This window comes from Methanothermobacter sp., from assembly GCF_030055425.1.
GTDB lineage: Archaea > Methanobacteriota > Methanobacteria > Methanobacteriales > Methanothermobacteraceae > Methanothermobacter.
In genome coordinates this window covers 45,731-94,199 of sequence record NZ_JASFYE010000007.1, presented here as the reverse complement: position 1 = coordinate 94,199, position 48,469 = coordinate 45,731, and the positions used below count along the sequence as shown (strand labels likewise).

Genomic DNA, 48,469 nt, shown 5'->3' with positions numbered 1-48,469 from the left:
GCAATTCTTTATTGCGGCTCTCATGATCGTGATATGTTTTACCATGGTTATGAACCGGGTCAATCACCGCAAGCCTTAATGGTTAAGCTCATGAACCCGCGCCACTGGACAAACCATGGCACACCCAGTACACAGACCCCCACCAAACACAAACAAAATCGAAAAAATTGCAAAGGTGGGACCGTCATTCCATGACAGGTGTCATGTACCGGATAAGTTAATATTATAATATTTGTATTATATAAAGATTGCGGTAAATGGCCATTGATTGACATGGTATTATTATACTAATTTTATATTAATTGGCAGGACCTGACCAAGAAACCTGTAAAGAATGCGTCATAAACAGATATTGCGGCATTTAAAGGTCAGAAAAAACTCCCCACACATATATTCTCATTGAAAGATTCCCATTATAGCACAGCATCCTTATTTAAAACTTTCGATTATCATTAAATAACAAATTATTTTTATAGGACGGATAAAGTTTTAAATGGTGATAAATTATGAAGTTTGGTATCGAATTTGTTCCAAATGAGCCAATAGAAAAGATAGTGAAGCTCGTGAAACTGGCTGAAGACGTGGGCTTCGAATACGCCTGGATCACAGACCACTACAACAACAAGAATGTATACGAGACCCTTGCCCTGATTGCAGAGGGAACAGAAACAATAAAACTCGGCCCAGGTGTCACAAACCCCTACGTGAGAAGCCCTGCAATAACAGCATCAGCCATAGCCACACTTGACGAGCTTTCAAACGGAAGAGCAACTTTAGGTATTGGCCCCGGTGACAAAGCTACCTTCGATGCCCTTGGAATCGAATGGGTTAAACCCGTCTCAACAATAAGAGATGCAATTGCAATGATGAGAACCCTCCTCGCCGGCGAAAAAACAGAAAGCGGTGCCCAGTTAATGGGTGTAAAGGCTGTACAGGAAAAGATACCCATATACATGGGTGCTCAGGGCCCAATGATGCTTAAAACAGCAGGTGAAATATCTGACGGTGCACTCATAAACGCATCAAACCCAAAAGACTTCGAAGCAGCAGTGCCACTCATAAAGGAAGGTGCTGAAGCCGCAGGTAAGAGCCTCGCAGACATTGACGTTGCAGCATACACATGCTGTTCAATCGATGAAGATGCAGCTGCAGCTGCCAACGCAGCAAAAATAGTTGTTGCATTCATCGCAGCAGGATCACCACCACCAGTATTTGAAAGACACGGCCTGCCAGCTGACACCGGTAAAAAATTCGGTGAACTCCTCGGTAAAGGGGACTTTGGTGGAGCAATAGGTGCAGTTGACGACGCACTCATGGAAGCATTCTCAGTTGTAGGTACACCTGACGAATTCATACCAAAAATTGAAGCCCTCGGTGAAATGGGCGTAACACAGTACGTCGCAGGATCACCAATAGGTCCAGATAAAGAAAAATCAATAAAACTCCTGGGAGAAGTTATAGCAAGCTTCTAATCCCAGAAACCTTTTATTTTACTAATTTTAAATTATTCTCTGCCTTAATTCTAAACTATTTTTTACTGGTCTGATTAAATTTAAATAAAAAGTCCTACAATCCATCAACATAAACACTGTTCAGTCACCTTAATTAAATAAACAAAACCACCAGATCACTATAGGATTAAAATGATCAGTAAATTAGCATCCAGGACAAGAAAAAAGGCCCTGAAGAAAATAAAACCAAAAAGTCCAGATGAGCTCTCAGCAAGCTGGATCCAGGAAGATCTATTATACTCAGGCAAGGGAAGGGCCCTTTTTATGATACTTCCCACCATAGGCTGCTCATGGGCCCTATCAGAAACCGGTGGCTGTACAATGTGCAGCTACATCTCTGACTCGTTTCTGGAACCTGTGGATGCAGACGAGATTATCGAAATATTCGAGGGTATCATATCCCGTTACGAACTTGAGGAAAAAACAGCTGTTAAGATATTCACCTCTGGAAGCTTCCTGAACCCTGAAGAGTTCCCCCAGGAGGCAGTGGAGCACATACTAAGCAGACTCAGCGCCCTGGAAAATGTTGAGGAAATAATATTCGAATCCAGGCCCGAGTATATAAACGAGGAAGCTGTTGCAAGATGCTGTGAACTTGCAGCTGATAAGATAGTTGAGATAAGCATTGGACTTGAAACCTGCAATGAAAATACAAGGCTGATGAAGATAAACAAGGGTTTCAGTAACAGTGAATTTGAAAGGGCAGTTAACACCCTCAGTGACCTTAAAGGGGATTTTAACGTCAGATCAAAGGCATACATCCTCGTAAAGCCGATTCTGGTCTCAGAAAAACGGGCTGTGGAGGAAGCCATTTCCACAGCCATTTATGCTGAAAAGGTCGGTGTTGACCGCCTATCCTTCTGCCCATCAACAGTGCACAGGGGGACCCTTATTGAGGACCTCTGGAGAAAGGGCTCCTACAGACCCCCATGGATATGGAGCCTCATTGAAATAATCAACAGGACAAGAGAAAAGGTTTCAGTACCCGCCATAATGGATACATCTGGTTTTGGGACATCCAGAGGTCCCTACAACTGCAAAAAATGTAACAGAGACCTCAAGAATCTCATAATCAGGGCAAACCTTGAGCAGACCCAGGTACCCCCCTATGAATGCGAATGCAGATCACAGTGGCTGGCTGAGTTGAAGTTTTCAGAGACCACCGCATCCACGGATATAAAATACAGTGAATACAGCTAAAATCATGGACTGATGAGCAATGATTGGCATAAGCGCTGATTTTGATCCAGTACACCTCGGCCATGTGAGACTCATAGAGAAGGGTCGCGAAATAGCAGATGAAACCGGTGATGAGGTTGTAATTTACCTCAACAGGGATTTCAGTGCAAACCACGCCCCCTTTTTTGTTCCCTACGAAGCGAGGAAGGAAATGGCCCTTGCAGCAGGGGCTGACAGGGTTGTTCCCATTGATGGACTCCACTACCGCCTGACCCTTGCATATACGGTGCCAATAAGGATAGCCATGATGATAGAGGATGGTGTGGTTGACTATGTTGATGCTGCAAATGTCTCACCTGACCTCATAATCAAAAAGGCGATGGAATTTGCATCAAGGGGCGTGTTCAGTGGTATACCACGCGACCTCCCAAACAGAAACGTAATAAGGTGGTTTGCGGTTAATGAATTCCTTTACAGCAAGTACAGGCGAAAAATGAAGTTCCACATAATCCCGGAACTTACCGTTGATGGCTCAAAAATTTCCGGAAGGGAGATACGACAGGAGATAATTGATAATAACATGGAGATACCTCCCAGTGTCCAGAGTGTTCTGCCAGAATCAACCATCAGAATCCTTGAAAGGGAAATAGAAAAGGGAACCATACCCGGCAGGAGAAACCTTGAGGCTATAATGGAAAGAATGAACAATTTATCCCGCGGGGAACTAATGAAAATAGCCTACCTCAATGCAGACGCCGTCAACTCCATCGTGAGAAACAGGAAATATTACAGAGAGGGTCATATATGGGCCACCTTCCGAAAGGCCGGCTATGGTCCCGTGCTGACGAGGCTTGCCATGAGTTCAATAGAGATGAATGTAAGTAGAGAGGAGGTAAGGGACCTCATTGAACACTACACCGAGAAGGGGTGGATTCCACCGGATCAACGGGTGGGTAACCTGATTGATAGGGCCTGGTTTGTCTCAGAGAAGGTCACCGAGGGGATGAGTTCAGGAAGGGCCAATGAAATGTTCCTCACGGGCCGGCATGAAGTGAACGCCCCATCATCCTTTGAGGCAGGGTTGAGTCTGAGAAGACATGAGCTAAGGAAAATAAGCGACGGAATGGATGCCCACATATACGTTGACCAGAACGATATCTTATCCTGCCAGATAAGGAATGGGGTCAAGATAAGGAGTCCTCTTCATCTTTCAGCCCAGATGGCAACCTACCTTCGACTCATAATAGATTCACATATAATACCGTTCCATGCGACGGTAAAAAAAAGGAAGAAGGGCTTCAGAGTCCTTGTGAAAATCAATTAACCTTCCATTGAATCTGGAAGATCTTTAACTATCTCTTTTCTCAACAACAGGGCATTTCCAGTCCCTGCAGAATGTCATCACTATTCTCCCTGAATCGGTGGTTATGTAGATTCTCCAGCATTTATTATCATGGGCCCTGAATTCCACATCAACAACCCTTTTCCCCACAAGTTCCATGAGGTTTGCGGCACATTCACTTTCAAGGTCTGAGTTCATTTCCCCACCAGTGGATATTATATTTTTACCCGTTTATATCTGCATCGCCATGTGGTGGCTGATATTTCCCTGCCACCAGTCTTAGGAGGTCACTGTAATCTGCATTATGTGGTGCATCAATTTCATTGAGCCTTTCAAATACCTTCATGATGCATGATGGCATGGCGGGTTCAATGACCTCCTCAAGCATTCCCTGAACCTCCATCATCTCCTCATATCTCCTTCCTGCATGGATTATGGAACTTCTCAACCTCGAAAGCGTGGATTCCCTGAAATCCGTTCCCTCAGTGTACTCAAGTACCTCCATGACGTCCTTCTCAAGGCCCATCATGTGTGCTGAAAGGAGTGTTTCCCAGAGAAGGGCTGAAACACCCTTCGTGTAGCTGCTTCTGAGCATCTTGATTGCCGATGCATCCCCTGGCCTCTGGCCGCGGACCTCAATGTTCAATCCATACCTGTTAAGTTTCATGAAATCCTCAGCGCCTTCACCGGCAGCTATTATGAGCACACCGGCGCCCTTCCTCCGGACGCTCCCCATTATGGCGGCGTCAGCGAATCTGCCGTTTTTTATGAAGGAGCTGGCCTTCCTTACCGTTCTCGGTGCTATGTTGTTTATATCAACGTAAACCCCCTTTACATGTTTCCCTGCCTCCCTTGCCGCCTCAACCGCCACCGAGGGGGTGACAGCCGATATAACAATATCCGCAGAATAGACCTCTTCCTGTGGCACATCAAGAACTCCCGCCTCTCCTGCAAGTTTCACCGTCCTGGTGCTCCTACCCTCAAGGGAGGTTAGCACATCAACACCCTCATCCCTGAGCCTTGAGGCGAGGGTGTATGCAACTTCCCCGAAACCTATGAATCCTACCCTCATGACTATCACCTAAGATTTCTGCATATTTAACTTGCAGTTTTATCCAATCAGCTGGTAAAGCATGTAGATACCTGCAGCCATTACCATGAAACCTCCAAATTTTCTCAGATACCCTGTCCTTTCCGCGAGCCTTTTAAATGGTTGCTCTGCCATTAAAGCCAGGGCGATAAGTACCGCTGATAAACCTCCTGTGTAGAGGAGCATGTTAAGAATAACACTCCCGGTTTCCAGAGCAGAGTATGATATAACAGTTACCAGGTATGGGCTGTAGCAGGGTGCCCAGGCAAGGGCCGTGAGGAACCCCAGAAGAAGGTGATTTTCGGTGGCTGGAACCCTGAATGAAAGGAGGGGTTTCTCAGATAGAAGCCAGACCCCCATGACTATTATCACAATGGATGCGGGTATGCGCAGATAGAGGAGGTAGTAATTCACGGCTGCTGTGAATACGGCTGTTAACAGTATCACAGAGAAAAATACCGAGGCAAACCCGGCTGAAAAAAATGCAATCTGTCTTTTATCCCCCATGATTGCCTCAGAGAACAGGATGGGTACAACAGGGATTATGCATGGGGATAGGGCTGAAAATATCCCTGCAGCAAATGACAGGATGTATTCATGCATGGCTTTACCCCAGATATGAGAGGAACTCCTCAGGGGCCATGTATCCCTCTCTTCTTCCTATCTCATTTCCCGAGGAATCCAGTATGATGGTGGTTGGAATCACATAGATACCATAAGTTGATGCGGCCGATGGATTGGAGTCAACGTCAATCTTCGCTGCAATGTAGTTCTCTGAAATCTTCCCTAAAACATCCGGGTTCTGCAGTGTTTCCTCTTCAAGTTTCCTGCAGGATGGACACCATGAGGCTGAGAATATGAGAATGACCCTCTTATTATGCTTTGATGCCTCGTCTATGGCCTCCTGGGGGCTGTTATACCACCTGAACTCCTTATTCTGGGTTTCATTTTTCTGTGAGGTGTCGTGTAGCTGGGTTGAGTACATGAGAAGTATAACCATCACCCCCAGCAGAACACCTGCAATGGCCCATTTCTTAGTCACATCCATCCTACCACCAGCATATTACCAGATATATGAATTAATTAACATCCACTTAAGTATCAGACCGCCGGAAACATACAGTTCAGAGTTTAATTAACATCCACTTAAGTATCAGACCGCCGGAAACATACAGTTCAGAGTTTCACAGCCACGTTATCGCCCTTTTCAACACCCAGATCCCGTGCAATTGCATGACACTTTGCATTTAGGAGGCAGAAAATGTCTCCCTGAGCATCTATCTCTGTAAGGCCCTCATAGTTACCCATCCCCTTGGCTATAACAACCTCTGCCTCCTTAAAGATCCTCATGAAATCCTCTGATACATCACTTTGAACCATTCCAACGGAGTCGGTGCCTGTTGTTACGATCTCAGCCACCTCATGGAGGCCAGCCTCAATTGCATCCTCCATGCATGCGTCGTTGAGGATGGGCTTGCCCTTCACTGCAACCTTCACATCAACCCCGTACTCTCCAATCTTTTCAATGAGGGGCCTGTCAAAGAGTATCTCACCGGTATTATCCAGTAGATAAAGGACCTCTGAGGCATTCTTAAGTTTTTTCTCAAGTAAGGGCACATGGTTTATCCTGAGGGGGGCCTTCAGTGACTCCTCAATACCCTGATCATGGTTGAAGTCAAGTCCCAGGGCACCAAAATCTATTATGTTGCCTGTTATTGCAACCTTAACATGACTTTCCAGGTCGCCGTGTTTCTGGAGGTACTCCTCAGCAAGGGGCAGGAACCTGGATGCGATCTCGTTGCACCGCCTCTTCTCCATGATGTAGGGATCCTCTGAGCCTGTCATCTCCTTTATGAGCCTGTGCATTGCTGTTCCGAGTTCATTTGACACCTGCCCCTTCCTGAATCTTTCATTGAGGAGTTCAACTACCTTAACCATCACCTGGAGTTTGAGGTCCTCGTCGTCTGTTGCAAGGTCAAGGGCCTCCCTTGCCTGCCTCAGGAAACATGGAGCGCATTCATAGTATACCTTCATCCACTGACCCACCTAACCCCCGTAGATTACCCGTATTATCTCAATAATATCCCCATCAGATATTTCCTCTTCCTCTATCACTATCTCACTGTTCCTTTTAACAACGGCGGTCTCCAGTGGGATCTGGAGTTCCTGGAGGATGTCCTTAATCTTCTTTTTTTCTTCAGATTCCATTACTCTTTTTCCATCATCTGTGATCACTGTGAACTTCATCTTCATTCACCCCTAATTCGTTTATGAATGTGCATGCCTTACATAACCTGCCCGATGATGGCTCACCGCAGCGTAAACACGTCCCCGATTTCCTGCTGCCATCCATATCCCTTATAAGGGTCTCCTTTATTTTATCAAAGCCCCTGAGTGTGGAGTACATTATGGTGGGGCGTTTCACGGATATTTGCTTGAGGAAGTCACCTATTTCCCTTCTGAATGAGCCAGATGCATAGGGGCAGCCTGCAAGGTGGACATCAAGGCCCCTTGCGAGAACGTAGAGTCCAACCTCCCTTTCAGGTATCTCCCTGAGGGGTTTGATCTTTGGTATGAACCTTCCGCCGGCCGTGGATGTCATGGGACCTATCCTTGTGAGGTTTTCAAGGTTCCCCTCCAGGTAATTCATGACTATGGCCTGGCACTCATCGTCCAGGTTGTGGCCGGTTGCTATCTTTGTTGCCCCACTCTTTCTGGCCTCCCTGTTCAGTATCCAGCGTCTGAAAACTCCGCAGTATGTGCATGCCCCCCTTGATGGGTTTCTCATGATCTCATCCAGTGTTATGCCTGCATAATCCTCCAGCGTGACAACCCTGTGGGGTATATCCCTCTCGGCACAGAACCTCCTGGCAATCCTTACCCCATCCTCCCTGTAACCTGATATGCCCTCATCGATGGTTACAGCCTCAAGTCCTATTATGTTTCTGTTTCTGAGTTCATCGAGGATGTCGGTGACCATGACGCTGTCCTTTCCACCTGAAAGCCCCACAAGGACCCTGTCACCCCTTTCTATAAGCCTGTATTTTCTTATATCCCTCATCACCTTCTTTCTGGTGGTTTCTATGAAGCATTCGCTGCAGAGCATCTGTCCAGAGTATTTCCTGTTTATTATGACCCTTTCTGATCCACATCTGGTGCACTGCATCTAAACTCTCCCTATGTGTAAAAACAAGTGATAACCCATTTAATTAACGCTGACCATTTTCAAATATTGACCTTTCAAAGAGTTCAAAATCCTGAACATAACCCTTGCCTGTCCTCAGGGCTATTTCTGCCTTCTGTAATTCTGATCCAAGGTAGGCTGCATGTTCAAGTCTGCTTACAAGTTTTCTATTTATAATCTCCTCATATAACCTTTTGGCGCTATCTGATGTGAAGGCAATTACAGGCTCTGTTTTATCATAGAGTACCGCCTTTATCCTATCATCCTCAACCATGATCTTGAAGCTGCCGCACCTGTCTCTGACGAACTTCATGCCCCCCTCTGCCTCAATGGTGGGTACGCTGATTTCCTCAACTATCGTGCTGGGTTTTCTCTTATCCTTGAATAGTACAAGGTTTATTCCAAGGTCCTTGGGTACAGAACCCCTGTTTTTGGCCAGGAACATCATCTTTGATGCCACTGAGAGTTCATGAACGCTTCCAAGTGCTTTTCCGCTCTCCTCTGGTGTGAATAGTATGCTCACACCAAGTTCCATTCCAAAACCAGCGAGAAGTGCATTCACCCCTGTGGAGTCAGCGTCAAGGAGTTCGGTCACGTTCCCAACACCAAAGAATACAGGGTCGGGGTTTCTCTCTGTGTACATTCTGCATGCCATTACAGATTCCACTATGCTTCTGCTGTTTACCGGATCAAGCACAGGGTCGGCTATTACATCTATACCCCTGCATTTTCCTTTGAGTTTCTCCAGGGCCTCAACCCTCTCCTCAACCGTTTCAGGGACCCATCCTTCGCTGTAGTCTGTTGGTAGTATCACTGCAGGTACACTGTTTTTTCTGAGTGACCCTAGAACTTCCCTGTAGTTTCCAAGGTCCAGGCTCAGGATCATGTCGACGCCGCAATCCACTGCAGCCTCTATTTCAGGGGGGTTGAGACTATCCACGCTGAGGGGTATGTTGGGGGCAGCTGAGCGTGCCGTCTCGATTATTTCAGGAAGCAAATCTGAGTTGTCCTCGCCGGCCAGCATTCCAAGGTCAATCATGTCCGCGCCACTTCTTATGAAGTATTCAATCCTTTCCCTGAGTTTCCCTTCCTTCAGGAGGAGGGGGGCATTGGCAACCTCTGCAAGAACCCTCATGGGGAAGTCCCTCCCCACTGGAAGGTTACCTATGAGTAGGTTTTCATCCCTCTCCAGCAGCTCCTTTCTCTTTCCAGCATCATTCTCAAAGCCCTCTATGAACTGGAGGGCCCTTCTCCTCTGCTCCTCCTCAATGAGCCTGTCGGCCGGTTTCCTGGTTGAGAGTTCAAGTTCATCAAGCATATCAAGAACTATGGGGAGGTCCGCGGCATCTGTTGGTCCCTTATATGCGGGTATGCCTGTTTCATCCCACACCACCTTCACGTCCTTGGGTATGAGGCCCGGTACGATTATCATGTCCGGTGTTTCATCCGAAAAGTTAATCTTATGGATTTCAGATATTATCTTGCGTGGTGTTAAAAAGGCCGCTATGGGAGTGTTAACCACGTGAACATGAATTTCATGGCTTGAAGCTGACACTGCCTCCTTCACAGTCCCTGATGCAAGTTTTCCTGTGATTATAAGGACTCTCATTTCATTACCCCTATTAATTTTAATTGACCAACATGTATATATATTAAAAATTTATAATGATTAACAATGAGAAATGGAGGTAGACTATGATCGAAATTCGCTTTCATGGACGCGGTGGCCAGGGCGCTGTTACAGCGGCAGAGATCCTAGCTAAAGCTGCCTTTGAAGACGGTAAATACTCACAGGCCTTTCCATTCTTCGGTGTTGAGCGTAGAGGCGCTCCAGTTATGGCTTTCACAAGAATTGATGATAAACCCATCAGGAGAAGATATCAGGTTTACAATCCCGATTATGTTGTTGTTCTCGATGAGGGACTTGTTGATGTGGTTGACGTATTTTCAGGCTTGAAGGAGGATGGTGTGGTTGTACTCAATACCGCAGGCACCTTCACCTCAGAGAAAGCCGAGGTCCACACAATTGACGCCACAGGCATAGCCCTCGAGAACCTTGGAAGACCAATCGTTAACACCGTAATGCTCGGGGCATTTGCAGGTGTAACCGGTCTTGTAAGCATAGATTCGCTCATAAAGATTATCAAAGAAACATTCCCCGGGAAGATTGGGGATAAAAACGCAGAGGCTGCAAGGATAGCCTATGAAAAAATGAAACAGTCAGGGTGAATATAATGGAATCACTTGGAGCAACCGTCAGAGAACCAGGAAGCACCCGTAAAAACAAGACGGGAAGCTGGAGAACATTCAAACCCATTCTTGATAAGGATAAATGTATAGACTGTGATAACTGCATCCTCTTCTGTCCCGAAGGCTGCATAGATAAGGAGCATGAGATTGACTATGATTACTGTAAGGGATGCGGGATATGCGCAGAGGAATGCCCTGTTAAGGCAATCAAGATGGAGAGAGAAAAATAGGAGAGACTCTAAATGGTTCTTAAGGTTATATCCGCAAATCAGGCCGTTGCAGAAGCAGCAAAACTTGCGAAACCAAAGGTCATCCCTGTTTACCCGATAACACCCCAGACCTCAATATCAGAGTACCTTGCAAAATTTGTGGCTGATGGTGAACTCGATGCCGAATACATAAGGGTTGAATCAGAGCACAGCGCCATGAGCGCATGTGTGGGTGCATCAGGTGCGGGTGTGAGGGTTTTCACAGCAACATCATCCCAGGGCCTTGCACTCATGCATGAGATAGTCTATGCCGCAGCTGGACTCAGGAACCCCATTGTCATGGCAAATGCCAACCGTGCCCTATCAGCCCCACTCAGTATATGGAACGACCACCAGGATTCAATAGCTGAAAGGGACTCTGGATGGATGCAGATATACGTGGAAAGTGGACAGGAAGCCCTTGACTCAGTTCTGCTATCATATCGGGTATCGGAGGATAGGGACGTTCTCCTTCCAAGCATGGTCTGTCTGGATGGTTTCATACTGACACACACCGTGGAACCCGTGGACATACCATCACAGGATGAGGTTGACACGTTCCTTCCAGAATTCCAGCCACAGGTAGTACTTGACCCTGACGAGCCAATGTCACTCGGTACATTCACCGATCCAAACTATTACATGGAGGCCCGCTATGAGGTGGAAAGGGCAATGGAAAGGTCAAGGAAGGTTATTGCAAAGGCCTTTCAGGAATTCAGTGAAATGTTCGGGCGAGAATACGGATTCGTTGAGGAGTACCGCTGCGAGGATGCCGAAATAATCCTAGTGGCCATGGGCTCAGTCTGCAGCACCCTAAGAGAGGTTATTGATGATATGAGGAGTGAAGGCAGACCTGTGGGGCTCCTGAAGGTCAGGGTTCACAGGCCATTCCCTGCCGAGGAGATCAAAAAGGCGGTCAGTAATGCCAGTAAGATTGCTGTTCTGGATAAAAACATAACCTTCAGTGTTGGTGGTGCTCTCCACACCGAGTTAAAGGCCCTCCTACCTGAAAGAGAGGTCTACGGGTTCATTGTGGGCCTCGGTGGAAGGGACATAACACCTGAACACATCATGGAAATTGTTAAAAGGACAGAAAACCCTGAAAGGAGTGTCACCTGGATCGGACTTAAGGAGGAATCACAATGAAAATACCTGAAGAAGAATTCCTGGCCCCTGGACACCGCGGATGTGCCGGATGCGGTGCGACAGTGGGGGTCAGACTTGCCCTCAAGGTTCTCGGTAAGAACACCGTTGCGGTCTCATCAACAGGATGCCTCGAGGTTATCACAACCCCCTACCCTGAAACATCCTGGGAGATACCATGGATCCATGTTGCATTTGAAAACGCTGCCGCGGTTGCATCAGGTGTTGAGAGGGCCCTCAGGGCCAGGGGCAGGGATGACGTTAACGTTGTGGCATTCGCTGGTGATGGTGGGACAGCAGATATTGGAATGCAGGCCCTGTCCGGTGCAATGGAGAGGGGTCACAATATAATATACATCTGCTATGACAACGAGGCCTACATGAACACCGGTATACAGAGGAGTGCCTCAACACCCTACGGTGCATCCACCACCACATCACCACATGGAAAGAAGAGTTTCGGTGAGGACAGACCCAAGAAAAACATGCCCCTGATAATGGCGGCGCATGGTGTCCCCTACGTTGCAACGGCATCCATATCATACCCAGAGGACTTCATGGAGAAGGTGAGGAAGGCAAGGGACACAGAGGGTCCAGCCTACATACACCTGCATCAGCCATGCACAACAGGTTGGGGCTTCGATCCCTCAAAGACAATAGAACTTGGAAGGCTTGCCGTTGAAACCGGTTCATGGATACTCTACGAGATAGAGGATGGTGACTTCCGCGTAACCTACAGGCCAGTACAGAGGAAACCCGTTGAAGAGTACCTGAACGCCCAGAAAAGGTTCAGACACCTCACAGAGGAACAGAAGGCAAAGATCCAGGAATACGTTGACAGCGTGTGCCGGGAGCTCAGAATATAATGGGGGATGGAATTGCAGAAGATCATCATTCAACCGGAACTCTGTGACGGTTGCAGGGACTGTGAGGAGGCCTGCAAGAAACTCTACGGTGCCTCAAGGATAATGATAAGGGAACTTGAAGGCCTCTACTACCCCATCATATGTCAGCAGTGCGAGGACGCCCCCTGCAGGACAGTGTGCCCAACAGATGCCATCCAGGACGAGGTTAACCCTGAGAGGTGCATCGGCTGCGGACTCTGTATGCTTGTATGCCCCTTCGGAGCCGTTGTCATGGAGGATAGGAAGGCCCAGAAATGCAGCCAGTGCCCCGACCTTGACACTCCTGCATGTGTTAAGGCATGTTCAAGGAGGGCTCTGAGCGTCGTTGACACCGAGAAACTGAAACTTGAAAGGCAGAAGGAGTTCGTATCCAGAATGTCAGGTATAGGGAAGGGCCATAAAGGGACTGATATCCTCAGCATACTGACAGCGAAGAGGAAGGCCCGGCAGAAGCTTGAATAGGTGAAATTTCATGAGAGAACTGGTTTCAAATCCGGAACTGTGCGATGAGTGCATGAAGTGTGAGAGGATATGCCCACGGAACGCCATACGGGTCATTGATGGTGTCCCCATATTCTGCATGCACTGCGCACCTGAAAGGGCCCCCTGCCTCAACATCTGCCCGGAGGATGCCATAGTTGAGGTGGATGGTGCAGTTGTCATCCTTGAGGACAGATGCATTGGATGCGGTCTCTGCCGGGACGCTTGCCCAATTGGTGCCATAACCATCAATGAGAGGGGTGTTGCAGTGAAATGTGACCTCTGTGTTGATCGGGAGAAGCCCCTCTGCGTCATGGTATGCCCCAAGAAGGCCCTCGGTGAGAGTTCAGAGGATATGATGGCGGCCAAGAGGGATAAGATAACAGGGGAACTCAAACGCCTCAAAAATCTCATGAGATACTGACCAAACTATTTTTTGGGTGATTCCATGATCAGGCAGGAGATGGTTGAGGAGACAGTGTGCCGTCTGTTCAGGGAGGCAGTTATCAGAATCCCCGATGACGTCACCCTTGCACTGAAAAAGGCCTATCTCAACGAGGAGGACGAGATCGCCCTCCTGAACCTCAAGGCCATCCTTGATAACATTGAACTTGCAAGGAAGATGGAGGTTCCTGTATGTCAGGATACAGGGCTCCCCATAGTGTTCGTGAGGATGGGGAACGTTGAGGTTGAAAACATCTACGGGGGTATAGCTGCAGGGGTTGAGAGGGCCACAAAGGAGGTCCCCCTCAGACCAAACGTTGTTGACCCCCTCACAAGGGAGAATACCGGGACAAACACCGGGAATCTGATTCCACAGGTGGATGTTGAAATTGCAGAGGACCTTGATGGACTTGAAATAACGGTATTCCCCAAGGGTTTCGGATCAGAGAACAACAATGCGCTCCTAATGGGACTTCCAGGTGATGGTGCTGAAGGTGTCAGGGACTTTGTTGTTGAGACCGTCCTCAGAGCCGGTGGAAAACCCTGCCCACCTGTGATTGTGGGTGTGGGAATCGGCGGCTCATCAGACCTTGCAATGAAACTTGCAAAGAAGGCCCTCCTTGGGAGGGTGGGGGAGAGAAACCCTGTAAAGGAGCTCGCATCCCTGGAAGAGAACATACTTCAATCAATAAATGAAGCCGGCAGCGGCCCCATGGGTATGGGTGGTAAAACAACGGCACTGGATGTTAAGATAAGGACCGCCCATACACACACCGCCGGCCTGCCAGTGGGTGTCTGCATACAGTGCTGGGCCGCAAGGAGAGCCACAGCCACCATCAGGGATGATTGATTACAGATGGAGGGCTTTTTCCTGGCAGATCGAGATGCACCTCATGCAGAGTATGCAGTCTGTTCCATTGGTTCTCCTTCTGCTATTTGATCTCATATCAACACCCATTGGGCATTCTGCAAGGCATTTCATGCAATTTTTGCATTTATTTTCATCAAACCTAACCCTCAGAACTGAAATGTAGGATGATACCTTAAGAAAAATGCTTACCGGGCATATGTACTTACAGAAGGCCCTGTTGTCACCAAGGGCAACTGCAAGGGCAATTCCGGTAACGTAATAGGCTACATTTCCTGCAATGAATGCCCAGAGCATCACAGTATCAGGATTATCCGCTCTAGTTAAAATCAGAAAAACGGTTACAGGGGCTATCAAAAACAGCATATATTTCACGTAGGCCAGAAAGCGTCTTCTTGTGCTACTAGACCTCCGGTATGGCAGTAGATCAAGTATCATTGAGGTCCAGCACGCATATCCACACCATCCCCTTCCAAAGAGGACTGGCCCGGAAATCTTTGCAATCGCATAGTGTATCACAGCACCCTGGAACACTCCAAGGAAGATGTAGTACCAGAAGCCCTCGATCTGCATGTTTTCGGCTCTTAAAATTCCAAGGTAGAACAACATGTAGATTCCAACACCCAGCTGGACCAGTGCCCTGCCGTGCTGAAACTCTGCACCCATAAGATAAATTCCGGCAGACACCAGAGAGCCGATGTAGAGAAAATTGAAAAGATAGAATGGGTTGGCTGTCCATGAAAATAGAAAAAGTGCCAGTGCTAAAAATAAAAAGAAGATTAGGGATGGAAGTAGCCATCTGGATGTGATCATGGCTTTTCACAGGTTATCATGAAAATTGTTCTATCCGCGATGCTAACAGCCCTGTCACCAACCCTCTCAAGGAACCTCGCTATGAACAGAAGGTTAACAAGGTAGGATATCGACTCCTTATCCTCGAACATGCTCGCTGTTACATGCTCCAGTGTCTGGTCAAAGAGGTCATCCACCTTATCATCATCGTGCCTGAGCTCGCGTGCCATGTCCATGTTCTGGTCCAGGAATGCGTAGATACCCTTGGATAGCATCATCTGCACAAAGTCAGACATATGTTTGAGGTCCTCCATGGGTTTCCGGGGTATCTCCTCATCCTTCAGTTTCTCAGCGGCCTCTGCTATATTTGCTGAGAGGTAACCTATCCTCTTGAGGTGGCTCCCAACCTTGATGCATGCCTCTATGAATCTCAGATCACGTGCAACTGGCTGTTCAGCCGCTATTAAACTTATTGATTTTCTTTCAAGGTTAAAAACCATTTCATCAATTATTTTACTGTTCCTTATGACCTTCTCCTTTTTCTCATCATCGTATTCCATCAGGAGGTCAATTGCAGTCTTGTGTGTCTTGAGGGTTTTCTGGGAAACTTCCTCCATGTCCTTTCTGAGGTCCTTAAGCTTTTTGCGGAAGAGTATCCGCGGATATTTCTTCTCCATCTAAAAGTCCTCCTTGGATTTATAGTCACTGATAAGTCTTTCAATTGACTCATCACTTGGAACCCTTATCCTGTACCTTTCAAGGAGCTCATCCCTTGAGGAAACATCCATGAACATCTCATTGATTATTATATCTGCCTCAAGGGGTATTGAAAGTTTTGATTCATCGTTGAGTTCAATGAGTGTGCTGAAGAGGTCCTCATCAGCCTCATAAACCTCAATGATTGAATCATCATTTATTTCTATCTTCTCCATTGCCTTGTGGCTGTGCGACTCCTCAAGTGTGCTGAGGTTGAGGTGCCAGGCCCCAACTATCATCCCCTTCATTATGAAGACTATGGCCTCACTTTCACCGCTTAAAATCCTGATATAGGAAAACTCAGGGAGTGATGAACTCCTGAGGGCCCTGTAATCCATTTTTTTAGGGTTATCAAATGGCAGCCACATTAAATCCCCCCAAACTATTTCATGAGCACGCTGTAGAATACCTTGTGATGTATAACCCTCTTACCCACTATGAGGTATGCTATCCTGTCGTCCATCCCCATGACATGGTGCCCCATACTGAGGAGGTTCCTTGCAACCAGAACCAGATTTCCTGACTCCATGAACTCCCCCTGGGAATCATGGAGCTGGTTATAGAATTCCTGCAGCTGGAGATAATTCTTGGTGGACCTCTTGAGTAGCTGTATGTCCCTGTTCATGAGGGCTCCGAGGGCGTCATTTATCATGTCCTGGATGGTCTGTGACATGAACTCGATGTGGGGTGGTATGACGGTGTCGGTGCTGTCAATGGCGTACCTTGCAATGTAGGCTGAGAGTATGTTTATCCTTTCAAGTTCAATTGATGTTCTCAGTATTGCTGATGCGAGTCTGAGGTCCTTTGCGACAGGCTGGTGGAGTCCGATGATTTTTAGACAGTCATCCTCTATCCTGTAGCTCTCCTCATTAACACCTGATGTTTCCTCTATTATCCTTTCAGCGGTTTCAACATCCTTCTTAATATAGCTGGATACAGCGTTCCTGACCCTCTCAGACGTCACATTACCATATTCAACAGCCTCATTCAGCACCTTTGAAAGTTTGTTTTCAAGGATAACACCAATCAATTACTTCACCACTCAAGCTTTTCATCCAAACCTGCCTGTAATGTAGTCCTCGGTCCTCTTATCCCGGGGTTCTATGAATATCTCCTCAGTAAGCCCGCTCTCAACTATTTCACCGTGCAGGAAGAACGCCGTGTACTTTGAGACCCTGGTTGCCTGCTGCATGTTATGGGTGACTATGATTATGGTGTAATCCCTCTTCAGCTTGTGAATGAGGTCCTCTATCTTGGTGGTGGATATGGGGTCAAGGGCTGAGCATGGTTCGTCCATCAGTATAACCTCTGGCTCTATTGCTATGGTCCTTGCGATGCAGAGTCTCTGCTGCTGACCGCCTGAGAGGCCAAGGGCGGACTTATCAAGCTTATCCTTGACCTCGTCCCAGAGTGCCGCTGCCTTGAGGCTCTCCTCCACCCTTTCCTCTATGAAGTCCCTGTCATCGTAGCCATGAACCCTGAGTCCATAGGCCACGTTCTCAAATATTGACTTTGGGAAGGGGTTGGGCTTCTGAAAGACCATGCCAACCTTCTTTCTGAGCTCCACAACGTCCATCTGGGGGTCATAGATGTCCATGCCATCAAGGTATACATGTCCCTCGTGTCTGAATCCCGGGATGACGTCGTTCATCCTGTTGAGTGTCCTGATGAATGTTGACTTACCGCACCCTGAGGGCCCTATCAGGGCCGTGACGGTGTTTTTTGGAATCTTCAGGTTCACATCCTTGAGGATGTGTGCCTCGTCAAAGTAAACGTTGAGGTCTTCAACTTCAATTCTGTACATAATGATCACCTATCTTCCCATCATCTTCCTTCTGTATCTATCAACAAGAGTGTTCGTGAGAACCGTGATGAGGAGCACGATTATTACGAGGACCGCTGCGGTTCCATATGCATTTTTGAGTGAAAGCCCCTCTGTGGCTATTATATACAGGTGGAGTGGTAGGGGTCTTCCAGGGTCAAATATGGAGATGGGCATTGCAAGCGCCGATCCAACAACAAACATGACCGCCGCCGCCTCTGAGATTGCCCTTGCCATTCCAAGTATAACTCCTGTGGTTATACCTGGCAGTGCCGCTGGTATAACAACACGGTAGATGGTCTCCCATTTTGTGGCCCCGAGGGCCAGGCTCCCCTCCCTGTATGACTGTGGCACGGTCTCAATGGATACCTGTGAAACCTGGAAGATTGTTGGAAGGGCCATGAGTGCCAGTACAAGGCCCCCTGAAAGAATTGACCATCCGAGACCCAGGAATACAACGAAGAATGCCAGGCCAAAGAGACCGAACACTATTGATGGTATGGAGGCCAGTGTCTCTGCACCGAACTTTATGAGCTTCACTATCCTTTCCTCTGTGGAGTATTCAGCCATGTAAACAGCCGCCCCGACACCAAGTGGAGTCGCGATTATTCCCGCTATGAGGGTGACGTATATGCTCGATACGATCATCGGGGCTATTCCACCTGCCCTTCCCGAGTCAATGGGTTCAGATAGCAGGAATTCTAGAGTCAGTGCTGGAAGACCCTTGAGCATTATGTAGCCTATTATAACAATCAGGATGAGTATTGTTACGAGGCCTGATGCCCACAGCACTCCCGTCATGATCTTCTGACTGGTTTTTGGTGAGATTATCCTGAAAGACATTTTGAGCCTCCTAGAGGTATCCTCCACCTATCACAATTTTTTTCTTGTAGTGGAAGTAGTTTGCAACAACCAGAAGGACCATTATCAGCGCAAAGAGTATGATGGCTGTTCCGAAAAGGGCGCTGTAGTGGAGTCCTGTTGCATATCCCATTTCCAGTGCTATGTTGGATGTAAGGGCCCTTACAGGGTCCAGGATGGATGATGGTATCTGTGTAACGTTTCCTGCAACCATTATAACTGCCAGGGTCTCACCAATGGCACGGCCCATGCCCAGTATGATTGATGTTATTATGCCTGGAATCGCTGCAGGAAAGATGACCTTGCGTATGGTCTGCCAGTGGGTTGCCCCCAGTGCAAGGGATGCCTCCTTGTACTCCAGGGGCACTGACCTTATGGCGTCCTCTGATACACTTATGATTGTGGGCATGATCATGACCGTGAGTATGAGTGCTGCTGTGAGCATTCCAAAACCTGTGCCCCCTATGTTGGTCCTCACATAGGGTACAAGCACTATGAGACCAAAGAATCCATATACAACGGAAGGTATTGCTGCAAGGGTCTCTATCACAGGTTTCAGGATTTTACGCATGATTTCCGGAGCAACCTCTGCCATGAATATGGCGCATAGGATTGATAGGGGAACCGCTATTGCAAGTGAGAGGAGAGTGATGCAAAGGGATCCAACTATCATCGTGAAGACGCCGTACTTACCATCAGACGGTGCCCAGTCCATTCCGAATATGAAATTTATCACACCATAGTCCTGGAGTATCGGGATTCCCTCACGGAATATGAAGGTTATTATGAGAAGTATTGCGATTATTGAGAAGATCGCCGTTATAAAAAGACCCTTCTCAATGAGATTTTCCCTTGTCTTGCTGATCATATTTTACCTCCTAGGTATCATCTGAGACATTTGCTATTGCAGGGACAACCTTCTGGCTCCTGACAATTGCCTGTCCCTCCGCTGAAAAGACCCATTCAATGAAGTCCTTCACAACCCCCAAAGGTTCCCCCCGGGTTATGAATTCAAATGGAACAACAAGAGGATAGGAACCATCAGCTATTGTGGTCTCAGAAGGGGTTATTCCGTTCACCTCAAGTGCCTTTACATCTGAACTCATATGGGCCATGGAGACAAAACCCACCGCATAGGGGTCACTCTTTATTGCCTGTTTCACAGATTCTGTGGACCCCTGGACAATTGCATCTGACCTTATCTTTTCATCCTTCATTACAAGTGATTTGAATGAGCTTCTGGTTCCTGAACCCTCCTCACGTACTATAACATGTATCTCTGCATCTGGACCTCCAACCTCCTTCCAGTTACGGATCTTCCCGCTGAAGATATCCCTCAGCTGTTCTGTTGTGAGGTCATCAACAGGGTTCTGGTGGTTGACAGCTATAACTATGCCATCCTTTCCTATAACATATTCCTTAAGCCCATCCTTCTCATTGGGCTTGAGGGCCTTTGAACTTGTTCCTATATCAACAACACCCTGCTGAACTGTCCTTATACCCATTCCAGAACCCCCGCCCTGGACGTTTATCCTGACATTTGGGTGGTTCTTCATGTATTCCTCGGCGAGTTTCTCGGCAACTGGCTGAACAGAGGTTGAGCCTGCAATTTCAATTCTCTCATAGTCTGAACCCGGTTTGATCATGAAATATGCAAGTGCGATGATAATGATTAGTATGAGAATGTTTCGTGGTTTTACATCCATCTCCATCACCTTCAGTTATCGATTTCACCTATTGGTTAATAAAGTTCACTGAAGGTGACGGAAAGAAAAAATTGTGGTTTTAATTAAAAACCACTAGACCTTTGCTGGGACCACCTTTTCTGATTTGACTATTGCCTGTCCTTCCGGGCTGAGGACCCAGTCAATGAAGTCCTTGACTGCTCCCTGTGCGCTGCCCTTGACAAGGAAGAGGAATGGCCTCTGTATCTTGTATGATCCATCTGAAACTGTCTGTTCAGATGGGGCCACACCATCAATCTTGAGGGCCTTCACTGTTTCGTCGAGGTTTACAAGTGATATGAAACCTATGGCGTTTGCATCCTGCTTAACAGCCTGCTTAACAGCCTCTGTTGAACTTTCAACTATGGCGTCCTTCTTTATCTTGGTTTCCTTACCCATCACGATTTCTTCGAAGGCCTTTCGGGTTCCAGAACCGTCTTCACGTGTTATCACTGTTATCTTTGCATCCGGTCCTCCGACCTCTTTCCAGTTGGTTATCTTTCCACTGAAGATGTCCTTAACCTGGTCCTTTGAGAGGTCTGAGACCGGGTTCTTGCTGTTTACAATTATTGCAATACCGTCCTTACCTATCATGTATTCTGTAAGGCCTTTCTTTTCATCGGGTTTAAGTTCCTTTGAACTTGTTCCGATGTCTGCGGTACCATCCTGGGCGCTCTTGATTCCCACACTGGATCCTCCGCCCTGGACGTTTATCTTAACGTTTGGGTGCTTCTTCATGTATTCAGCTGCAAGTTTTTCAGCAACTGGCTGAACAGAAGTTGAACCAACAATGTCGATCTTTTCCTGCTGTCCGCCTCCTCCAAGTGCCAGGACTGCGCCAGCAATGATTACGATTGCTACGACTATTCCTATGATCAGTTTGGTGTCCATTTTATCACCTCAAACTTTACCTTGTTGCGGGAGTATTTAAAATTTACTATTTTAGTGTACTTTATTACCTATTTAGTGAACTAAATTTCAGCGGGAGAAAAATTTAATTCACATTAAGTGAATATAGGTGCACCAAATGCATTAAAATTTAAATACTCAAAGCCAGATAGGGAAATACATGATATCCGAAGGAATAATTAATGACATGCTGAAGGTAAAAAATCCGAAGTGGAGGACTTCCATTACTAGGGTTGAGCCTAATCGGATTGTTACCAGGGGTTATTCTCAGGAGGATTTGATTGGTGGTGTTTCTTTTTCTGAGATGGTTTACCTGTTGATTCGGGGTGAGCTTCCGCCGGGCAATGTTGCGAGGATGCTGGAGGCTGTCCTTGTGTCTTTCTGTGATCATGGGGTGACTCCGCCCAGTACGCAGGCTGCCCGTATGATTGCCTCTGCTGGTTCTCCGGTACATGCCTGTATTGCCGGTGGTCTTCTGGCCTTTGGTAAGAATCATGCAGGGGCCATCGAGAGGTCCATGAAGCTTTTCCAGGAGACAGTCTCCAAGTGTAACTCTGAGGATGAGATTCCTGAGGCTGCTGTGAGGCTGGTGGATGATCATCTGCGGAGGAACAGGAAGGTCCCGGGTTTCGGGCACAGGTATCATAATGCGGATCCCCGGGCTGTGCGGCTCCTGGACCTTGCAGAGGAGTACGACTGTGTGGGCCCACACACGAGGCTTGCGATTGAGGTTCAGAACATCCTCCTTGAGCGTAAGGGTGTGAGGATGAACGTTGACGGTGCCAACGCCGGAATACTCTCAGATATGGGTTTTGACTGGCGCACAGGTGCCGGGGTTTTCATGATAGGACGGCTCCCAGGACTCATATCCCATGTATACGAGGAAAAGGTGCGTGAACCAGCCTTCAGAAAATTCTTCGACATCGAAGAAATACACTACGACGGCGAGGAGAAAAGAATATTAGACACAGATTACAGATCTCTTGAGGGGGCAGAACTATGCAGGACGATGAATACGAAAGAGCCCGGAAGAGAGTAGAGGAACTTAAGGGATTTTACATACACCTATCTGTTTTTGTAATAGTTAACTTCACCCTTTTCCTCATAAACCTTCTTTCAAGCCCGGGCATGTGGTGGTTCTACTGGATAACAGCCTTCTGGGGAATAGGAGTCATATGGCACGCATTCGGTGTCTTTATTGGCGACAGGCTTCTGGGTAAGGAATGGGAGGAAAGGAAAATAAAGGAATACATGGAGAAGAAAAAGAAATAAATCACATACCCTCCCTCTCACGCCTCCTGAAACGCTCAGGTGTTGTTGTTCTGGGTATATTCCTGTAATATTCCCCTGCGGTATCGAATATCTCAATTGAAATATCTGCTATTCTCTCAAAGGTCTTAACAACCCTTGAAAGGGATATGTAATAGGTTGAGCGTTCCTTATCCTCAAATGGTGTTTCGGCCATCTGCGTGGCCACACAGTTAAGGGCATTCTTCTGGACCCTGTGAATATCGTCCTCAAGGGACATGAGTTTTGCCTTGAGTTCAAGTTTCTCGTTGAGGAATGCGTCCATTGCTGTATTCACCATCTCAACAGCAATTGAAAACATCTCACGGAGGTACTCCATCATCGCAGGGTCAACCTCGTAGGACTCCTTAACTGCAAAGTTGGCTATTATTGCAGAGTGATCACCTATCCTTTCAAGGTCATAGGCAATCTCTGTGAATGCCATTGTCTTGCTGAACTCTGAGTAGGGGTTCATTGCTATGGCCGTATCAACAGAGGACCTCACCTTCTCATGCATGGTGTTCGTTATGTAGTCCATCTTCAGGGCCTCATTTGCAAGGTCCTCGTCGTATTCCTCAAGGGACCTGAATGACTTTTTGAGCTGCTTGCAGACATGCTGTGCCATGTCCCTGAGTATCTCCTTGATGAAAAAGCTCCCTGCGTATTCCCTGGATGTAACCTCCTCTCCAAAAAGCTCCGGGAATTCCTCAAATTTCTTTATATCCACAATGTAGGCCCTTCTCACAACACCCTCCTTTATTAAGGGCTGGAGGAGTTTGGTAACATAACGCCTTGTTATTCCAAGCCTTTCTGCAATCTCATCCTGTGTGGATGGGTTCTCATAGAGTATAACATCTATGATTGACTTGAGTGTTGCATTTTTTGTTTTATTTTTCATTCTCCAAAGACACCTCATCTTCCATTACAATGACAACAGATTCCCTGAGTATGGATACTGTCATGTAGAGGAGTGTAACTATGACCAGCACGGTTATCAGGATGTCGAACTCATAAAAAATCGACCTGTAGAACATTACCACGGGTGACTGAATATCCACAAGCCCCCTCAGGAGGACAATGAAGCCCATGAGTAAGAGGACATGCCCATATGATTTCTTTATGGTCTCAGGTTGCAGGAGGGGATAGATCCCCATCACCATGAGCCCAACCCCTATTGACCTGAAGAGATTCCAGGCGGTTGCCTCTTCAAGTAGATAGAAGATATGCTGGGGTTTCCACTGGAAATTTCCAAGGAGGTATATGGCCTCAATTACCACTATTATAATGAGGGGTATTGCAAATACCACTCTGCTCTCAACCCTCTCTGTCTTAACATTCTTGAGGGGTTCCCTGAGGTAGTGGGAGAGAAGCTGATACAGCATTGAGCCAAGAACAGCACCCATGACAGTTCCGCCTACTCCCAGCTTTGAGGTTGTGAATGCCACTATTCCTGAGATTATCCCAGCCATAAGTATATCAAAGGCCTTGGTCAACGCTGCCACCTGCAGATCCTTAAATTAAGATCATATTATGCATATTTATTTTCCCCATTAGAGAACATTATGTGTGATGGTATATTAATCTTTTTATAAAAATGAAACTAGGTTAAAGGGGGCCTTCTGGATGTACATATGAACATATCATGTATTCTTCATCCTCAACCTTAACAGAATAACTGGCCATTTCCCTTTTAGAACCATTCTCGGTGTTTATAAGGTCAACAGAGATTCTATCCTCATCTATCCTCAACTGGTTATGGGAGGGGAACGTCTCACCCCTCAGCTTCCTTGTTGTGGCTGTACCTGAATTCAGTGTAACCATCCCTTCAATCATCCAGACATTGGGCACATGCTTGTGTCCATTGAGTACAAAGTCAACACCATATGAATTGAGGAGTCTGAGGAGATCGCCTGAATCCAGCAGTATGTTCCTCTCACGACCAGTGTTTGGTATGGGTAGCAGGTGGTGGTGGAAAGTAACTATCTTGCATAGGTGATCAGGAACCCTCTCAAGTTCCCCTGCAAGCCATTCAAGCTGATCCATCCCTATCTGACCATCATTTATGTCGGGTTCAGATGAATCAAGACCTATAACAGCAAATTCTGAGTCATGATGGACAAACTTCCTCTTACCTATCATCTTCTCAAAGTGCACCAGCCCAACGTTCCTTGCATCGTGGTTGCCGGGAATTATATATGTTGATGTGATTGACCGCAGCTCATCTGCAAATTCCGCCGCAAGTTCATACTCATGTGCATAGCCCTCTGTGGTGAGGTCACCTGAAACAACTATGAGGTCGGGATTTTCATCCTGAAGCTGTTCCAGAAGATTCTCCCTGAGCTTGGTGGAGAAATTCTTTTCACCGAAATGTATGTCCGAAATCTGAGCAATTTTTTTCTCCATTAAAACACCTTAAAATCAATGAAAAAGCCTTAGGGGGGATTCGAACCCCCGACCTATGCCTTACCAAGGCATCGCTCTACCACCTGAGCCACTAAGGCAAACAATTTTAATTTCAGAACAGCTAAAACTCTAGTGCAGGGGAAGGGATTCGAACCCTCGAAGGCCTGCGCCAGAGGATCTTAAGTCCTCCCCCTTTGGCCGCTCGGGCACCCCTGCATGGTAATTGATAGTAGTAAAAAGTCATATATTAATTTAACGGTGGTCATTATCATATCACTAATTTATTAAACCGGGTGTCCATAAATTTACTGGGTGATTCATTGAAACACGATCCATCAAGGTGTATGCTCTGCGGTGCCTGTGTGAATGTCTGTCCATCAGGTGCCCTGGAACTGGAGGACATCCTCCTCATGGGGGATGGGTGCCTGGATTGTCTTGCCTGTGCTGCGGTCTGTCCTGTGGACGCAATGGGGTGTCAGGATGAAGTATGATCTTGTTGTTGTCGGGGGTCGTGTGGCAGGTTCCATAGCAGCATACTATGCAGCAAAAAATGGTCTACAAGTCCTCATGCTCGAAGGAAACCCTGAGATAGGGACCCCTGTACAGTGCGCCGGGGGAGTGAGCGACAGCTTCTTCAAATCAACAGGCATAAAGCCCCTCCCTGAGTTCACATGTACAAGGATAAATGCTGCTTCTATCAATGGGCCACATGGTGCAAGCATAACAACCAGGAACCCCATTATAAGGGGTTACATCCTTGAAAGAAAGGTTTTTGATAAATACCTCGCTTTGCGCGCTGCTGAAGCCGGTGCGGATGTGCTTGCAGGTTCCCGGGTAAAAGATTTGATTTTCCAAGATGGATCCGTCTCCGGTGTTAAATTCAGGGGCCCCGATGGAACCCATGAGGTTGAATCAGATATTGTAATTGCAGCAGACGGCATTCAGTCAGGTATTGGCCGCGTGGCGGGGCTTGATACACGTTTCAGGCCAGGAGAAGTGTGCTCCTGTGCCCAGTATGAGGTCGCCGGTTTCGATGTGGACGACGAAACCATGGAATTCTACTTCGGGAGTGCCTTTTCTCCATCAGGTTACCTCTGGGTCTTCCCAAAGGGTGATGGGCGGGCAAATGTTGGTGTGGGTATAAGGAGAAGAAGATGCTTTGATAATGGTCCGCTACATTATCTTAACCAGTTCATCTCCAGGGCAGGCTGCAGCAAACTGGAGTTCAACGCAGGTGCTGTACCCGTTGCCGGCCCCATCAGGAAGACATACACAGACGGCCTTATTGTCGTTGGTGACGCAGCCGGTCAGGTAGATCCCCTCACAGGCGGCGGCATACACATTGCAGCGGAATGCGCGATTATAGCCGCAGATGTAGCGAGTGATGCTATTGAATCACAGAGAACCGATGCCGCCTTCCTCTCAAAGTATGAGAGCACATGGCGTGAGCGGATAGGTAAAAATCTTGAGAGATCACTTAAATTTAGGAAGGTACTTGATGGTTTAAGTGATGATGAGCTCGATTCAGTCATAAGATCCTTTGAGGGAAAAGATTTAAATTCCATCTCAAAAATATCACTCCTTAAGATTCTGAGGGATTATCCCGGAATCTTAAAGATGCTCAAATGTATGCTTTAACCAGGGATAGCATGCATGGGGGGGGTTTTATATTCCTAGACATCGAAAAGCTTCTGAAAGAGGGGGATGTTCAAAGTCTCATGGAGGCTCTTGAAAGTGATGATTACACCGTAAGACTGGATGCTGCCCTTGCCCTTGAAGAACTGGCAGATAAGCGATCAGTACCCGCCCTGATTGACACCCTCAGATATGAGGAATGGCAGAAGGACTACCCCATACTGGGGAGTGTTAGGGCCGCGGCAGCCAGGGCGCTGGGGAATATAGGTGATCCAAGCGCGATTGAACCGCTGATAAGTTCCCTTGAGGACCCCGATATTGATGTCAGAATCAGTGCACTGAAATCTCTTTCTAAGTTACGGAATAAAAGGTCAGTTGATACTGTTGAAGGATATTTAAATGATCCCCTTGAGGATATAAGAAAAAATGCACTCATCACCCTTGCGGAACTGGACCCTAAGAAGGGACTCAGGCAAGCATTAGTTGCACTTAACGACAGGTCATGGGTTGTGAGAAAGGCCGCCGCAAGGGTCATCAGGAATCTGGGTGATGAGAGGTGCCTTGAGTTCCTTATTGATAAACTCAACGACCCTGATCTGGAGGTCCGGCGCCAGATTATCCTTGCGGTTGTGAATCTTGGTGAAGTTGCGGTTGATCCCCTTCTTGAAAAACTTTCTGATCCCTCATGGCAGACAAGGGCCGTCCTTGTTGAAGCTCTTGGGGAGATAGGGTCAAAAAGGGCTGTTCCCTACCTCAAAAGGATGGTCTCAGGCAGAAAAAGGGACGAAAACCGCTATGTTCGCGGAAAGGTTGCGGAGGCCCTGGGGCTTATAGGGGATCCAGATGCCCTTGAATCACTCATAGAGGCCCTCAATGATCCGTATCTTTTTGTTAGAAGAAAGGCCCGCGCAGCAATAGACCTGATCGATGTGGAACCATACCTTGAGAGATTCGATAATGGGGAGATAAGCTTCAAGTACCCCATTTTCTGGGACCTCCTGGAGGTTGAGGATGGTGAAAAACTCATTACAGGTTCATGTAAGGAACATGGGCTTAAAATATCCGTTAAGAGAAAGGAAGCCTCTGGAGTGACTGCTGAAGAATTTTCAGATATCTTGATTGACGTTCTGAACATGAGGGGTCTTTTTAACATCACAAGGGGCTCCGTTACCGTGGACAGCGAACATGGATACATGGTAACCGGTGAAACAAAGAAAGACAGGATAGTGGCATTCATCTTCAAAAAGAAGGGTTACATATATTATATGTACTTCAGGGGCCGCCTTGAAAACATTACTGAGTCCTACAAATATATGAGGGTGTTGATAAACACCCTTCACGTGGAAATCTAGTCCCCTAAACTTTGCCCCTGTAGATCTTCATTGCCTCCTCAAGGACCTCGCTGAACTCCATGTGATCCCTGAGATCAGCAAGGTCATCCACAGATACCAGTTTAAGGACATTCTCCTTACATGCATCCACACATGCAGGTAAGAGACAGTCGGCATCCATACAGAGCGTACATTTTTCTGCTGATTTCTTTTCAGAGTCAAGGACCACCATTCCTGCGGGGCAGGCAACCATACATAGCTTGCAGAGTATGCATGCGTCCTCATCAACCACAAGCGCCCCGTCAACCTCCCTTATGGCGCCAACGGGGCATATCCTTGCACATGGAGCCTTCTCAGGGTGGCACTGAAGACAGAATACAGGCATCCTGTCGGCCTTCCTTACCCTTGCAACTCCATGGGTCTTTTTGCATGCATTTATGCAGTCATCGCAGCCACTGCACCTTGCAGGGTCAATGACCATCAGCATCTTCACCGGACCACCCCCTCTACTCCGATGCAAGTTTCTCAAGGTATTCAGGTAGTCCTGAGGAGTCCCTTGGCCCCACAAGCACCTTCCATCCGGTATCGTCTTCTATTTCACCACTAGCAGGTGCCGCAAGTCCGGGAATGATGAGAACCTTATCCTTCACCCTATCCTCTATACCACTATCCTTTATAAGGTCAGCCACTGCGGTTCCTGTGAGCTGTCCTCCTGCCAGTGAGACGTCCACAGCCCTTCCCTCTGTGTCAAGCACAAGGAGATATGCAGTCACATCACCAGACTTGAGGTCACCCTCCACTGTGTAGTATGTGAGTGAGAAGTTGGTTGTGAGTATCACAGGGGAGTTCTCATCAACGTCTCCAAACTCATATATTCCTGGATCAACAGTCTGTGGCTTCCTTGGATCAGTGTAGAGTCCCTGCCTGAGGGTGAGTATGGGCATAAGCTCCCAGATATCTGTTCCTCCGAGTATAAGAATGTCGGCGTAGCGGTTCATGAGTGTGGCTGCAACAGTGGCCTCCTTTATGTTATCCTCAACTGTATCCCCTCCCGAAAGCCTTGAGAGTGCTGGTATGCCCATGATGGGGAAGCGGAAGTCCTCATCCCTTTCCTCAACTGCAAGGCGCCTTATCATGACAAAGTTGTCTATGGTGTCACCTATTCCCTCACCTGTGAATGTTCCGGGGTCCAGGATAATTTCAGTAAGTCCCATTGCCCTCAGTCTTCTTGTGAGCCTCTTCATCTCCTCGAGGTCCCCCGGTGAGAAGAGCACCATGGGGCAGTCATATGAAATGGAAAGTTCAGCCATCTCCTGGAGGTTGTCCTTTGTAGCCGCGTACATGAGGGGCCTCTGATCCCCCAGGACCTGGAGGGCAGCCCTCATTGCCTCTGGATCGAAGGTGCATAGAACAACAGGGAAGTTGAGTTCACTGATTGCTCCTGCTGCCTCTGCGAATTTTTCAGGGCTCCCTGATTTGTTCCTGAGCGCTATGGCATCCAGGGTCAGTTCCTCACCGGTACGCTCGAATTTCAGATTCATTATATCACTGGCCCTCTTCATGATCTCCTCTGATGGTAGGTCATCTGGAAGATCAACCACGAGGGCTGTGGGGTTGTAGTATGTGAGTTCAAACCTGTAGAGGACCTCATCACCCCCCACCACCACCTGGTTTTTTTCTGGGCCAAAGGTTATCTCTCTCACAGCCGGGGCCAGGAGGTCCTCGAGCTTCTGTCTTTCATCCCCACTGAGCTGTGGGCAGTCATCCAGTGTGAGTTCCTTTTCTATGAGTTTTGTGGCGAAGGCCATGCATGATGACTCATCACATTTACCACAGTTTGTTTTTGGTAGTAACCTGTATACATCCATGGCAGTTACCTGCAATTTAACCCCTCCTCAATATTCCAGTTCAGTTATCCATTCCCGGAGATCAGGTGTTTCGGCAGTCATGTATTCCCTTGTGAAGGTTTCCCCTATCTCCCGCAGAAGCCTCACAGACGTTGGATGGAGCATCATGAATATATCCACACCTGAGAGCATCATTGTAAGTCCGGTTACTATCTCCCACAGAGGGCCCCTGTAGTCTGTGGGTCCCCATTCATCCTTCTTCATCCAGGCCTCCCTTGAACCCCACGCGTTGGTTGTTCCAGAGGACATTGGCATCTGCAGATCGGCATCGCCCTTGAGTGCCGCGAGCCTTGTCCTTGTGATGACGTCTATTGAAAATTCTATACCATATCCCAGTGCACAGGTCGTTGGGTCCATCACTATGTCCTCTCTGCTAAGGCCTTCCTTCATGAGGTAACGGTTGAGGGTTTTTTGCATGTTGACGTCTGTTATGGCCCATGATAGGACCGCGTGGTTGTGGTCAAGGGCTGCCCTTGCAACCTTTCTGTAGTCAAGGTCCAGGTTTGCTGATGCCAGGAGACACCTTTCGCCTTCAGCAGCCTCAGCAGCCTTTTCAAGTACCAGTGGATCCTTTTCAGGGTCCCCTGAGCCCCCGATTACCAGGGGGACATCAACGGCCTGGAGGACTTCCTCGATGTCATTTGCAGCCTCCCTCGGTGACTTGTCCATTACCTTGGGTCCTGTTCCGATGAGGTGTATTGTGACCATGTTGGCACCATAGTCCTTTACCGCCTTCCTTGCCCAGTCCCCGGGGTCCTCCATGACGTCGCTGAAGTGCTCCCTGATAGGCCTTGGTAGACCCGGCATGGGTATGTCAAAGACGTCGAATGTCACCACCGGTGGGTTTGGCTGGGGTTCCTCAAACCTGTAGAGGGCCTTCTGACCACCAAGGTAAACAGGTTTCCTTGTACCCTCACCCAGTTTCACCTGGGCAACCTCACCGGGGTATGTCTTTACCGGTGGTTCGAATTCCTCATCAGGGAGTGCCTCAACTGCCTCCCTAACCTCCACTGTTTTCTGGATGGCTTGCTGAACCGCAGGCATTATGTAGAGTTCAAGTTCGTCAACATCCATCCGGAACTCATTTATTTCGATGGATTTCGTGTTCTGAAGTAATTTCAGAAGTTCCGTTAATTTATCCATAAGCACACCTCTATAGACTTAAAATTTTATCGGCAACCTTTTTTATGGCCCTGAATGCTGCTGAATCTTCAGGCAGCTCATATAGCGACCTGCCCTCCATGTCATACCTGGAAACAAGGGGATCCTCAGGTATGACGCCTATGACCTCAAGGTCTTCGTCTATTTCAAGTTTCTCAAGGTCCCCTTCATGGACCCTGTTAAGAACCAGGAATACCTTCCTGAATTTTATCTCAAGTTCCCGTGATAGTTCAAGTATCCTTCTTGCTGTTAGAATCCCCCTTTTTGAGGGGTCGGTTACAACCATCATCACGTCAACGTTCTGGGTTGTCCTCCTGCTGAGGTGTTCAAGGCCCGCCTCGGTATCTATCACTATGTAGTCGTAGTTCTCTGCTATATTCTCGATTATCCTCCTCAGCATGGTGTTAACTGCGCAGTAGCACCCACTGCCCTCGGGGCGGCCCATGACGAGCAGGTCAAAATCATCGGTCTCGGTTATTGACTCCATTATCCGGTAGTCAAGTATATCCCACTTGTTGGCTGATGGGGGGATTCTGCCCGCTGCTGTGTCCCTCTTAAGCTGTTCCCTTACCTCACCAACGGTTCCACTTACTGAAACTCCGAGGGCCTCTGGAAGGTTTGAATCAGGGTCAGCGTCTATTGCAAGAACATCCGCACCTGTAGCTGCGAGTATCCTCACAAGGGATGCTGAAACCATGGTCTTTCCTGTTCCGCCCTTGCCGCTTACTGCTATTATCACATGACCACTCAGGTTGATTATTTACGCTTTATTATTACCTTCTCAGCGTAGATCTTTGCGTTTTTGAGGACTATTCTGAATCCACCCGCTGCTGGAAGGCTGATCTCAGGGGACGCCATTACAGGTATTCCTTCGGTGATGGGGGTCTCCTCAGCGTAGGTTTCCTCTTCCTCAACAACTTCAGCTTCCTCAGTGGATTCTGCATGTGCCCTTTCAAGAACGGGATGCTCCTTTTCCCTCAGAAATCTTCTGAGTTCCTTTATTGATGTCGCATCTACCTCTGTGGCTATTTTATCCCGCAGGTCCTCAGGGATGAATTCAATGACTGATTCCTTGAGTTCCTTTGGCATCCAGATTACCCTTGAGTATCCACCATCTGCCTGCAGGAACTTTGGTGAGCGCATGTACTCAAGGCTGAGACCCGAGAACCCCTCAACCTGTTTTCCGCCTGAACACTGTCCCGCCATTGCAGAGAATGGTATTCCAAGTGGGGTTTCGCCCCTGAAGTCCCTGTTCACGATACCTATTCCATCCAGTTCTGGTATGTAGAATGCCACCGCCTCGAAGCAGCCACATGATGTGTGTGGATACCCGAATACGCTGTGGAGGTAAACCCTCTCTGTTGTACCCTGTGAGTTCTCTGCCACTGCAGCGTTAACATTCTCATATTCTCCCTTCTCCGGGTCAATGACATTCCCCTTTTGGATTTCAAATATTGGGCCGTCTGGGTCCATCTTGTAGGCTGCACGGCAGTCGAACCAGTTTATGGCACCACAGAGGGCTGTCCTGTCCGGTGTGACCACACATACATGTGTTGGGGCGAAGGACTGGCACATGAGGCACCCGTAGAACACGTCAACGTCCTCGTCTGAGAGCTCCCTTGCCCTTGAATCCCTTATCTCATACTTTTCCCTGGCTGTTTCAAGGAATTCTTTAACAGTACCCTCGTCGGTCATGATTGTCACTGATATGGATTCGATTATGGGGAACTCCTCCCTGAAGAGGACCGATAGTGCCTTTCCAAGGTGTTCCAGTCGGAAGCCGGCGTCCTTTGCCTCTGTGCTTACACGGCACCATATCTGGTCCCTCTGGTTGAGGTGCATGAAGCCCTGGACGTAGTTGCAGAGTTCATGGAGCCTCCGCTCTATAACGCTTTCAAGTTCCTCCTCGAGTTCGCTTCCTGCTATCTCCACGTTTATGGCGAATGGATAGATCTGGCCCTGTTCCATTTCACTTATCTCGGGCCCTATGACCTCCACCTTTCCATCCTCAACGCTATCCTTAACCTGGACCAGTTCGGCTCCGATGGATTTGGGCCCGGCAAGTTCAACGAACATGTTTGCTGATCTTATCCGCTCCCCCTCGTGCATGGGACTTACATCAACGGGTATGTCTTCAAACATTGAATTCCTCCATTATCATCAGTCAGTATACATCTTCTCAAGGTACCTGAACCATTCATTATCATCCATGTTGGGAAATGATGCGTCTGCATTTGAGTGGAATGTCTTGCATATTGTGAGTGTCCTTATATGCGGTGCGAAGTGCTTCAGGGTTGATAGGCCCTGGGATGCTATGTAATATATGCACCCTATGAATATGACGAGGTCATGCTGACCCTCACCCCTGAGACCCTCCCAGTCTGGGTCCTTCAGGAGGTTGGTTATCTCCACTATGCCATGGGGTTCTGATTCAACACCCGCCTCCTTCAGCGCCCTGTAGGTATCGGCAGTGGACACCACCGGGAGGTCCCAGTGCCTGATGATTTTAACTGTGTGTTCAAGTACTGGCTGGCGCTTTGCAAGGGGACCCACAACCATTAATGGCCTCTTGGCCTTTTTTATCATCATAACTGCGGTTTCAGGTGTTACCAGCATTGCCTGTTTAGGCCCTGCTATAACAGTTGGCTGCCATGGTATTATACGGTCATTCACACCGATCACCTCTCAAGGAGTGAGGGTTCCTTTGGAAGCTTCTTTGGCTTCCAGTTCTTTTCCTCCAGTATCTTCATGATGTCCCTCTTGTAGACTATGGGGATGTCCTTCTCTGTCCTTATGAACCTGTCGATGTCATCTGGAATTGTGCCAAAGTACTTTTTATGGAGGTCGATGTAGTTGCTGAGTTTCATCTGGCGACCCTTGGGTGTGTCTGTTGGCCTTATGCAGAGTTTAGCCACCATCACCGTTGCCTCCTCCCTGTTCTCTGCTGCATAGAGGAGGTGTTCTGGAGCTGGCTCCCCATCAATGACCTCACCTGTTCTCAGGTCGTTCAGTTTCCACTTATCCTCGTCATCTGCCCTTCCAAGGAACAGTCTGCGGTACTTTGATCCGTGGGGTCCCAGGACGACGGGTATTCCCCACCTGTTCACACCTGTTGCTATGGCTGCCGCCTTCTGGGAGTAGGCACCCCATGCGACGCCACATGCCCCTACACGGTTAAGTATGTAATCTGCTATCTCCTCAAAGTTCCCCTCAAGTGGTTTCTGTGCGAATATGTTGGCTATCTTTATGGCAGCCCCTGATATGTGGGCGTTTGATACGCAGGAGCCCATGTTAACAAGTCCCTTTGCATCGAACTGCCCGCCGTATTTTTCATAGAGTGTCTTTCCATCCTCGTCCCTGTATTCCCCGATGGACATTGCACCGCATCCCGTTGTGACCACGATGTAATTCCTCTCAAGGAACTCCTTTGCCATGAGGGCAACATCCTTTCCACCCTCAGGGTAGTTTGAGCACCCTACAAAGGCCACCACACCGGGTATGTCCCCGAGGACTATGGGCGCACCAACCCTTCTTATCTCCACATCCTGGGCAGGACCGCGCCCGGCCCTTATCTTGTATTTTTCGTCCTTTACGCGCCTTTCACCGGCCTTTGTCACCATGGATACTATGGGTATGTCCCTTTCACACTCCTGTTCGCAGCGTCCACATGTGTAGCAGAGCTCCTCAAGTGCCATCTCCTCAAGTTTGCTCAGATCACCCTCAGCCGCGCTCTTAACTGCATCCATGACAGGGAGGCTGTTGGGGCAGACCCTCTGGCACCAGCCGCAATCTGTGCACTCTGATGCCATCTTAATTATCTCATCAACCTCCGGCAATTTTTTGAGGGATTTCCTGAGTGGTGCCAGTTTCATTGCAGTTTTAACTGCCACCTCCCCAACCTTCTCTGGGTCGAGAATCAGTGCCCCCTCTATGTTACCGTTTATGAGGTCATTCACGATTTTGTCGGGGTCCTCATCTGTCAGATCAGGAAGTCCAAGGCACATCTTATCGGTTGTTGCAATCACCGCTGACCTGTTTTTGAGGGCCTCCTCCAGCACGTCTGTCCTCACGCACTGCTCGTCCACCACTATCACATCGGCAACACCACTTCTTATGAATCTGAGCTGCTTTGAGAGGGGCCCGACGACCTTGGCGGCCTCACTGTACCTTGTAACATCTATTGCTGCACAGCATATACCGCATACCTCAATTTCGTCTTCGAGTTCCCTTTCGGTGACGTAGTCCACTATATCCGCTCCGGGGAGGACGTTGTGGCCTATGCAGAGTATCACAGGTTTGGTGCTGTCTATAGTACCGAATCCCAGTTCAACAAGGGGTGCGTCCTCATCACCCTTCGGGAGGTCCAGGGCGACTATCTGGGCTATATCAGCAACCTCCCTTACAAGGTCATCCATGAGCCCAGAATGGAATGCCTTTGATTCAAAGTCCCTGCTGTCGCCCTCCTGCCCTGTGTGGCAGGCTGAGAGGAGGTGTGACATCTGTTCCTCGGCGTAGTCCATAACTTCCCTTAGGTCGCCCAGGGTTCGGGGCCTTCTTCCCATGACTGTCCTTGTTATGGGTGCCTCTATATCCACGTTCATGCCGAGGTCTATTTCATAGTCCTCTCCCAGTTTCTCTATGAGGTGATCCACAAGGTGCCTTGCGTGTCCCGCGTGGGCGGCGGTCCCTATGAGGCATGCGAGAAGTACTATGCGTGCCTGCTGGGTGGCTGCGTCTATACCACATGCTCCCCTCTTACCGAGGAGGTCACATTTACCGTAGGTGCAGAGGCAGCACATGTCACAGAAAGGTGCATAGAATGGTTCGTATCTTTCAAGGAGCTTCATGTCCCATGACCTGAGGTCGGTCACATGGGGGCGGGGTTTTGGACCCCTAACCTCTTCCTCCTGAGGTTTTTCCTCACTTATAATTTCTCCTATGGATATCTGGATATTTTTAAGGTCCCAGAAATCCCCTTTAAGGTTTTTGGCTTTTTTTGATTCGGGTGCCACATCCATCACCAGTATTACTAAATGCAGACTGACAATTATTAATGATTTATAATGATGGTTTTCATTTTATAAAATCAATATATAAATTTTGTGTATTTGGCCGTGGCACATAAAAACATAGGCATTTTTAATAAAGATGCTCTCCATGATTGAAGCTGTAAGGGGCTGAATTTCAGATTATGCCCATGAAAATGTCCTATCAATGCAAAACCCACTTTATGAGTCCAGAAAATCGGAGTGTGTTATTACCACAATATAAATGAAGCAGAGATAGTGTAATACCCATACCAATCTTTATATTATATGAGTCCTTGATATAATGACTGAATTAATATAAATAATAAGGAGGCGAAGAATCTTGCATATTCCAGATGGTTTCATACCATTCCCACAGTACGTTGTGTACTGGATAATAGCCCTTGTAGCCCTCTACTTCAGCATGCAGTGGGCCAGAAGGGACCTTAAAGAAAGACAGATACCACTGTTTGCAGTTCTTGCAGCTGGAATATTCGCAATACAGGCGATGAACATACCGATACCCTGGGGTACCAGCGGTCACATGGTTGGAGCGGCCCTCGTTGCAATAGTCTTTGCAAGTCCATGGGCAGCTGTCCTTTTACTCTCAATTGTACTGATACTTCAGGGACTCATATTCGGTGATGGTGGTCTAACTGCGCTTGGTGCGAATATCTTCAACATGGGCATAATCGGAGGATTCACAGGTTACTACCTGTTCAGGGCACTCAGATCAGCCGGGGAAATTCCTGCAGTCGCAGTGGCATCATGGGCCTCAATATTCCTTGCCGCCATTGCCTGCGCCATAGAGATGTGGATAGCAGGTACCTTCCCGCTTGTGGAGGGACTCTGGATGATGGGACTCTACCACGCAGTAATAGGTCTCATAGAAGCTGCGATAACAGTGGTTGTTGTCCTTGCAATTGAAAACAGCCGCCCCGACCTTTTCAAGTTCAGTGAGTGGGGTGAGAAGAAGGGGGTTGCATCAAAATGAATGCCCGTGATAAAAAATTCATGACAGGGGGCATCCTGATTGCCCTCATAATAGCCATTCTGGCACCATTCCTTGCATCAGAAAACCCTGACGGACTTGAAAGCACAGCTGAGAAGGTGATGCCCAACCCTGAAACTGAACCGGTGGTTGAATCGCCGATGCCAGACTACACCATTCCTGTGCTTGGTGAAAGCAAGGTTGGCGGTTCCATAGCAATGGTCCTGGGCACCGCCCTCGTGCTGGGCCTCGCCTATGGAGCTGGAGTACTGCTCCGTAGAAGGGAAACAGAACCTGATGAGGGGAAATAAACCCCTCATTAATTTGTGGGGAAGCTGAATGGAAGACCTCATAAACATAGAGAGGGAAAGCCTCAAGGAAAGTTCAATACACAGCCTTGATGGGCGTGTCAAACTCATAATAACATTTATCATAATCATCTTTGCGGTTGCCACGCAGAGTATTACAACACTCATCCTCATGGAGATTTACCTTATCATACTCATATTCCTCTCGAATGTGTCACCATCCTATGCCATTAAAAGGCTCATCCTCATACTCCCATTCGGTGGATTCATAGCACTCTTCCAGCCATTCATAAGGCCAGGGGACGTGATCTGGGCAGGGCCGTTTGGATTTGACATAACCCTTCAGGGAATCATCTTTGGAGCCCTGCTTCTTGGAAAGGTGACTGTGAGCGTGACAGCGATAATCCTTCTCTCCTCAACAACGTCAATGCAGGAACTTGTTGGCTCAGCAAGGAGAATTGGTGTTCCCTCAGACTTTGCGATGCTGCTCAACCTCACCGTCAGGTACCTCTTCTTCTTCTATGATGAACTTGAAAGAATAAGGAATGCCCAGAAAACCCGCTGCTTTGATATATGGAACAAAAATGTGCCCTATCGTTGGAGGCTGAGGAAGGTGGGTGAAACCATCGCCATGATGTTCCTTCGGGCATATGAACAGGGTGAAAGGGTTTATCTCAGCATGCTGAGCCGTGGCTACACACCTGAAAGCAGGATGTACACGGCAGCCTCCAAAATAGGAAGAAGAGAAGTGCTCTTTGTGGCCGCTAATATCATGGTAATTGCGGTTCTTCACATCACCCAGACACTCCTGCCGGTGATGAAATGATTCAGGTGAAGAACCTCAGCTACACCTATCCCGATGGAACCACAGCCCTCAGGAACATTAACATGGAAATAGGGAGGGGCGAACGTGTTGCCGTCATAGGGCCCAACGGGGCAGGTAAATCAACACTTTTTCTTCACCTCAACGGGATACTCAGGCCATCATCCGGCGAAATAATAATTGATGGGGATAAAATCAACTACAGCAAATCTGAACTTATAAGGATAAGACAGAAGGTGGGTATAGTTTTCCAGAACCCGGATGATCAGCTCTTCTCTCCAACTGTGAGAGATGATGTTGCCTTTGGCCCCATGAACCTTGGACTCAGTGAAGATGAAGTCGAAGAAAGGGTTAGGGAGTCACTTGAAAGGGTGGGTATGTCCGGCTATGAAGAAAGGGCACCCCATCATCTTAGCGGTGGTGAGAAGAAGAGGGTGGCCATTGCAGGGATCCTGGCAATGAAGCCTGAAATCATGGTCCTTGATGAGCCCACAACGGGACTTGACCCTGAAACCGCCGATGGGATAATCGACATACTCCTTGAACTGAGCAGTGAGGGCATAACAGTTATAATATCCTCCCACGACGTTGAAATCCTCAGCCAGTTCGCTGAGAGGATCTTTGTTCTAAACAGTGGCGAACTCATAGCCGAGGGAACACCCGGTGAAATCTTTGGAGAACCTGAAATAATAAGAAGAGCCAGTTTAAGACTTCCCAGGACCGCTGACCTCATGAACCGTCTCAGGATGGCGGGATTTGATGTTGATGTTAAACTAACGGTGGATGAGGCATACCCCGAACTCCTGCACCTTCTAGGTGCAGATGCATACCACAGACTGCTTCACTTTCTGGGTGAAGAAAAACAGCATAAACTCATGCATCTTCTCGGGGATGAGAAGTACCATGAACTTCTACATGTGCTTCGGGAGCGATGAATGCTGTATCACCGTATATCTAAAGTTTTGGCTCAAGCCTCTTGATCATGAAGGCCATGAACCCCACCAGCATCGGGAAGAGGAAGAGGTATATCAGTATAATGGCTATTGGTGGAAGGACTGACCCCATAACAGTGGACGCTGCCAGGAGCATGACAAGGAATATAACTGGTCCCAGAATCGCAAGGAACATGTAGATCATGGTGAAGGAGTTGAGCTTCTGGGAATAATCCTTGAGCTTCATTCTCATCTCATATGCAATATCATCTGCAATAACATTGAGTGTCTTGGATAGATCACCACCACTGTTGAGGGTCCTTGTGATCTGGTATACGGCCCTCTTGAGGCCATCAGATTCTATGCGGTTACTCATCTCAATAAGGGCGCTCTCAGTGGTCTCACCATACTTGATCTCCTCAAGTGTCCTTGCGAACTCCTCAGAAAGGGCCCCGTAGCCGGACATTGCAACTGAACGCATACTGTCATGGAGTCCAAGCCCTGATTTGAGTTCGGTGGCCATCTGACGGAGTGCAAAGGGCAGTTCCCTGGAAGCCTCGCTTGAACGTTTGCCCTTCTGAAGGTTCGGAAGGAATATTATGATTATGGCCATGAAGAGAACAGCCAGCATCATTGCAAGGCCTATCTCGATCCCGAAGCCAAGGACAACCATCACAATCAGCAGCACCGCCCCTGAGCCCCCACCAAGTATCATTATGAGCTTGGGGTCAAGCTGCTCCTTTTCCTCCTCCTTCAGTATCTCCTCAAGGGACGCCCTCTGAAAGCTTTCACGGGTTGCTCTGTCCTCCCCTCTCTCTTCTAGTCTCTTATCTGCCTCTATAAGGCCCTTGAATACCTCTATCTCCTCAGGGGTCATCTTCATCCTGCTTATAACCCTCGCTGACCCCCTCCTTGAGAGAAAACCGGGCTTTGGTTTCCCGGGTTCCCTCTTCAAGATTCCCCCAGGTTTTCCGATTGGTGGTGCCTTTGGCTTTATCTCACCTATCTTCTTAACGGGCTTCTGAACGCCCTCCCCCACCTTCTTCGTGGATGTGAGAGTGAGTCCTCCTAGTTTATCGAATATATCCCTGATTGAGACCATTGTATCTGCCCTCAGAGTATGCTGTCAAGAACACCATCCGGGTCCCTGTAGTACTCATTTATGTAGTGTCCAACCTCATCTATGGACCTTATGTTCTCATCGGCCAGGTATTCTAGGACGAGTCTTCTTCTTTCGATCTCCTCCTCTATCTCATTTATGCTTATGGCCCTGAGTTCAGCTATCTCCCTGAGGGTCTGGCTGGCTATTCCAACGTATTCCACCTTATCTGTTACGCTGTTCCATTCAAAGACCCTGTTGAGCTGAACATTGCCCTCCTCCATACCCACAACCTCGGCAACCTCTGTTATCCTCCTTATGGAACCCCCTTCAGGGCGGTACATCCTGTTCTGCATGATTATGAAATCAAGGGCAGGTATCATTATCCTCGGCACGTTCATGGGAGGGTTTATGAGACGGGTTATTGTTTCCCTGGCGGTGTTTGCGTGAAGTGTTCCAAACCCACTGTGCCCTGTGTTGAGGGCTGTGAAGAGTGTTATTGCCTCTCCACCCCTGACCTCCCCGACGATCACCCTGTCGGGTCTCTGACGGAGGGAGTTCTTAACCAGGGTGTCCATGTCCAGTTCACCCTTACCCTCTATGTTTGGTGGTCTTGTCTCCATCCTCAGGACGTGGGTGTGGGGCAGCTGAAGTTCCAGTGTATCCTCAATTGTGATGATACGCTCGGTAGGGGGTACAAAGGCGGATACTGTGTTGAGGGTTGTTGTTTTACCTGAACCTGTACCCCCAGCGACTATGGCGTTGCATGGCTTCACCCCGAGTCCATCTGTGCAGACCCAGAGGAAGGCCGCCAGATGTGAGGACATGGTCTTGAAGTTTATGAGGTCAACAACTGTGAAGGGGTCCTTCCTGAATTTTCGTATGGTGAGTGTCGACCCGTCTGGAGATACAGGGGGTATTGTCGCATTGATCCTTGATCCATCAGGCAACCTTGCATCCAGTATGGGTGTCTGCTGGTCTATACGCCTGTTCACCTGCCTTGCAATGAGGTCAATTATGGCCTTTATATCGTCATCGTCCTTGAAGACCACATTGGTTATCATCATACCCATCTTCCGGTGATAGACGAAGACTGGTTTGTTGACACCGATTACCATTATCTCCTCGAGGTCATCATCCTTGATGAGTGGGTCAAGTTCCCCGTATCCCAGCATCTCCTGGGAGATCTGCTTGGCGAGCTTATCGACATTACGAACCCCCTTCACCCTGAGAAATTCCTTAACCTCCGACATGAAGGTGGATTCGTCTATCCTGAAATCCTCACCTTTGGATACCGCAACCTCAACAAGTTTCTCACGGATCTCGTTGAGGAGTTCCCTTTCCTTCTCAGAGAACTTTGGAAGGGACACCTTGTATTTGGGTATGAGGTCGCCCTCAATGATTTCAACATCCTTTATATCGGGACCGCGGGGGGCCGGTTTCGGCGCTGGCTTTTCAAGCACCTTTTCAACCTTGAATTCCGATTCCGCAGGCCTCTCCCTTTTCTCTTCCCTTGGAGTCGCTTCCTCATCCGCTGCGAATTCTCCGAGAATTTCCCTCAGAATCTCCTTCCTCTTGTCCCTCATGTTACTCATCTTTTAATATGTGGAGGATAATATTTAAGTGTATGTCAGCAAGGTGTCCCGTCTGTGGGGAGGTTCTTCACGCCCATAACAAGCATGAACTGGAAGGTTATTATGACCCCTGTGAGGGCTGTATAAACCCTGGCTTCAGGAAGTTCAGACCCATAATGGAACAGGTGACTGAATCGGCACTTGAAGAATGTGAATGTGGCAGAAGGCACCTTGATTCTGTAATGGCACAGGTATCCATGATCCTTATAGAGAATGGGGTCCTCCCAAAAAATGCCAGGTTGAGGGACGCCGGTGTTCCGCTCATAACTCCTGCATTTCCCCTTAAATCGGCCCCCTTCCTGCCCGCGGACTCACTTGTTCTCCTAACATCCGCTGCCAGTGTGGAGGCTGCAGAGCTGATAATAAACGATGTGCCTGAGGTTAAGGGCGTCATAAGGGGTGATCCCTCAGTGACACCGGGGGTTATTGATTCATACAGGATTCCAGAGGTATACGATCTTCTTGCAGGGTGTGATATGAGGTGTGACATCATAGAGACTCCTGCGGGTTCAATGTCCATATACCGGAGGCAGAGCAGGCTTCACATAGAATTTTCAGGGCGTAAAAACAAAAAAATAGAGGTTGCTGCCAGGGAAATCCTATCAATTCGTCCAGAGACTGTCCTGGACGCCACCTGCGGCCCCGGCACCCTGGGAATATTTGCACTGATGGCAGGTGCAGATAGGGTTGTCTTCAATGACATCTGGAGGGATGCGTGTGAGATGACACGCCTGAACCTTCAGATCAATGGCTTCAGGAAGGAAAGGTTCAGAATATACTCTGAGGACATCAGAAAACTGCCTGAAATCCTGGATGAAAAATTTGAGCTATGTATTGTGGATCCATTCCCTGGTGTGGAGGTAAAGGAGTTCCTTGATGCTGCAGGAAAACTGGCAGAGAGGATCTTGCTGATTCAGTGACCCAGAGACAAGGAAACTCCAGAATCTGGTTCATGGTACTGTGGACCCATTTTTTAACTTATATTCTTAGATAATTGAAACTTAAATTCCCATGTAAATAACCACTGCAGGAAGCACAAGGACCCCCATGAGATGGGACTTGCTTATACCTACACAGTGGGGTATTATACCAAAGGCAGTTGATGTCAGGAGCGCCACTGAAATGAAAGGCAGGCTTGCACCCTCCATGATGGCGAAAAAGAAGATGGATGCCACCATAAAGAGCATTACACAGGCCGATACCCACCCATAGTTGATACCTGAGAGGCTAGATGCAAGGTGATCGCCCAGTTTTATGGAGGTTACTGCAGCTGCAGAGACCGCAAGAAGAGACGCTGATATGAAGAGCATGAGATGGGCTATGCTGACATCCTGAATAATCTCTGAAATGTAGACCGCGATGCCGCTTCTGGGGTTTCCTATGAGGTAGAGTGTGAGGAGCGAGAAGAGTGCGTCTGATGTGTTCAGACCTGAAATTGCCATGATGAAATCCTCAGGTGCATCCTCACCCCCTGAACCTGTGAGGGAGGCTGCTATCATCCCGCCCTGGGCCGGTCCAAATCCCGGGAGAAATCCCAGTAAAACAGATGCCAGCCCACCTGCAGATACTGACCTCAGGGTGTTCATGTTGAGCTCTGTGAACTGAACTCTGCCCTGTTCAGGAATATCTGATTCTGAATTTAAACTGTAAAGGAGGGTGCTGAGTCCAAAAAACCCTGTGAAAAGTGTCATGAGCCCAAGACCTGGTGATATGGGCGTCTGAAACATGAGCCAGCCCATTGCACCTGAGAAGAGAAAAAGCGCCGAAGCCCAGATTAAGGCCTCAAAATTTCTGCTGAGTTTTATTATCATGTAAACAGATACCAGAATTAAAATTAACCATATATGGGGTCTGAGGAAATCGTATAGTGGTGGTAAAATCAGGAAGAGTGATGGTAGGAGGATTATTGTGATGAGGATCCCTCCAACACCACCAACCGTGGCCGCCCTTATGGCCTCCCCTGCCCTACCTTCAAGCACCAGCCTGTGAGAGGGGAGGATAGAGATGGCTGTTCCCTCATCGGGCACCCCAAGAAGCGCTGATGGTATGAATTCAAGAAGGGCGTGTGCCACTGAAAGTGATAATAAAAAAACAGCAAGGAATTCCTCAGATACACGAAGGTGGGTTGATGATGCGAAAATGAATGCTCCCACAGTATTAACATGGATGCCTGGAATCAGGCCCGTTAATATGCCAGTGATGATTCCGAGAAAACAGGCAAAAAGGATATCGGTTATCCCAATCACCCGGGAAAGGGAGCTACATTAACCTTCTCACATCTGTTACCTCTATGTTGCTGACACCATCAATACCCGCGAGGCTCTCCTCAGCGGCTTCGGTTCCGCCCTCGGCATCGCCCACAACAACCATCACATTGAGGGCAACGAGGCCAAATGCTATTGGCTCCTCATCTATTTTGTGAAGCTCAGTACCCTCGGGTATCCTTGATTCAATTTCCCTCTTGAGTGCCTCAAGGTCAACCTCTGGACTTTCAGGCATAACCTTTATGGTAGCTACTACATCTCCCATGAAATACCTCCACAAAGAATCTTGAGTAATACTAATTTATATATTTTTCCTATGGTCCCTCGAATCCACAGCTGCAGCGATATGTGTGTCCGAAGGTCCTGCACTTCTGGCACCTGTAGATCATCTCGCCACACATGGGGCATTCAAATTTCACATAGGTTTCAACCAGAGGTATCTCCTGCTTACAGGATGTGCATTCCATCTTTGTCATCTAATCACCTCTTATAACTGTACATATAACTTCTGAAGCACCTGCCCTTAAAATGGACAGCACCCTCTCGGGAAACTTCCCGTTTGCAACATAACAATCAGTTTTCAGTTTAATGAGAAGTTCAGGTAGTGCTTCGTCCACTGATGTCTCACCAAAAGATAGTAAGTTTTTAGCACTTATCTCATTTATAAGTTTAGCATCACTGGCAGGTGGCCTCTCAGTATATATACCATCTACATCCGTTGCTATTAAAAGTTTCGCCCCCAGCATATGTGCTATTATGAGTGAGAGGGAATCCGAGGTCACCCTCCATGAGTGTTCCGCAGGATCAGTGAAACGCAGGAGTTCAGATGGCAGGATCACCGGTGTCAGGCCACTCTCAATTGCCCCCCTGCACTCCCCAAGTGTCCTCACTGGAACAGCAGATTCACAAAGGTCAGAAAGCAGTCTTCCAGTAATATCCATACAGAGTATGGCCGAATCATGGGTTGCGCTTTCAGAAAATCCCAAATTTCTGTCATAGTATCTTACTCTATCTGCAAAATCCCCACCACCACAAACAACAGCAGTTCCTGTTCCTTCAAGGCTTTTAAGGAGTTCTGCAGCATGTTCAGGAAATAGACTACCCCCTATCTTAACAAGCCAGTCCATAGTATCACCATAATCTCCATTTCAGGCCTCAGAGAAGTTTGAGGTCGCCTGTTATTTTATCTATCTTCTCATCGTCGTCAGGCCCTATGCCCAGGCATGTGATGGTGCCTGCGGGTATCTGGGTATGACCGGCGTCCCTCACAAGATAGTATGAGATCCCCGAATCCTTCACAGATTCATATATCTCCAGGAGCTCATCAAGGCTCTTAACTGAAACTATAACCTTCTTTGAACCATCAATTTCCCATCTTCTGATTTTATCAGGATCTGTTTTTTTGAATGAACCAATAGAAGCATGACAGGCCTGGGCTGCTATTTTACCCTTTCCCATCTTCAGATCAGACCTCACTATTATGACCTGTTTCATTTTCCCACCATCCGGGTCTATATTGGTTGATACTAATAACTGTTTCCAGCGCAAAAAAAATGAAAAGTCATCAGTGCCCATCTCATGCACACCTCAACCGGAGGTGCCCCTCCAAACCAGAAGGTTGGTGCCAGTGTTACAGTGACAATCTACAAGGCTGGGAAGTATAGAATCATGATATGGATGGAAAAGAGTCCCGAAAAATCGATAAATTTAAATAGTATTTGGTTAAATATAGAATTGAGGTGATATTATGGCCGAATTACCCATAGCACCAGTTGGGAGAATAATAAAAAATGCCGGTGCCCAGAGAATAAGCGACGACGCAAGGGAAACACTTGCAAAAATTCTGGAAGACAAAGGCGAAGAAATAGCAGTAGAAGCTGTTAAACTAGCAAAACACGCCGGCAGAAAAACTGTTAAAGCATCAGACATAGAACTGGCCGTTAAAAAGCTATAAATGGCCATTTCTATTTTTATTTTAAATGTCATAATTCAGTATCCCCATCAACTCTATGACTGGGTGGGTTTGGGGAATGACTGAACTTTAAGTGTCATGCTTCAGTATCCCCCGGGACCGTTGCCTGTTTATTCCCCTGCAACAATAATTCAAAGGGGCCTGAATTTCTGAGAATGAATTTATTTATTACACCACATACCATAATCAAGCGAAACTGAATTTTCATCCTCATACCAATGGTGATAGAATTGACCAGAATCTCAATACTCGATCATGATAGATGTCAGCCAAAGAAATGCAACTACGTCTGCATAGATTACTGTCCTGGAGTTAGAATGGATGAGGACACCATAACTATTGACGAGAAAACAAAGAAACCCCTTATATCCGAGGAACTGTGTTCCGGTTGTGGTATATGCACAAAAAGGTGTCCATTCAAGGCCATAAGTGTTATAAATCTTCCCGAAGCCCTTGAAGACCCGGTTCACAGGTACGGGCAGAACATGTTTGAACTCTTTGGCCTCCCCACCGTGACAGAGGGGGATGTGATTGGGCTTATAGGTCCAAATGGTATCGGGAAGTCAACAATCATAAGGATACTGTCGGGGGAACTCAGGCCAAACCTTGGCAACTTCCAGGACCCACCAGGTTGGGATGAAATTATAAACCACTTCAGGGGGTCCCAGCTACAGAATTACTTCCAGAACCTCAGTGAAGGAAAGCTAACCGTTGTGCACAAACCCCAGATGGTGGATAAGATCCCGAAGTACGTTAAGGGAAAGGTCGAGGATCTTCTCCTGAGTATAGACTCCAAGAGAACAGATGAGGTAGTTGAAACCCTCGAGATTGGGGAGATAATGGGTCGTGAGATATCAAACCTCAGTGGAGGTGAACTCCAGAGCGTGGCAATCGCAGCTGCAGCTCTACGTGAAGCAGATTTCTACTACTTTGATGAGCCCACCTCATGGCTGGACGTGAGGCAGAGGCTCAATGCAATAAGGGTTATAAGGTCCCTTGCAGAGGCAGGGAAATCAGTTATGGTTATAGAGCACGATATGGCCGCCCTTGATGCGATGTCAGACTACGTCCACATACTATACGGTAAGCCAGGTGGATACGGCGTTGTATCCAACCGCCGCGGTGTCCGTGTGGGAATCAACACATATATCAGGGGTTTCCTCAGGGAGGAGAACGTGAGATTCCGCGATCATGAAATAGAATTCAAGGTAAAACCCCCGCGGGCCGAGGAAGAGGGTGAGGTCCTCGTGGAGTACTCAAAGATGATAAAGTCCCATCCAGCATTCAGCCTTAATGTTGAGGAGGGCACAGTATACCTCAACGAGGTTGTTACAGCCTTCGGGCCGAATGGTATAGGTAAAACAACCTTTGCAAGGATCCTTGCAGGTGTTGAAAAACCTGATGAAGGGAAGGTCAAAAGGAAGATAAAGATATCCTACAAGCCCCAGTACCTTTCATCGGATTATACAGGTACCGTGGAGGAATTTCTGTATGCAAACGCACCTTCATATGGATCGAACCTATTCAAAAGCGAGATCATGAGGCCATTCAATCTTGAGGAGATACTTGACAAGGCAGTTAATGAGCTGAGTGGTGGTGAGCTGCAGCGCCTTGCAGTTGCAGTTGCGCTCTCCAGGGATGCTGAACTTTATGTTCTGGACGAACCAACAGCATTCCTTGACGTTGAACAGCGTCTGCTTGCAGCTAAGGCCATAAGGAGAATAATTGAAAGCAGGAATGCGTCCGCCATGATAATTGACCATGACATAATCTTCATTGACTACATATCCGACAGGGCCATGGTCTTCAGTGGAAAACCCGGAGTTGAGGGACGCGCTGGAAGCCCCACAGAACTCAGGGAAGCGATGAACACATTCTTAAGGGAAACAGGAATAACGTTCAGGAGGGATAAGGAAACAAAAAGGCCACGTGTCAACAAGCCTGGAAGTTTCCTTGACAGGCAGCAGAAGGAGATGGGGGAATACTATTACCTGAAAACAGAATAGTATAGATGAATACATTCACCTTCTTTTCAAAACCTCAATAAGATATATCCACAGATAATACCTCTATTCCTCATTTTCAAGGGACATCTTGTGCTAATACTTTAAGTTAATCTAACTGATCAGAGACTAGAGAATTATCTGCCAAAATCAAAGCTTCAAAAGTTCCTAAAGGATAAAAATT

56 protein-coding genes and 2 tRNA genes are annotated in these 48,469 nt (G+C 47.8%); 22 read left to right on the top strand and 36 right to left on the bottom strand.

What is annotated here, in order from left to right:
• Nucleotides 1–506 precede the first annotated feature (506 nt).
• The 3 genes from mer (at nucleotide 507) to QFX39_RS07590 (ending at nucleotide 4,014) form a co-directional block, all read left to right on the top strand.
• Nucleotides 507–1,472: a 5,10-methylenetetrahydromethanopterin reductase gene (gene mer, locus QFX39_RS07600; RefSeq protein ID WP_147671149.1), complete on the top strand. Its 966-nt coding sequence runs from the start codon at nucleotides 507–509 to the stop codon at nucleotides 1,470–1,472.
• Nucleotides 1,473–1,643: 171 nt separating this feature from the next.
• The gene (locus tag QFX39_RS07595) at nucleotides 1,644–2,711 is read left to right on the top strand and encodes an archaeosine biosynthesis radical SAM protein RaSEA (RefSeq protein ID WP_300479042.1); all 1,068 of its coding nucleotides are present in this window, start codon (nucleotides 1,644–1,646) and stop codon (nucleotides 2,709–2,711) included.
• 19 nt (nucleotides 2,712–2,730) lie between these two features.
• The gene (locus QFX39_RS07590; protein WP_300479040.1) at nucleotides 2,731–4,014 is read left to right on the top strand and encodes an adenylyltransferase/cytidyltransferase family protein; all 1,284 of its coding nucleotides are present in this window, start codon (nucleotides 2,731–2,733) and stop codon (nucleotides 4,012–4,014) included.
• A gap of 24 nt (nucleotides 4,015–4,038) precedes the next feature.
• On the opposite strand, the gene QFX39_RS07585 is transcribed toward QFX39_RS07590, so the two are convergent.
• The 8 genes from QFX39_RS07585 to QFX39_RS07550 all read right to left on the bottom strand — a co-directional run bounded on the left by QFX39_RS07585 (nucleotide 4,039) and on the right by QFX39_RS07550 (nucleotide 9,915).
• Nucleotides 4,039–4,230, bottom strand: a complete 192-nt coding sequence (locus tag QFX39_RS07585) for a hypothetical protein (protein ID WP_300479037.1) — start codon at nucleotides 4,228–4,230, stop codon at nucleotides 4,039–4,041.
• 25 nt (nucleotides 4,231–4,255) lie between these two features.
• Nucleotides 4,256–5,104 (bottom strand): NAD(P)-dependent oxidoreductase, encoded by an 849-nt coding sequence (locus QFX39_RS07580; RefSeq protein WP_300479036.1) that lies wholly within the window; start codon nucleotides 5,102–5,104, stop codon nucleotides 4,256–4,258.
• Nucleotides 5,105–5,143: 39 nt separating this feature from the next.
• Complete coding sequence (locus QFX39_RS07575; RefSeq protein ID WP_300479034.1) at nucleotides 5,144–5,725, bottom strand: cytochrome c biogenesis CcdA family protein; 582 nt, start codon at nucleotides 5,723–5,725, stop codon at nucleotides 5,144–5,146.
• A 4-nt stretch (nucleotides 5,726–5,729) separates the two neighbouring features.
• Nucleotides 5,730–6,170, bottom strand: coding sequence for a thioredoxin fold domain-containing protein (locus QFX39_RS07570; RefSeq protein WP_300479032.1), 441 nt, complete (start codon nucleotides 6,168–6,170; stop codon nucleotides 5,730–5,732).
• A gap of 128 nt (nucleotides 6,171–6,298) precedes the next feature.
• A complete protein-coding gene (locus QFX39_RS07565) occupies nucleotides 6,299–7,156 on the bottom strand; it encodes a DUF89 domain-containing protein (RefSeq protein WP_300479029.1) in 858 nt (285 codons plus the stop codon).
• 12 nt (nucleotides 7,157–7,168) lie between these two features.
• Complete coding sequence (locus QFX39_RS07560; RefSeq protein ID WP_237780459.1) at nucleotides 7,169–7,369, bottom strand: MoaD/ThiS family protein; 201 nt, start codon at nucleotides 7,367–7,369, stop codon at nucleotides 7,169–7,171.
• Nucleotides 7,344–8,288, bottom strand: a complete 945-nt coding sequence (locus QFX39_RS07555; RefSeq protein WP_300479024.1) for a TIGR00269 family protein — start codon at nucleotides 8,286–8,288, stop codon at nucleotides 7,344–7,346. The genes QFX39_RS07560 and QFX39_RS07555 overlap by 26 nt, the downstream gene beginning before the upstream one ends.
• 43 nt (nucleotides 8,289–8,331) lie before the next feature.
• Entirely contained in the window at nucleotides 8,332–9,915 is a 1,584-nt protein-coding gene (locus QFX39_RS07550) for a dihydropteroate synthase-like protein (protein ID WP_300479021.1), read from the bottom strand.
• 86 nt (nucleotides 9,916–10,001) lie between these two features.
• Between QFX39_RS07550 and porC the strand changes: the two genes are divergently transcribed.
• The 7 genes from porC to QFX39_RS07515 are packed head-to-tail and all read left to right on the top strand — an operon-like array spanning nucleotide 10,002 to nucleotide 14,626.
• Complete coding sequence (gene porC, locus QFX39_RS07545; RefSeq protein ID WP_300479018.1) at nucleotides 10,002–10,535, top strand: pyruvate synthase subunit PorC; 534 nt, start codon at nucleotides 10,002–10,004, stop codon at nucleotides 10,533–10,535.
• Nucleotides 10,536–10,540: 5 nt separating this feature from the next.
• Nucleotides 10,541–10,786, top strand: a complete 246-nt coding sequence (gene porD / locus QFX39_RS07540) for a pyruvate synthase subunit PorD (protein ID WP_300479016.1) — start codon at nucleotides 10,541–10,543, stop codon at nucleotides 10,784–10,786.
• 12 nt (nucleotides 10,787–10,798) lie between these two features.
• Nucleotides 10,799–11,950, top strand: coding sequence for a pyruvate synthase subunit PorA (gene porA / locus QFX39_RS07535; RefSeq protein ID WP_300479013.1), 1,152 nt, complete (start codon nucleotides 10,799–10,801; stop codon nucleotides 11,948–11,950).
• Nucleotides 11,947–12,813 carry a pyruvate synthase subunit PorB gene (porB, locus tag QFX39_RS07530; protein ID WP_300479010.1) on the top strand — a complete coding sequence of 289 codons (867 nt, stop codon included), beginning with the start codon at nucleotides 11,947–11,949 and terminating at the stop codon, nucleotides 12,811–12,813. The genes porA and porB overlap by 4 nt, the downstream gene beginning before the upstream one ends.
• Before the next feature lie 6 nt (nucleotides 12,814–12,819).
• Nucleotides 12,820–13,314 (top strand): 4Fe-4S dicluster domain-containing protein, encoded by a 495-nt coding sequence (locus tag QFX39_RS07525; RefSeq protein WP_300479007.1) that lies wholly within the window; start codon nucleotides 12,820–12,822, stop codon nucleotides 13,312–13,314.
• Nucleotides 13,315–13,324: 10 nt separating this feature from the next.
• The gene (locus QFX39_RS07520) at nucleotides 13,325–13,756 is read left to right on the top strand and encodes a 4Fe-4S dicluster domain-containing protein (RefSeq protein ID WP_300479004.1); all 432 of its coding nucleotides are present in this window, start codon (nucleotides 13,325–13,327) and stop codon (nucleotides 13,754–13,756) included.
• 24 nt (nucleotides 13,757–13,780) lie between these two features.
• Nucleotides 13,781–14,626: a fumarate hydratase gene (locus QFX39_RS07515; protein ID WP_300479001.1), complete on the top strand. Its 846-nt coding sequence runs from the start codon at nucleotides 13,781–13,783 to the stop codon at nucleotides 14,624–14,626.
• On the opposite strand, the gene QFX39_RS07510 is transcribed toward QFX39_RS07515, so the two are convergent.
• The 9 genes from QFX39_RS07510 to QFX39_RS07470 form a co-directional block, all read right to left on the bottom strand.
• Nucleotides 14,627–15,310, bottom strand: coding sequence for a 4Fe-4S dicluster domain-containing protein (locus QFX39_RS07510; RefSeq protein WP_300478998.1), 684 nt, complete (start codon nucleotides 15,308–15,310; stop codon nucleotides 14,627–14,629). It lies immediately after the preceding gene.
• A gap of 143 nt (nucleotides 15,311–15,453) precedes the next feature.
• Nucleotides 15,454–16,113, bottom strand: coding sequence for a phosphate signaling complex protein PhoU (gene phoU, locus QFX39_RS07505; RefSeq protein WP_300478995.1), 660 nt, complete (start codon nucleotides 16,111–16,113; stop codon nucleotides 15,454–15,456).
• Complete coding sequence (locus QFX39_RS07500) at nucleotides 16,114–16,530, bottom strand: DUF2226 domain-containing protein (protein ID WP_300478992.1); 417 nt, start codon at nucleotides 16,528–16,530, stop codon at nucleotides 16,114–16,116.
• A gap of 44 nt (nucleotides 16,531–16,574) precedes the next feature.
• Nucleotides 16,575–17,222 (bottom strand): phosphate uptake regulator PhoU, encoded by a 648-nt coding sequence (locus QFX39_RS07495; protein ID WP_147671167.1) that lies wholly within the window; start codon nucleotides 17,220–17,222, stop codon nucleotides 16,575–16,577.
• A gap of 21 nt (nucleotides 17,223–17,243) precedes the next feature.
• Nucleotides 17,244–17,996 carry a phosphate ABC transporter ATP-binding protein PstB gene (pstB, locus tag QFX39_RS07490; RefSeq protein WP_300478985.1) on the bottom strand — a complete coding sequence of 251 codons (753 nt, stop codon included), beginning with the start codon at nucleotides 17,994–17,996 and terminating at the stop codon, nucleotides 17,244–17,246.
• A 9-nt stretch (nucleotides 17,997–18,005) separates the two neighbouring features.
• Nucleotides 18,006–18,857 (bottom strand): phosphate ABC transporter permease PstA, encoded by an 852-nt coding sequence (gene pstA, locus QFX39_RS07485; RefSeq protein WP_300478982.1) that lies wholly within the window; start codon nucleotides 18,855–18,857, stop codon nucleotides 18,006–18,008.
• A 10-nt stretch (nucleotides 18,858–18,867) separates the two neighbouring features.
• Complete coding sequence (gene pstC, locus QFX39_RS07480) at nucleotides 18,868–19,743, bottom strand: phosphate ABC transporter permease subunit PstC (protein WP_300478980.1); 876 nt, start codon at nucleotides 19,741–19,743, stop codon at nucleotides 18,868–18,870.
• A gap of 10 nt (nucleotides 19,744–19,753) precedes the next feature.
• Nucleotides 19,754–20,581 (bottom strand): phosphate ABC transporter substrate-binding protein, encoded by an 828-nt coding sequence (locus QFX39_RS07475; RefSeq protein WP_300478979.1) that lies wholly within the window; start codon nucleotides 20,579–20,581, stop codon nucleotides 19,754–19,756.
• A gap of 93 nt (nucleotides 20,582–20,674) precedes the next feature.
• A complete protein-coding gene (locus QFX39_RS07470) occupies nucleotides 20,675–21,490 on the bottom strand; it encodes a phosphate ABC transporter substrate-binding protein (RefSeq protein WP_300478977.1) in 816 nt (271 codons plus the stop codon).
• Between the two features lie 178 nt (nucleotides 21,491–21,668).
• Between QFX39_RS07470 and QFX39_RS07465 the strand changes: the two genes are divergently transcribed.
• Both QFX39_RS07465 and QFX39_RS07460 read left to right on the top strand, forming a co-directional pair.
• Nucleotides 21,669–22,547: a citryl-CoA lyase gene (locus QFX39_RS07465; RefSeq protein ID WP_300478975.1), complete on the top strand. Its 879-nt coding sequence runs from the start codon at nucleotides 21,669–21,671 to the stop codon at nucleotides 22,545–22,547.
• Nucleotides 22,508–22,780 carry a 2TM domain-containing protein gene (locus tag QFX39_RS07460; RefSeq protein ID WP_300478973.1) on the top strand — a complete coding sequence of 91 codons (273 nt, stop codon included), beginning with the start codon at nucleotides 22,508–22,510 and terminating at the stop codon, nucleotides 22,778–22,780. The genes QFX39_RS07465 and QFX39_RS07460 overlap by 40 nt, the downstream gene beginning before the upstream one ends.
• A 1-nt stretch (nucleotide 22,781) precedes the next feature.
• Here QFX39_RS07460 and QFX39_RS07455 read toward each other — a convergent pair whose 3' ends face one another.
• The 5 genes from QFX39_RS07455 to QFX39_RS07435 form a co-directional block, all read right to left on the bottom strand.
• Nucleotides 22,782–23,693, bottom strand: coding sequence for a PhoU domain-containing protein (locus tag QFX39_RS07455; RefSeq protein ID WP_300478971.1), 912 nt, complete (start codon nucleotides 23,691–23,693; stop codon nucleotides 22,782–22,784).
• Complete coding sequence (locus QFX39_RS07450) at nucleotides 23,683–24,297, bottom strand: hypothetical protein (protein WP_300478968.1); 615 nt, start codon at nucleotides 24,295–24,297, stop codon at nucleotides 23,683–23,685. Before QFX39_RS07450 ends, QFX39_RS07455 begins: the two co-directional genes overlap by 11 nt.
• A gap of 103 nt (nucleotides 24,298–24,400) precedes the next feature.
• The gene (locus QFX39_RS07445; protein WP_300478966.1) at nucleotides 24,401–25,198 is read right to left on the bottom strand and encodes a metallophosphoesterase; all 798 of its coding nucleotides are present in this window, start codon (nucleotides 25,196–25,198) and stop codon (nucleotides 24,401–24,403) included.
• A 25-nt stretch (nucleotides 25,199–25,223) separates the two neighbouring features.
• A tRNA-Thr gene (locus QFX39_RS07440) sits at nucleotides 25,224–25,296 on the bottom strand.
• Nucleotides 25,297–25,331: 35 nt separating this feature from the next.
• Nucleotides 25,332–25,414: transfer RNA gene (locus tag QFX39_RS07435), tRNA-Leu, on the bottom strand.
• A 104-nt stretch (nucleotides 25,415–25,518) separates the two neighbouring features.
• On the opposite strand from QFX39_RS07435, the gene QFX39_RS07430 reads away from it, so the two are divergent.
• The 3 genes from QFX39_RS07430 to QFX39_RS07420 are packed head-to-tail and all read left to right on the top strand — an operon-like array spanning nucleotide 25,519 to nucleotide 28,185.
• Nucleotides 25,519–25,689 (top strand): 4Fe-4S binding protein, encoded by a 171-nt coding sequence (locus QFX39_RS07430; protein ID WP_300478964.1) that lies wholly within the window; start codon nucleotides 25,519–25,521, stop codon nucleotides 25,687–25,689.
• A complete protein-coding gene (locus tag QFX39_RS07425) occupies nucleotides 25,679–26,836 on the top strand; it encodes an NAD(P)/FAD-dependent oxidoreductase (RefSeq protein ID WP_300478961.1) in 1,158 nt (385 codons plus the stop codon). Before QFX39_RS07430 ends, QFX39_RS07425 begins: the two co-directional genes overlap by 11 nt.
• Nucleotides 26,824–28,185, top strand: a complete 1,362-nt coding sequence (locus QFX39_RS07420) for a HEAT repeat domain-containing protein (RefSeq protein ID WP_300478959.1) — start codon at nucleotides 26,824–26,826, stop codon at nucleotides 28,183–28,185. Before QFX39_RS07425 ends, QFX39_RS07420 begins: the two co-directional genes overlap by 13 nt.
• 4 nt (nucleotides 28,186–28,189) lie before the next feature.
• Here the strand turns inward: QFX39_RS07420 and QFX39_RS07415 are convergent, their stop codons facing one another.
• The 7 genes from QFX39_RS07415 to cdhA are packed head-to-tail and all read right to left on the bottom strand — an operon-like array spanning nucleotide 28,190 to nucleotide 36,250.
• Nucleotides 28,190–28,651 (bottom strand): 4Fe-4S dicluster domain-containing protein, encoded by a 462-nt coding sequence (locus tag QFX39_RS07415; RefSeq protein WP_300479055.1) that lies wholly within the window; start codon nucleotides 28,649–28,651, stop codon nucleotides 28,190–28,192.
• A 19-nt stretch (nucleotides 28,652–28,670) separates the two neighbouring features.
• The gene (acsC, locus tag QFX39_RS07410) at nucleotides 28,671–30,047 is read right to left on the bottom strand and encodes an acetyl-CoA decarbonylase/synthase complex subunit gamma (RefSeq protein ID WP_300478956.1); all 1,377 of its coding nucleotides are present in this window, start codon (nucleotides 30,045–30,047) and stop codon (nucleotides 28,671–28,673) included.
• A 12-nt stretch (nucleotides 30,048–30,059) separates the two neighbouring features.
• Complete coding sequence (cdhD, locus tag QFX39_RS07405; RefSeq protein ID WP_300478953.1) at nucleotides 30,060–31,214, bottom strand: CO dehydrogenase/acetyl-CoA synthase subunit delta; 1,155 nt, start codon at nucleotides 31,212–31,214, stop codon at nucleotides 30,060–30,062.
• A 10-nt stretch (nucleotides 31,215–31,224) separates the two neighbouring features.
• On the bottom strand, nucleotides 31,225–31,971 hold the full coding sequence (locus QFX39_RS07400) for an AAA family ATPase (protein ID WP_300478951.1): 747 nt from the start codon (nucleotides 31,969–31,971) through the stop codon (nucleotides 31,225–31,227).
• Nucleotides 31,972–31,988: 17 nt separating this feature from the next.
• Nucleotides 31,989–33,374, bottom strand: coding sequence for a CO dehydrogenase/CO-methylating acetyl-CoA synthase complex subunit beta (gene cdhC, locus QFX39_RS07395; protein ID WP_300478949.1), 1,386 nt, complete (start codon nucleotides 33,372–33,374; stop codon nucleotides 31,989–31,991).
• Between the two features lie 18 nt (nucleotides 33,375–33,392).
• A complete protein-coding gene (gene cdhB, locus QFX39_RS07390) occupies nucleotides 33,393–33,914 on the bottom strand; it encodes a CO dehydrogenase/acetyl-CoA synthase complex subunit epsilon (RefSeq protein WP_300478947.1) in 522 nt (173 codons plus the stop codon).
• On the bottom strand, nucleotides 33,911–36,250 hold the full coding sequence (cdhA, locus tag QFX39_RS07385; protein ID WP_300479053.1) for a CO dehydrogenase/acetyl-CoA synthase complex subunit alpha: 2,340 nt from the start codon (nucleotides 36,248–36,250) through the stop codon (nucleotides 33,911–33,913). The genes cdhB and cdhA overlap by 4 nt, the downstream gene beginning before the upstream one ends.
• 352 nt (nucleotides 36,251–36,602) lie before the next feature.
• On the opposite strand from cdhA, the gene cbiM reads away from it, so the two are divergent.
• From cbiM to QFX39_RS07365, 4 genes are read left to right on the top strand one after another with little or no spacing between them, the layout of a single operon-like run.
• The gene (gene cbiM / locus QFX39_RS07380) at nucleotides 36,603–37,253 is read left to right on the top strand and encodes a cobalt transporter CbiM (RefSeq protein ID WP_300478945.1); all 651 of its coding nucleotides are present in this window, start codon (nucleotides 36,603–36,605) and stop codon (nucleotides 37,251–37,253) included.
• Nucleotides 37,250–37,561: a PDGLE domain-containing protein gene (locus QFX39_RS07375; RefSeq protein ID WP_300478943.1), complete on the top strand. Its 312-nt coding sequence runs from the start codon at nucleotides 37,250–37,252 to the stop codon at nucleotides 37,559–37,561. Before cbiM ends, QFX39_RS07375 begins: the two co-directional genes overlap by 4 nt.
• Before the next feature lie 28 nt (nucleotides 37,562–37,589).
• A complete protein-coding gene (gene cbiQ, locus QFX39_RS07370; protein ID WP_300478940.1) occupies nucleotides 37,590–38,384 on the top strand; it encodes a cobalt ECF transporter T component CbiQ in 795 nt (264 codons plus the stop codon).
• The gene (locus tag QFX39_RS07365; RefSeq protein WP_300478938.1) at nucleotides 38,381–39,316 is read left to right on the top strand and encodes an ATP-binding cassette domain-containing protein; all 936 of its coding nucleotides are present in this window, start codon (nucleotides 38,381–38,383) and stop codon (nucleotides 39,314–39,316) included. The genes cbiQ and QFX39_RS07365 overlap by 4 nt, the downstream gene beginning before the upstream one ends.
• A 19-nt stretch (nucleotides 39,317–39,335) precedes the next feature.
• Here the strand turns inward: QFX39_RS07365 and QFX39_RS07360 are convergent, their stop codons facing one another.
• Both QFX39_RS07360 and QFX39_RS07355 read right to left on the bottom strand, forming a co-directional pair.
• Entirely contained in the window at nucleotides 39,336–40,415 is a 1,080-nt protein-coding gene (locus tag QFX39_RS07360; protein ID WP_300478936.1) for a type II secretion system F family protein, read from the bottom strand.
• An 11-nt stretch (nucleotides 40,416–40,426) separates the two neighbouring features.
• Nucleotides 40,427–41,998: an ATPase, T2SS/T4P/T4SS family gene (locus QFX39_RS07355; protein WP_300478934.1), complete on the bottom strand. Its 1,572-nt coding sequence runs from the start codon at nucleotides 41,996–41,998 to the stop codon at nucleotides 40,427–40,429.
• Nucleotides 41,999–42,039: 41 nt separating this feature from the next.
• Here QFX39_RS07355 and QFX39_RS07350 point away from each other — a divergent pair, with 41 nt between their 5' ends.
• Complete coding sequence (locus QFX39_RS07350; protein WP_300478932.1) at nucleotides 42,040–42,966, top strand: 50S ribosomal protein L11 methyltransferase; 927 nt, start codon at nucleotides 42,040–42,042, stop codon at nucleotides 42,964–42,966.
• 81 nt (nucleotides 42,967–43,047) lie between these two features.
• Here the strand turns inward: QFX39_RS07350 and QFX39_RS07345 are convergent, their stop codons facing one another.
• Genes QFX39_RS07345 through pth2 form a run of 5 tightly spaced genes read right to left on the bottom strand, consistent with a single transcriptional unit; the run spans nucleotide 43,048 to nucleotide 45,804 of the window.
• Nucleotides 43,048–44,283, bottom strand: coding sequence for a tripartite tricarboxylate transporter permease (locus QFX39_RS07345; RefSeq protein ID WP_300479051.1), 1,236 nt, complete (start codon nucleotides 44,281–44,283; stop codon nucleotides 43,048–43,050).
• A 22-nt stretch (nucleotides 44,284–44,305) separates the two neighbouring features.
• On the bottom strand, nucleotides 44,306–44,575 hold the full coding sequence (locus QFX39_RS07340; RefSeq protein WP_300478930.1) for an elongation factor 1-beta: 270 nt from the start codon (nucleotides 44,573–44,575) through the stop codon (nucleotides 44,306–44,308).
• Between the two features lie 49 nt (nucleotides 44,576–44,624).
• Nucleotides 44,625–44,786, bottom strand: coding sequence for a zinc finger domain-containing protein (locus QFX39_RS07335; RefSeq protein ID WP_013295112.1), 162 nt, complete (start codon nucleotides 44,784–44,786; stop codon nucleotides 44,625–44,627).
• Nucleotides 44,787–45,437, bottom strand: coding sequence for a delta 1-pyrroline-5-carboxylate synthetase (locus tag QFX39_RS07330; RefSeq protein ID WP_300478926.1), 651 nt, complete (start codon nucleotides 45,435–45,437; stop codon nucleotides 44,787–44,789). It lies immediately after the preceding gene.
• Nucleotides 45,438–45,465: 28 nt separating this feature from the next.
• The gene (gene pth2, locus QFX39_RS07325) at nucleotides 45,466–45,804 is read right to left on the bottom strand and encodes an aminoacyl-tRNA hydrolase (RefSeq protein WP_147671192.1); all 339 of its coding nucleotides are present in this window, start codon (nucleotides 45,802–45,804) and stop codon (nucleotides 45,466–45,468) included.
• Between the two features lie 253 nt (nucleotides 45,805–46,057).
• Here pth2 and hmtA2 point away from each other — a divergent pair, with 253 nt between their 5' ends.
• Entirely contained in the window at nucleotides 46,058–46,264 is a 207-nt protein-coding gene (gene hmtA2 / locus QFX39_RS07320; RefSeq protein WP_300478922.1) for a histone HmtA2, read from the top strand.
• A gap of 248 nt (nucleotides 46,265–46,512) precedes the next feature.
• The gene (locus QFX39_RS07315; protein WP_300478919.1) at nucleotides 46,513–48,288 is read left to right on the top strand and encodes a ribosome biogenesis/translation initiation ATPase RLI; all 1,776 of its coding nucleotides are present in this window, start codon (nucleotides 46,513–46,515) and stop codon (nucleotides 48,286–48,288) included.
• Nucleotides 48,289–48,469: the final 181 nt, after the last annotated feature.

What these genes read in the sequence shown, in the direction of transcription:
- mer (WP_147671149.1), top strand. Translation starts at nt 507, where the DNA reads ATGAAGTTTGGTATCGAATTTGTTCCAAATGAGCCAATAGAAAAGATA.
- QFX39_RS07595 (WP_300479042.1), top strand. Translation starts at nt 1,644, where the DNA reads ATGATCAGTAAATTAGCATCCAGGACAAGAAAAAAGGCCCTGAAGAAA.
- QFX39_RS07590 (WP_300479040.1), top strand. Translation starts at nt 2,731, where the DNA reads ATGATTGGCATAAGCGCTGATTTTGATCCAGTACACCTCGGCCATGTG.
- QFX39_RS07585 (WP_300479037.1), bottom strand. Translation starts at nt 4,230, where the DNA reads ATGAACTCAGACCTTGAAAGTGAATGTGCCGCAAACCTCATGGAACTT.
- QFX39_RS07580 (WP_300479036.1), bottom strand. Translation starts at nt 5,104, where the DNA reads ATGAGGGTAGGATTCATAGGTTTCGGGGAAGTTGCATACACCCTCGCC.
- QFX39_RS07575 (WP_300479034.1), bottom strand. Translation starts at nt 5,725, where the DNA reads ATGCATGAATACATCCTGTCATTTGCTGCAGGGATATTTTCAGCCCTA.
- QFX39_RS07570 (WP_300479032.1), bottom strand. Translation starts at nt 6,170, where the DNA reads ATGGATGTGACTAAGAAATGGGCCATTGCAGGTGTTCTGCTGGGGGTG.
- QFX39_RS07565 (WP_300479029.1), bottom strand. Translation starts at nt 7,156, where the DNA reads ATGAAGGTATACTATGAATGCGCTCCATGTTTCCTGAGGCAGGCAAGG.
- QFX39_RS07560 (WP_237780459.1), bottom strand. Translation starts at nt 7,369, where the DNA reads ATGAAGTTCACAGTGATCACAGATGATGGAAAAAGAGTAATGGAATCT.
- QFX39_RS07555 (WP_300479024.1), bottom strand. Translation starts at nt 8,288, where the DNA reads ATGCAGTGCACCAGATGTGGATCAGAAAGGGTCATAATAAACAGGAAA.
- QFX39_RS07550 (WP_300479021.1), bottom strand. Translation starts at nt 9,915, where the DNA reads ATGAGAGTCCTTATAATCACAGGAAAACTTGCATCAGGGACTGTGAAG.
- porC (WP_300479018.1), top strand. Translation starts at nt 10,002, where the DNA reads ATGATCGAAATTCGCTTTCATGGACGCGGTGGCCAGGGCGCTGTTACA.
- porD (WP_300479016.1), top strand. Translation starts at nt 10,541, where the DNA reads ATGGAATCACTTGGAGCAACCGTCAGAGAACCAGGAAGCACCCGTAAA.
- porA (WP_300479013.1), top strand. Translation starts at nt 10,799, where the DNA reads ATGGTTCTTAAGGTTATATCCGCAAATCAGGCCGTTGCAGAAGCAGCA.
- porB (WP_300479010.1), top strand. Translation starts at nt 11,947, where the DNA reads ATGAAAATACCTGAAGAAGAATTCCTGGCCCCTGGACACCGCGGATGT.
- QFX39_RS07525 (WP_300479007.1), top strand. Translation starts at nt 12,820, where the DNA reads ATGGAATTGCAGAAGATCATCATTCAACCGGAACTCTGTGACGGTTGC.
- QFX39_RS07520 (WP_300479004.1), top strand. Translation starts at nt 13,325, where the DNA reads ATGAGAGAACTGGTTTCAAATCCGGAACTGTGCGATGAGTGCATGAAG.
- QFX39_RS07515 (WP_300479001.1), top strand. Translation starts at nt 13,781, where the DNA reads ATGATCAGGCAGGAGATGGTTGAGGAGACAGTGTGCCGTCTGTTCAGG.
- QFX39_RS07510 (WP_300478998.1), bottom strand. Translation starts at nt 15,310, where the DNA reads ATGGGTGCAGAGTTTCAGCACGGCAGGGCACTGGTCCAGCTGGGTGTT.
- phoU (WP_300478995.1), bottom strand. Translation starts at nt 16,113, where the DNA reads ATGGAGAAGAAATATCCGCGGATACTCTTCCGCAAAAAGCTTAAGGAC.
- QFX39_RS07500 (WP_300478992.1), bottom strand. Translation starts at nt 16,530, where the DNA reads ATGGATTACAGGGCCCTCAGGAGTTCATCACTCCCTGAGTTTTCCTAT.
- pstB (WP_300478985.1), bottom strand. Translation starts at nt 17,996, where the DNA reads ATGTACAGAATTGAAGTTGAAGACCTCAACGTTTACTTTGACGAGGCA.
- pstA (WP_300478982.1), bottom strand. Translation starts at nt 18,857, where the DNA reads ATGTCTTTCAGGATAATCTCACCAAAAACCAGTCAGAAGATCATGACG.
- pstC (WP_300478980.1), bottom strand. Translation starts at nt 19,743, where the DNA reads ATGATCAGCAAGACAAGGGAAAATCTCATTGAGAAGGGTCTTTTTATA.
- QFX39_RS07475 (WP_300478979.1), bottom strand. Translation starts at nt 20,581, where the DNA reads ATGGATGTAAAACCACGAAACATTCTCATACTAATCATTATCATCGCA.
- QFX39_RS07470 (WP_300478977.1), bottom strand. Translation starts at nt 21,490, where the DNA reads ATGGACACCAAACTGATCATAGGAATAGTCGTAGCAATCGTAATCATT.
- QFX39_RS07465 (WP_300478975.1), top strand. Translation starts at nt 21,669, where the DNA reads ATGATATCCGAAGGAATAATTAATGACATGCTGAAGGTAAAAAATCCG.
- QFX39_RS07460 (WP_300478973.1), top strand. Translation starts at nt 22,508, where the DNA reads ATGCAGGACGATGAATACGAAAGAGCCCGGAAGAGAGTAGAGGAACTT.
- QFX39_RS07455 (WP_300478971.1), bottom strand. Translation starts at nt 23,693, where the DNA reads ATGAAAAATAAAACAAAAAATGCAACACTCAAGTCAATCATAGATGTT.
- QFX39_RS07445 (WP_300478966.1), bottom strand. Translation starts at nt 25,198, where the DNA reads ATGGAGAAAAAAATTGCTCAGATTTCGGACATACATTTCGGTGAAAAG.
- QFX39_RS07425 (WP_300478961.1), top strand. Translation starts at nt 25,679, where the DNA reads ATGAAGTATGATCTTGTTGTTGTCGGGGGTCGTGTGGCAGGTTCCATA.
- QFX39_RS07420 (WP_300478959.1), top strand. Translation starts at nt 26,824, where the DNA reads ATGTATGCTTTAACCAGGGATAGCATGCATGGGGGGGGTTTTATATTC.
- QFX39_RS07415 (WP_300479055.1), bottom strand. Translation starts at nt 28,651, where the DNA reads ATGCTGATGGTCATTGACCCTGCAAGGTGCAGTGGCTGCGATGACTGC.
- cdhD (WP_300478953.1), bottom strand. Translation starts at nt 31,214, where the DNA reads ATGGATAAATTAACGGAACTTCTGAAATTACTTCAGAACACGAAATCC.
- cdhC (WP_300478949.1), bottom strand. Translation starts at nt 33,374, where the DNA reads ATGTTTGAAGACATACCCGTTGATGTAAGTCCCATGCACGAGGGGGAG.
- cdhA (WP_300479053.1), bottom strand. Translation starts at nt 36,250, where the DNA reads ATGGATGTGGCACCCGAATCAAAAAAAGCCAAAAACCTTAAAGGGGAT.
- QFX39_RS07375 (WP_300478943.1), top strand. Translation starts at nt 37,250, where the DNA reads ATGAATGCCCGTGATAAAAAATTCATGACAGGGGGCATCCTGATTGCC.
- cbiQ (WP_300478940.1), top strand. Translation starts at nt 37,590, where the DNA reads ATGGAAGACCTCATAAACATAGAGAGGGAAAGCCTCAAGGAAAGTTCA.
- QFX39_RS07365 (WP_300478938.1), top strand. Translation starts at nt 38,381, where the DNA reads ATGATTCAGGTGAAGAACCTCAGCTACACCTATCCCGATGGAACCACA.
- QFX39_RS07360 (WP_300478936.1), bottom strand. Translation starts at nt 40,415, where the DNA reads ATGGTCTCAATCAGGGATATATTCGATAAACTAGGAGGACTCACTCTC.
- QFX39_RS07355 (WP_300478934.1), bottom strand. Translation starts at nt 41,998, where the DNA reads ATGAGGGACAAGAGGAAGGAGATTCTGAGGGAAATTCTCGGAGAATTC.
- QFX39_RS07350 (WP_300478932.1), top strand. Translation starts at nt 42,040, where the DNA reads ATGTCAGCAAGGTGTCCCGTCTGTGGGGAGGTTCTTCACGCCCATAAC.
- QFX39_RS07340 (WP_300478930.1), bottom strand. Translation starts at nt 44,575, where the DNA reads ATGGGAGATGTAGTAGCTACCATAAAGGTTATGCCTGAAAGTCCAGAG.
- QFX39_RS07335 (WP_013295112.1), bottom strand. Translation starts at nt 44,786, where the DNA reads ATGACAAAGATGGAATGCACATCCTGTAAGCAGGAGATACCTCTGGTT.
- QFX39_RS07330 (WP_300478926.1), bottom strand. Translation starts at nt 45,437, where the DNA reads ATGGACTGGCTTGTTAAGATAGGGGGTAGTCTATTTCCTGAACATGCT.
- pth2 (WP_147671192.1), bottom strand. Translation starts at nt 45,804, where the DNA reads ATGAAACAGGTCATAATAGTGAGGTCTGATCTGAAGATGGGAAAGGGT.
- hmtA2 (WP_300478922.1), top strand. Translation starts at nt 46,058, where the DNA reads ATGGCCGAATTACCCATAGCACCAGTTGGGAGAATAATAAAAAATGCC.